55 protein-coding genes, 1 tRNA gene and 1 pseudogene (1 of these 57 cut by a window edge) are annotated in these 53,950 nt (G+C 72.2%); 33 read left to right on the top strand and 24 right to left on the bottom strand.

Going from position 1 to position 53,950, the window contains the following annotated elements; translation table 11 throughout:
- Positions 1-31 precede the first annotated feature (31 nt).
- From OTB20_RS14960 to OTB20_RS14935, 6 genes are all read left to right on the top strand, one after another.
- Entirely contained in the window at positions 32-1,276 is a 1,245-nt protein-coding gene (locus OTB20_RS14960; protein ID WP_267817813.1) for a GNAT family N-acetyltransferase, read from the top strand.
- Between the two features lie 63 nt (positions 1,277-1,339).
- Complete coding sequence (locus OTB20_RS14955; RefSeq protein WP_420716399.1) at positions 1,340-2,107, top strand: putative protein N(5)-glutamine methyltransferase; 768 nt, start codon at positions 1,340-1,342, stop codon at positions 2,105-2,107.
- A gap of 137 nt (positions 2,108-2,244) precedes the next feature.
- On the top strand, positions 2,245-2,838 hold the full coding sequence (locus tag OTB20_RS14950) for a hypothetical protein (RefSeq protein ID WP_267817812.1): 594 nt from the start codon (positions 2,245-2,247) through the stop codon (positions 2,836-2,838).
- Between the two features lie 164 nt (positions 2,839-3,002).
- Positions 3,003-3,455 carry a helix-turn-helix domain-containing protein gene (locus OTB20_RS14945; protein WP_267817810.1) on the top strand — a complete coding sequence of 151 codons (453 nt, stop codon included), beginning with the start codon at positions 3,003-3,005 and terminating at the stop codon, positions 3,453-3,455.
- Positions 3,456-3,480: 25 nt separating this feature from the next.
- Positions 3,481-4,044, top strand: a complete 564-nt coding sequence (locus OTB20_RS14940; RefSeq protein WP_267817808.1) for a hypothetical protein — start codon at positions 3,481-3,483, stop codon at positions 4,042-4,044.
- 124 nt (positions 4,045-4,168) lie between these two features.
- Positions 4,169-4,513 carry a DUF2516 family protein gene (locus tag OTB20_RS14935; RefSeq protein WP_267754019.1) on the top strand — a complete coding sequence of 115 codons (345 nt, stop codon included), beginning with the start codon at positions 4,169-4,171 and terminating at the stop codon, positions 4,511-4,513.
- 46 nt (positions 4,514-4,559) lie between these two features.
- On the opposite strand, the gene OTB20_RS14930 is transcribed toward OTB20_RS14935, so the two are convergent.
- From OTB20_RS14930 to OTB20_RS14920, 3 genes are all read right to left on the bottom strand, one after another.
- Positions 4,560-5,792: a PP2C family protein-serine/threonine phosphatase gene (locus tag OTB20_RS14930; protein ID WP_267817806.1), complete on the bottom strand. Its 1,233-nt coding sequence runs from the start codon at positions 5,790-5,792 to the stop codon at positions 4,560-4,562.
- Between the two features lie 275 nt (positions 5,793-6,067).
- Positions 6,068-7,117 (bottom strand): C40 family peptidase, encoded by a 1,050-nt coding sequence (locus tag OTB20_RS14925; RefSeq protein ID WP_267817805.1) that lies wholly within the window; start codon positions 7,115-7,117, stop codon positions 6,068-6,070.
- 183 nt (positions 7,118-7,300) lie between these two features.
- Positions 7,301-8,110, bottom strand: coding sequence for a class I SAM-dependent methyltransferase (locus OTB20_RS14920; RefSeq protein ID WP_267817803.1), 810 nt, complete (start codon positions 8,108-8,110; stop codon positions 7,301-7,303).
- Positions 8,111-8,273: 163 nt separating this feature from the next.
- Here OTB20_RS14920 and mshA point away from each other — a divergent pair, with 163 nt between their 5' ends.
- Positions 8,274-9,662: a D-inositol-3-phosphate glycosyltransferase gene (mshA, locus tag OTB20_RS14915; protein WP_420716398.1), complete on the top strand. Its 1,389-nt coding sequence runs from the start codon at positions 8,274-8,276 to the stop codon at positions 9,660-9,662.
- The gene (locus OTB20_RS14910; protein WP_267817802.1) at positions 9,655-10,167 is read left to right on the top strand and encodes a YbjN domain-containing protein; all 513 of its coding nucleotides are present in this window, start codon (positions 9,655-9,657) and stop codon (positions 10,165-10,167) included. Before mshA ends, OTB20_RS14910 begins: the two co-directional genes overlap by 8 nt.
- Positions 10,168-10,269: 102 nt before the next feature.
- Here the strand turns inward: OTB20_RS14910 and OTB20_RS14905 are convergent, their stop codons facing one another.
- Positions 10,270-11,712, bottom strand: a complete 1,443-nt coding sequence (locus OTB20_RS14905) for an MDR family MFS transporter (RefSeq protein WP_267817800.1) — start codon at positions 11,710-11,712, stop codon at positions 10,270-10,272.
- 162 nt (positions 11,713-11,874) lie between these two features.
- Between OTB20_RS14905 and OTB20_RS14900 the strand changes: the two genes are divergently transcribed.
- Complete coding sequence (locus tag OTB20_RS14900) at positions 11,875-12,636, top strand: phosphoglyceromutase (RefSeq protein ID WP_267817798.1); 762 nt, start codon at positions 11,875-11,877, stop codon at positions 12,634-12,636.
- A gap of 567 nt (positions 12,637-13,203) precedes the next feature.
- Here the strand turns inward: OTB20_RS14900 and OTB20_RS14890 are convergent.
- On the bottom strand, positions 13,204-13,350 hold the full coding sequence (locus tag OTB20_RS14890) for a hypothetical protein (RefSeq protein ID WP_267817796.1): 147 nt from the start codon (positions 13,348-13,350) through the stop codon (positions 13,204-13,206).
- A gap of 208 nt (positions 13,351-13,558) precedes the next feature.
- On the bottom strand, positions 13,559-14,236 hold the full coding sequence (gene phoU, locus OTB20_RS14885; protein WP_267817794.1) for a phosphate signaling complex protein PhoU: 678 nt from the start codon (positions 14,234-14,236) through the stop codon (positions 13,559-13,561).
- 216 nt (positions 14,237-14,452) lie between these two features.
- On the opposite strand from phoU, the gene OTB20_RS14880 reads away from it, so the two are divergent.
- The gene (locus OTB20_RS14880; RefSeq protein WP_267817793.1) at positions 14,453-15,697 is read left to right on the top strand and encodes a sensor histidine kinase; all 1,245 of its coding nucleotides are present in this window, start codon (positions 14,453-14,455) and stop codon (positions 15,695-15,697) included.
- Positions 15,694-16,374, top strand: a complete 681-nt coding sequence (locus OTB20_RS14875; protein WP_030387286.1) for a response regulator transcription factor — start codon at positions 15,694-15,696, stop codon at positions 16,372-16,374. The genes OTB20_RS14880 and OTB20_RS14875 overlap by 4 nt, the downstream gene beginning before the upstream one ends.
- Before the next feature lie 100 nt (positions 16,375-16,474).
- On the opposite strand, the gene OTB20_RS14870 is transcribed toward OTB20_RS14875, so the two are convergent.
- Positions 16,475-17,110, bottom strand: coding sequence for a DUF461 domain-containing protein (locus OTB20_RS14870; RefSeq protein WP_267817789.1), 636 nt, complete (start codon positions 17,108-17,110; stop codon positions 16,475-16,477).
- Between the two features lie 615 nt (positions 17,111-17,725).
- Here OTB20_RS14870 and OTB20_RS14865 point away from each other — a divergent pair.
- From OTB20_RS14865 to OTB20_RS14840, 6 genes are all read left to right on the top strand, one after another.
- A complete protein-coding gene (locus OTB20_RS14865) occupies positions 17,726-18,208 on the top strand; it encodes a CarD family transcriptional regulator (RefSeq protein ID WP_206960214.1) in 483 nt (160 codons plus the stop codon).
- A gap of 352 nt (positions 18,209-18,560) precedes the next feature.
- Complete coding sequence (gene ispD, locus OTB20_RS14860; protein ID WP_267817787.1) at positions 18,561-19,307, top strand: 2-C-methyl-D-erythritol 4-phosphate cytidylyltransferase; 747 nt, start codon at positions 18,561-18,563, stop codon at positions 19,305-19,307.
- Entirely contained in the window at positions 19,297-19,851 is a 555-nt protein-coding gene (ispF, locus tag OTB20_RS14855; RefSeq protein WP_267817785.1) for a 2-C-methyl-D-erythritol 2,4-cyclodiphosphate synthase, read from the top strand. Before ispD ends, ispF begins: the two co-directional genes overlap by 11 nt.
- 105 nt (positions 19,852-19,956) lie before the next feature.
- Positions 19,957-21,354 (top strand): cysteine--tRNA ligase, encoded by a 1,398-nt coding sequence (gene cysS / locus OTB20_RS14850; RefSeq protein ID WP_267817783.1) that lies wholly within the window; start codon positions 19,957-19,959, stop codon positions 21,352-21,354.
- A gap of 109 nt (positions 21,355-21,463) precedes the next feature.
- Positions 21,464-22,435 (top strand): 23S rRNA (guanosine(2251)-2'-O)-methyltransferase RlmB, encoded by a 972-nt coding sequence (gene rlmB, locus OTB20_RS14845; protein ID WP_267817782.1) that lies wholly within the window; start codon positions 21,464-21,466, stop codon positions 22,433-22,435.
- Between the two features lie 179 nt (positions 22,436-22,614).
- Complete coding sequence (locus tag OTB20_RS14840) at positions 22,615-24,165, top strand: DoxX family protein (protein ID WP_267817780.1); 1,551 nt, start codon at positions 22,615-22,617, stop codon at positions 24,163-24,165.
- 97 nt (positions 24,166-24,262) lie between these two features.
- Here the strand turns inward: OTB20_RS14840 and OTB20_RS14835 are convergent, their stop codons facing one another.
- From OTB20_RS14835 to OTB20_RS14825, 3 genes are all read right to left on the bottom strand, one after another.
- Positions 24,263-25,042 carry a nucleotidyltransferase family protein gene (locus tag OTB20_RS14835; protein ID WP_267817778.1) on the bottom strand — a complete coding sequence of 260 codons (780 nt, stop codon included), beginning with the start codon at positions 25,040-25,042 and terminating at the stop codon, positions 24,263-24,265.
- Positions 25,043-25,113: 71 nt separating this feature from the next.
- Positions 25,114-25,527 carry a hypothetical protein gene (locus tag OTB20_RS14830; RefSeq protein WP_267754054.1) on the bottom strand — a complete coding sequence of 138 codons (414 nt, stop codon included), beginning with the start codon at positions 25,525-25,527 and terminating at the stop codon, positions 25,114-25,116.
- A gap of 189 nt (positions 25,528-25,716) precedes the next feature.
- Positions 25,717-26,805 carry an ABC transporter ATP-binding protein gene (locus OTB20_RS14825; protein WP_267817777.1) on the bottom strand — a complete coding sequence of 363 codons (1,089 nt, stop codon included), beginning with the start codon at positions 26,803-26,805 and terminating at the stop codon, positions 25,717-25,719.
- A gap of 204 nt (positions 26,806-27,009) precedes the next feature.
- Here OTB20_RS14825 and OTB20_RS14820 point away from each other — a divergent pair, with 204 nt between their 5' ends.
- Positions 27,010-27,681 (top strand): hypothetical protein, encoded by a 672-nt coding sequence (locus OTB20_RS14820; RefSeq protein ID WP_267817776.1) that lies wholly within the window; start codon positions 27,010-27,012, stop codon positions 27,679-27,681.
- Between the two features lie 79 nt (positions 27,682-27,760).
- Positions 27,761-27,838 (top strand) — tRNA-Thr (locus tag OTB20_RS14815).
- A gap of 54 nt (positions 27,839-27,892) precedes the next feature.
- On the opposite strand, the gene OTB20_RS14810 is transcribed toward OTB20_RS14815, so the two are convergent.
- Positions 27,893-29,275: an NAD(P)/FAD-dependent oxidoreductase gene (locus OTB20_RS14810; protein ID WP_267817775.1), complete on the bottom strand. Its 1,383-nt coding sequence runs from the start codon at positions 29,273-29,275 to the stop codon at positions 27,893-27,895.
- Positions 29,276-29,472: 197 nt separating this feature from the next.
- Here OTB20_RS14810 and OTB20_RS14805 point away from each other — a divergent pair, with 197 nt between their 5' ends.
- The gene (locus tag OTB20_RS14805; RefSeq protein WP_267817774.1) at positions 29,473-29,631 is read left to right on the top strand and encodes a hypothetical protein; all 159 of its coding nucleotides are present in this window, start codon (positions 29,473-29,475) and stop codon (positions 29,629-29,631) included.
- A 93-nt stretch (positions 29,632-29,724) separates the two neighbouring features.
- Here the strand turns inward: OTB20_RS14805 and OTB20_RS14800 are convergent, their stop codons facing one another.
- Entirely contained in the window at positions 29,725-30,165 is a 441-nt protein-coding gene (locus OTB20_RS14800; protein WP_267817772.1) for a hypothetical protein, read from the bottom strand.
- A gap of 287 nt (positions 30,166-30,452) precedes the next feature.
- On the opposite strand from OTB20_RS14800, the pseudogene OTB20_RS14795 reads away from it, so the two are divergent.
- Together OTB20_RS14795 and OTB20_RS14790 are read left to right on the top strand one after the other, a co-directional pair.
- Positions 30,453-31,336: pseudogene (locus OTB20_RS14795) on the top strand (aminoglycoside phosphotransferase family protein).
- A gap of 70 nt (positions 31,337-31,406) precedes the next feature.
- On the top strand, positions 31,407-31,880 hold the full coding sequence (locus OTB20_RS14790) for a GNAT family N-acetyltransferase (RefSeq protein WP_267817771.1): 474 nt from the start codon (positions 31,407-31,409) through the stop codon (positions 31,878-31,880).
- A gap of 23 nt (positions 31,881-31,903) precedes the next feature.
- Here OTB20_RS14790 and OTB20_RS14785 read toward each other — a convergent pair whose 3' ends face one another.
- Entirely contained in the window at positions 31,904-32,896 is a 993-nt protein-coding gene (locus OTB20_RS14785; RefSeq protein WP_267817901.1) for a zinc-binding dehydrogenase, read from the bottom strand.
- Positions 32,897-33,024: 128 nt separating this feature from the next.
- Here OTB20_RS14785 and OTB20_RS14780 point away from each other — a divergent pair, with 128 nt between their 5' ends.
- A complete protein-coding gene (locus OTB20_RS14780; protein ID WP_267817770.1) occupies positions 33,025-33,723 on the top strand; it encodes a pentapeptide repeat-containing protein in 699 nt (232 codons plus the stop codon).
- Positions 33,724-34,435: 712 nt separating this feature from the next.
- Here OTB20_RS14780 and OTB20_RS14775 read toward each other — a convergent pair.
- Complete coding sequence (locus OTB20_RS14775; RefSeq protein WP_267754070.1) at positions 34,436-34,939, bottom strand: hypothetical protein; 504 nt, start codon at positions 34,937-34,939, stop codon at positions 34,436-34,438.
- 126 nt (positions 34,940-35,065) lie between these two features.
- Between OTB20_RS14775 and OTB20_RS14770 the strand changes: the two genes are divergently transcribed.
- Complete coding sequence (locus tag OTB20_RS14770; RefSeq protein WP_267817768.1) at positions 35,066-35,731, top strand: sensor histidine kinase; 666 nt, start codon at positions 35,066-35,068, stop codon at positions 35,729-35,731.
- Positions 35,728-36,360 (top strand): response regulator, encoded by a 633-nt coding sequence (locus OTB20_RS14765; protein WP_267817767.1) that lies wholly within the window; start codon positions 35,728-35,730, stop codon positions 36,358-36,360. The genes OTB20_RS14770 and OTB20_RS14765 overlap by 4 nt, the downstream gene beginning before the upstream one ends.
- Before the next feature lie 91 nt (positions 36,361-36,451).
- Here the strand turns inward: OTB20_RS14765 and OTB20_RS14760 are convergent, their stop codons facing one another.
- The 3 genes from OTB20_RS14760 to OTB20_RS14750 form a co-directional block, all read right to left on the bottom strand.
- A complete protein-coding gene (locus tag OTB20_RS14760) occupies positions 36,452-37,060 on the bottom strand; it encodes a nuclear transport factor 2 family protein (protein ID WP_267817766.1) in 609 nt (202 codons plus the stop codon).
- A 150-nt stretch (positions 37,061-37,210) separates the two neighbouring features.
- Positions 37,211-37,852 (bottom strand): response regulator, encoded by a 642-nt coding sequence (locus OTB20_RS14755; protein WP_267817765.1) that lies wholly within the window; start codon positions 37,850-37,852, stop codon positions 37,211-37,213.
- The gene (locus OTB20_RS14750; RefSeq protein WP_267817899.1) at positions 37,849-38,982 is read right to left on the bottom strand and encodes a sensor histidine kinase; all 1,134 of its coding nucleotides are present in this window, start codon (positions 38,980-38,982) and stop codon (positions 37,849-37,851) included. The genes OTB20_RS14755 and OTB20_RS14750 overlap by 4 nt, the downstream gene beginning before the upstream one ends.
- 666 nt (positions 38,983-39,648) lie before the next feature.
- Between OTB20_RS14750 and OTB20_RS14745 the strand changes: the two genes are divergently transcribed.
- Both OTB20_RS14745 and OTB20_RS14740 read left to right on the top strand, forming a co-directional pair.
- On the top strand, positions 39,649-40,191 hold the full coding sequence (locus OTB20_RS14745) for a GlcG/HbpS family heme-binding protein (RefSeq protein ID WP_267817764.1): 543 nt from the start codon (positions 39,649-39,651) through the stop codon (positions 40,189-40,191).
- Positions 40,192-40,219: 28 nt separating this feature from the next.
- The gene (locus OTB20_RS14740) at positions 40,220-41,659 is read left to right on the top strand and encodes a M1 family metallopeptidase (protein ID WP_267817761.1); all 1,440 of its coding nucleotides are present in this window, start codon (positions 40,220-40,222) and stop codon (positions 41,657-41,659) included.
- Between the two features lie 34 nt (positions 41,660-41,693).
- Here OTB20_RS14740 and OTB20_RS14735 read toward each other — a convergent pair whose 3' ends face one another.
- Positions 41,694-42,212 carry a GNAT family N-acetyltransferase gene (locus tag OTB20_RS14735; RefSeq protein WP_267817759.1) on the bottom strand — a complete coding sequence of 173 codons (519 nt, stop codon included), beginning with the start codon at positions 42,210-42,212 and terminating at the stop codon, positions 41,694-41,696.
- A gap of 85 nt (positions 42,213-42,297) precedes the next feature.
- On the bottom strand, positions 42,298-42,873 hold the full coding sequence (locus OTB20_RS14730; protein ID WP_267754087.1) for a TerD family protein: 576 nt from the start codon (positions 42,871-42,873) through the stop codon (positions 42,298-42,300).
- A gap of 189 nt (positions 42,874-43,062) precedes the next feature.
- Between OTB20_RS14730 and arfB the strand changes: the two genes are divergently transcribed.
- The gene (arfB, locus tag OTB20_RS14725) at positions 43,063-43,488 is read left to right on the top strand and encodes an alternative ribosome rescue aminoacyl-tRNA hydrolase ArfB (protein ID WP_267817758.1); all 426 of its coding nucleotides are present in this window, start codon (positions 43,063-43,065) and stop codon (positions 43,486-43,488) included.
- Positions 43,489-43,531: 43 nt separating this feature from the next.
- On the opposite strand, the gene OTB20_RS14720 is transcribed toward arfB, so the two are convergent.
- Positions 43,532-44,044: a flavin reductase family protein gene (locus OTB20_RS14720; RefSeq protein WP_420716397.1), complete on the bottom strand. Its 513-nt coding sequence runs from the start codon at positions 44,042-44,044 to the stop codon at positions 43,532-43,534.
- 391 nt (positions 44,045-44,435) lie between these two features.
- Here OTB20_RS14720 and cdgB point away from each other — a divergent pair, with 391 nt between their 5' ends.
- Together cdgB and OTB20_RS14710 are read left to right on the top strand one after the other, a co-directional pair.
- Positions 44,436-46,145 carry a diguanylate cyclase CdgB gene (cdgB, locus tag OTB20_RS14715; RefSeq protein WP_267817755.1) on the top strand — a complete coding sequence of 570 codons (1,710 nt, stop codon included), beginning with the start codon at positions 44,436-44,438 and terminating at the stop codon, positions 46,143-46,145.
- A 68-nt stretch (positions 46,146-46,213) separates the two neighbouring features.
- On the top strand, positions 46,214-47,242 hold the full coding sequence (locus tag OTB20_RS14710) for a CBM35 domain-containing protein (RefSeq protein WP_267817753.1): 1,029 nt from the start codon (positions 46,214-46,216) through the stop codon (positions 47,240-47,242).
- A gap of 25 nt (positions 47,243-47,267) precedes the next feature.
- Here OTB20_RS14710 and OTB20_RS14705 read toward each other — a convergent pair whose 3' ends face one another.
- The 3 genes from OTB20_RS14705 to OTB20_RS14695 all read right to left on the bottom strand — a co-directional run bounded on the left by OTB20_RS14705 (position 47,268) and on the right by OTB20_RS14695 (position 50,394).
- Entirely contained in the window at positions 47,268-48,197 is a 930-nt protein-coding gene (locus tag OTB20_RS14705) for a 1-phosphofructokinase family hexose kinase (protein ID WP_267817752.1), read from the bottom strand.
- A gap of 95 nt (positions 48,198-48,292) precedes the next feature.
- On the bottom strand, positions 48,293-49,462 hold the full coding sequence (gene nagA / locus OTB20_RS14700; RefSeq protein ID WP_267817750.1) for an N-acetylglucosamine-6-phosphate deacetylase: 1,170 nt from the start codon (positions 49,460-49,462) through the stop codon (positions 48,293-48,295).
- The gene (locus tag OTB20_RS14695; RefSeq protein WP_267754177.1) at positions 49,462-50,394 is read right to left on the bottom strand and encodes an ROK family protein; all 933 of its coding nucleotides are present in this window, start codon (positions 50,392-50,394) and stop codon (positions 49,462-49,464) included. Before OTB20_RS14695 ends, nagA begins: the two co-directional genes overlap by 1 nt.
- A 227-nt stretch (positions 50,395-50,621) precedes the next feature.
- On the opposite strand from OTB20_RS14695, the gene OTB20_RS14690 reads away from it, so the two are divergent.
- The 3 genes from OTB20_RS14690 to otsB all read left to right on the top strand — a co-directional run bounded on the left by OTB20_RS14690 (position 50,622) and on the right by otsB (position 53,226).
- On the top strand, positions 50,622-51,938 hold the full coding sequence (locus OTB20_RS14690) for an extracellular solute-binding protein (protein ID WP_267817749.1): 1,317 nt from the start codon (positions 50,622-50,624) through the stop codon (positions 51,936-51,938).
- 113 nt (positions 51,939-52,051) lie between these two features.
- On the top strand, positions 52,052-52,303 hold the full coding sequence (locus tag OTB20_RS14685) for a DUF3263 domain-containing protein (protein WP_267754098.1): 252 nt from the start codon (positions 52,052-52,054) through the stop codon (positions 52,301-52,303).
- A 71-nt stretch (positions 52,304-52,374) separates the two neighbouring features.
- The gene (gene otsB / locus OTB20_RS14680) at positions 52,375-53,226 is read left to right on the top strand and encodes a trehalose-phosphatase (RefSeq protein WP_267817748.1); all 852 of its coding nucleotides are present in this window, start codon (positions 52,375-52,377) and stop codon (positions 53,224-53,226) included.
- Positions 53,227-53,297: 71 nt separating this feature from the next.
- On the opposite strand, the gene OTB20_RS14675 is transcribed toward otsB, so the two are convergent.
- Positions 53,298-53,950, bottom strand: partial view of an alpha,alpha-trehalose-phosphate synthase (UDP-forming) gene (locus tag OTB20_RS14675; RefSeq protein ID WP_267817746.1) — the 3' portion only. 808 nt of this gene lie beyond the right edge of the window; only the last 653 of its 1,461 coding nucleotides appear in the window; its start codon lies beyond the right edge, outside the window; the stop codon is at positions 53,298-53,300.

Below are 53,950 nucleotides of genomic sequence, written 5' to 3'. Positions count from 1 at the left end.
GTCAGGGCCGGGCCGGTTAGCGTGGGCCGCTATGAGTGCTGACGTCCGGCCGATCGCCGCATCCGAGCTGCCCGAGTGGCTGCGCGCCCTGCACGCCGGTTTCCTGCGCCCGGAGCACGGTACGGCCGCGGACCTCGCCCAGCTGACCGAGAGCTACGACTTCGCCCGGACGCAGGGCGGGTTCGACGCGGACACCGGCCGGTGCGTGGCGACCTTCCGCTCCTTCCCGCAGGAACTGACCGTGCCCGGCGGCGGGTTCGTCCGCTCGAGCGCCGTCACGAACGTGGCCGTGCTGTCCACGCACCGCAGGCAGGGCCTGCTGACCCGGATGATGTCCGCCGAGCTGGCCGCCGCCCACGCGCGCGGGGACGTGCTGTCGACGCTGATCGCCGCCGAGTATCCGATCTACGGGCGGTACGGGTACGGGCCCGCCACCTCCGTCTCGGAATGGGAGATCGACGTACCGCGCACCGGACTCGACCCCCGTAGGCCGGTCACCGGGGACGGGGGCCGGATCGACCTCGTGGACGAGGCCGAGGTGCGGGAAATGGGCCCGGCGCTGCACGAACGGCTGCGGGCGGCCACGCCCGGCGCGGTGAACCGCGACGCCCGCTGGTGGCGGCTGGCCACGGGGGCGCAGGAGCTGTCGCACCGCCCGTACACGGCCGCCTTCCACGCGGTGTACCGGACGGCGGAGGGCGAGGTGGCCGGTCTGGTGCGGTACGCCGCTGACGACACCTGGACGGACGGGAAGGTCCCGCTGAACACCGTGCGGGTCAAGCAGTTGCTCGCCACCACCCCGCAAGCGGAGCGGGCGCTGTGGCATTTCCTGTGCTCCATCGACTGGGTGGCGAAGGTCCGCACCGGCTTCCGCGCCCCCGACGACCTCGTCGCCCGGCTCCTGCCCGACGCGCGCGCCGCCCGGCTGGTGACCTCGGCGGACTGGCTGTGGGTGCGAGTGCTGGACGTCGTACGGGCCCTGCGCGCGCGGACGTACGCGGTGCCGGGGGTCCTCGTCCTGGAGGTCGCCGACGCGTTCGGGCCGGCGGGCGGCCGCTACCGGCTGGACGCGGGCGCGGGGGACTGCGTACGCACGCGGGAGCCGGCCGATCTGCGCCTGGACGTGGGCACACTGGGGGCGCTGTACCTGGGCGACGAGTCGGCGGTGCGGCTGGCGGCGCTCGGCGGGATCACGCAGGAGCGCCCCGGGGCGCTCGCGCTCGCGGACGCGGTGTTCCGCACGGCCCGCCGGCCGTGGTGCCCGGACGTCTTCTGAGGACGGCGTCTGTCTGTCTGTCTGTTGCGCGGGCTGGAATTCTGAGGACTGGGACTGAGGTACTTGGCGACACTGGTGGAGACCCTGCGCGCGGCCGGCTGCGTCTTCGCGGAGGAAGAGGCGGAGCTGCTGATGGCCGCCGCCGCGGACGAGGTGCACCTGGAGGGGCTGCTGGCCCGGCGGGTGGCGGGCGAGCCGCTGGAACACGTCGTCGGCTGGGCGGAGTTCTGCGGGCTGCGGATGGCGGTCGGCGAGGGCGCCTTCGTACCGCGCCGGCGCAGCGAGTTCCTCGCGCGGGAGGCGGTGGCGGCGGCCCGCCCGGGCGCCGTGGTCGTGGACCTGTGCTGCGGGGTGGGCGCGCTGGGCGCGGCCGTGGCCGCGCGGGTGCCGGGCGGCGAACTGCACGCGGCGGACATCGACCCGGCCGCGCTCGCGTACGCCCGGCGCAACGTGGCCCCGTACGGCGGCCAGGTGTGGCAGGGCGACCTGTACGCACCCCTGCCCGCCGGGCTCCGCGGCCGGGTGGACGTCCTGGTGGTCAACGCCCCGTACGTCCCGACCGGGGAGATCGGCCTGCTCCCGGCGGAGGCCCGCGACCACGAACCGCCCGTCTCCCTGGACGGCGGCCCGGACGGCCTGGACGTCCACCGCCGAGTGGCGGCCGGAGCCCCGCCCTGGCTCGCCCCCGGCGGTACCCTCCTGATCGAGACGAGCACCCGCCAGGCCACCGTCACGGCCTCGGCCCTGAAGGCGGCGGGCCTGTCGGTCCGGACGGTGACCTCGGAGGAGTACTACGCGACGGTGGTCATCGCGACGGCGGCGCAGCCGTGACTGAGTCGCACCAACGGGCCCTCGGGGAAGGCACCCTGCGCGGCTGGCGAGAAACGGATCGCATCGCCCAGGTCGCCCGCCAAGAATTCGAGTCGACGTGGGCCGCTGCGCGTGAGTCCTCGAACCAAGGAGACGAGTTGATCACGGAGTACCAGCAGAAGCTGCGCGAGCGCTACATCGCTGCCACCGTCATGCCGGCTCCGGAGCCGTGGCAGCCGGTGCTGGACCGCAGGACTCCTGTCGGGGGTCTGCTCGGCATCGGATTCGCCGTTGATCCCGACAGCGGTCACGACCTGGTCATGGTCGTGTCCAGCGAAGGCCATGGACTCTTCGACGCGGTCACCGGCGAGAAGATCGCCCGCGACCGGGATCCCGACCCCGACACGAGCACTCCCGACGCCCACCCGGACCTCGCCTGCCCCGGGCTCGGCCCGATCGCGGGCGTCCCGGTACGCATAGCCGGGCTGTTCGGCGGCGGCCTGCACAGCACCACGCCGGACGGCTGGACCCTGGACGTCGTCAGCCCCGAGTGGCCCCGCGGCCGCGTCATCCTCTCCGCCGACGGCGGGTCCCACGAAGGGCCGGCGGGAGAGGCCTGGTGGCACGTCTTCCATTCCGAGCACTCGGAACTCCGCGCGGCCGGATTCTCCCCCTCCGGCCTGACCCTCGCGGTCGCCACCAGCAGAGACCTGACTCTCTGGACCCGGCCCGAACTCCACTTTCACGATTGAGCGGACAGCGGCACACGGTGCGAGACGAGACGGGGGGACGGGGCGGAACTCGCCGGTGCGCCGCTTCCCGGCCACAAGCAGCCTGCGGGCGCTCAGCGGGAGCGAGTGGGAGCTATTGCAAGCGCGTGCTTGCAATAGTTAGCAAGGTGCGGCAGGATCGGGGCATGGCATCGCTCAACGTCGGGAATCTCGGCGAGTACCTGCGCGAGCAGCGGCGGCAGGCGCAGCTTTCGCTGCGGCAGCTGGCCGAGGCGGCGGGGGTGTCGAATCCGTACCTCAGTCAGATCGAACGCGGGCTGCGCAAGCCGAGTGCGGACATCCTGCAACAGCTCGCGAAGGCGCTGCGGATCTCCGCCGAGACGCTGTACGTGCAGGCCGGAATCCTGGACGAGCGGGACCGGGACGAGGTGGAGACGAGGGCTGTGATCCTCGCCGATCCGTCCGTCAACGAGCGGCAGAAGCAAGTGCTGCTCCAGATCTACGAGTCCTTCCGCAAAGAGAACGCCGCCGAGGCAGCAGCAGTGGCCGAGGCGGAAGCGGAAGCGATACTCGGAGCGGGACCGGGAGCGGAAACCGCTGCCGACGATGTCGATGCCGAGACGCGCAATACGAACTGAGACTGTGATCCGGGAGGACCACCACATGGCCATCGCCGATGACCTGAAGAAGACCCTCACCGACCCGACCCCCCTCTACTTCGCCGCAGGCACCGCCGACCTCGCCGTACAGCAGGCCAAGAAGGTGCCCGGGCTGATCGAGCAGCTGCGTGCCGAGGCCCCCGCGCGCATCGAGGCCGTGAAGAACACCGACCCCAAGGTCGTGCAGGGCAAGGCCAAGGAGGCGCAGGAGGCGGTCACCGCCAAGGTCGCCGAGGTGCTCGGGGCGATCGACGCGAAGAAGTTCGGGGAGACCGCCCAGGACCTGGCGCTGCGCGGGGTCGGCGTGGCCGCCGAGTACGCGGTCAAGGCCAAGGAGGCCTACGACAAGGTCGCCGAGCACGGCGAGCAGACCGTACGGGCGTGGCGCGGCGAGGCGTCCGAGGAGATCGTCGACATCGCCGTCGTCGTGGAGCCGGACCCGGCGCCGGTGGCGGACGTGGCGACCGAACCGCAGGCCGAGCCGGTCGCGGAGCCCGCGCCGAAGAAGACCACCGCGCGCAAGTCCGCGGCCAAGAAGGCCGCCGCCGAGCCGGCCGACAAGAGCTGAGATGTGCGTAACGGACCGGGCACCCACGGGGCGTCCGGTCCGTTGTGGTTTGGGAAAGGGGCTCTGCCGGTAGCGTGGAGGCAGGTGGCATCCGGCGAGCGAGGCATGAGAAGGCGGTCAGGCGATGTTGATGAACGGGTTCGATAACGGAGTGCTTCCGTTGCTCGGGTTCGCCATGCTGGGGCTCGCCGTGGTGGCCTTCGTGCTGGCGCTGACGGCGCGCGAGGACGCGTACCGTGCGGCCGGCAAGCAGACCAAGACCTTCTGGCTCGTCATCCTCGGCATCACCGTGCTCGTGGACTTCTTCCTCGGGATGCTCTTCCTGGAGATCGCCGGGCTCGTCGCCACCATCGTGTTCTTCGTCGACGTGCGCCCCGCCCTCAAGCAGGTCTCGGGCGGCGGCGGTGGCGGCCGGCGGGGCGGCAGCAGCAGCGACGGGCCGTACGGGCCCTACAACGGCGGACGGTAACCGGAAGGCAGCCGCAGGGCAGCCGCACGGCAGCGCGGTCGGGCTGTCAGCCTTCGGCGCGGGAGAGGAGGACGACGGCGACGTCGTCCGTCAGCTCCCCGCCGTTGAGCCGGCGGGCCTCGGTCACGGAGGCCTCCAGCAGGCCTTCGCCGCTCAGACCGGCGCTGAGGTGGCGGTTGATCATCTCGACCATGCCGTCCTGCCCCAGCCGCTCCTTGCCGGGGCCGATCCGGCCCTCGATCAGGCCGTCGGTGTAGAGCATCAGGCTCCACGTGCCGCCCAGTTCGACCTGGCGGCGCGGCCAGCGGGCCCGGGGCAGCAGGCCGAGCGCCGGGCCGTTGTTCTCGTACGGGAGCAGCCGCGCGGGCCGGCCCGGCCGGGAGATCAGCGGCGCCGGGTGGCCCGCGAGACACAGGCCCGCCCGGCGGCCGTCCGGGGCGATGTCCACCGTGCAGAGCGTCGCGAAGATCTCCTCGTTGGGGCGCTCGACTTCGAGCACCTCCTGGAGGGTGGCCAGCAGGTCGTCGCCGCACAGACCGGCCAGGGTCAGCGCCCGCCAGGCGATGCGCAGCTCGACGCCGAGGGCGGCCTCGTCCGGGCCGTGGCCGCAGACGTCACCGATCATGGCGTGGACGGTGCCGTCGGGGGTGCGGACGGTGTCGTAGAAGTCCCCGCCGAGGAGCGCGCGGCTGCGGCCGGGGCGGTAGCGGGCCGCGAAGCGGAGGTCGGAACCCTCCAGGAGCGGGTGCGGAAGCAGTCCGCGCTCCAGGCGGGCGTTCTCCTGGGCCCGAAGTTTCGATTCTGCGAGCTTGTACTGGGCGATGTCGGCCCGTTTTCTCTCCACCGCGTAGCGGATGGCGCGGCTGAGCAGCCGCCCGTCGAGCTCGTCGCGGAACAGGAAGTCCTGGGCGCCCACGCTGACGGCTTCCGCGGCGCGCTCCGCCTCCTCCTCGGAGGTGAGCACGAGAACGGCGTGCCGCGGGGCGAGACGGAGCACCTGGCGCAGGGCGCCGAACGGATCGGCGGCGTCGCCGGCGCCGTGCGGGAGCGCCAGGTCGAGCAGGACGCAGCTCACGTCGGGGGTGAGCAGCCGGGCCGCCTCCGTGAGGTTGCGGGCGCTGCGCAGCCGAATGCGGTGGCCGTCGGCGTCGAGGATCTCGGGGACGGTGAGGCCGCCGGCGGGGTCGTCCTCGATCACCAGCAGGGTGAGCGATGACTGGCCGCCCGGGCCGCTCTCGGTGCCCGGGATGTCCCTCTGCCGCGGTACGGGTACGGGCATCGTCTCCGGTTCCTTCCCGCCCCCTCGGGGGTTCGCTCGTCCGGCGACCCTAGCGGCGGGACGGAAGAAGCGGAATGCCGGGCCCGGCCCGGGGTTCTGGCATATGCCGTTATCGGGTGGGAAAGTCCGCGCCGACGATGACCAACGTCACGGCGGCGGGGTACCGCGTCCCGCCCACCGAGACGTAGCGCCGAGGCGCCGGGCGGGCGGCCCGCACTCCGCCCGGACCACGCCACCGGCCGCTTACGAGGCCGGTCGCTTGCGTGTCCGCCCGCTTACGCGTCCGGCCGGACCACGGCCTTGATCGGCATGGAGCCCGCGCCCGCCATGGTGACGTTGCGCCCGGGGCGGGGGGCGTGGACCATCGCGCCGTCCCCGACGTACATCCCGACGTGGCTCGCGTCGTCGAAGTAGATGATCAGGTCGCCCGGCCGCATGTCCTTGACCGCGACCTTCGGCAGCCGCAGCTGCTCCTGCGAGGTGCGCGGTATCTTCTTGCCCGCCGAGATCCAGGCCTGCGAGGTCAGCCCGGAGCAGTCGTACGAACCCGGGCCCTCGGCGCCCCAGACGTACGGCTTGCCCATCTGGGCGGTGGCGAACTGCACGGCCCGCTTGCCCGCGTCGGTGGCCGCCGCGCCCTTGGAACCGTGCAGCGCGCCCGTGGACAGCCATGCGGTCTGCGCCTTGTACTGCGCGTCCGTCTCCAGCTGCAGCAGCCGGGCCTTCTGCTCGGCCTCCAGCTTGCTTTCGAGCTCCTCGGCCGCCTTGATCTTCTCCTCGACCTGCTTCTTCGAGGTCTCCTGCTTGACCCGGTTCGCCTCCAGCGTCTCCCAGTGCGCGCTCGCGTCCCTCGCGTACTGCTGCAAGTCGCTCTGCGTCCGGTTCATTTCGGAGAGCAGGTCCGAGGTCGCCTTCTCGCCCTGACGCAGTCTGTCGGAGCCGTCCAGGAACTGCGTCGGGTTGTTGCTCAGGGCCAGTTGCGCGCCGGGCGGCAGCCCGCCCGACCGGTACTGGGCGCGGGCGGCAGCTCCCGCGCGGCCCTTCAGGGCGGTGATGCGGTTCTGGCCCGCGAGGACCAGGTTGGCGATCTCCACGATCTTGTCGGACTGCGTCTTGGTCTCGCTCTCCGCGAGGTTGAAGGCGTCCGTGGCGGTGCCGGCCTCGCGGTAGAGGCCCTCTATGTCTTTGCGGACCTGCTCCAGGGACTTGCCCTGCTGGGGCTCCGGCGCCGCGAACGCGGTTCCGGCCAGCGCACCGGGCGCGGTCAGCAGCGCCATCGCGCAGAGCAGTGTGAGGGCGATCGAACCCCGTCGTCGTTGCCTCATGGTCCCCCCAGACACACCGATGCCGGACGGCGGCCACCGGATTGATTAACCGTCAGTAACTTGTCATTGCCTTCGGGATGGTGCCACGAGTCGGTCAATTCCAACACCCTTGTGGATAACCACCCGATGCGTCCCCAGGGTCCCCAGGGTCCCCATCACCCCCCACCGCTCCCGCGGTCCCGCTCACCCCGAAGGCCTCAACGCTTCCCACCGCACCGTCAGTTCCCCCTGGCGCCAACGCACCGGCCCGTCCGCGAGCGGCCAGTCCCCGGCCAGCGCCCGCGCCGTCCGGATCCAGCGCTGCCGCGCCCCGTAGGAGGCGTACGGAGCCGCCGCCGCCCACGCCCGGTCGAAGTCGCGCAGGAACGCGTGCACCGGCTCGCCCGGCACGTTCCGGTGGATCAGTGCCTTCGGCAGCCGCTCCGCCAGGTCCGAGGGCCGGTCCAGGGAGCCCAGCCGGGTCGCGAAGGTCACCGTGCGCGCCCCTTCGGGCCCCAGCGCGACCCATACGTGCCGCCGCCCGATCTCGTCGCAGGTCCCTTCCACCAGCAGCCCGTCGGGAGCCAGCCGGGAGCACAACCGCTCCCACACCGCCTCGACCTGCTCCTCGTCGTACTGGCGCAGCACGTTCGCCGCCCGGATCAGCGCCGGCCGGACCCCGTACTCCAGCGGCACCTCGAAGCCGCCGTGCCGGAAGCTCAGGCCCTCACGCTCGTACGGCTTCGCGCCCGCCACCCGCGCCGGCTCGATCTCGATGCCGACCACCCGCACCCGCGGAGCCGCCTCCCGCAGCCGGGCCAGCAGCTCCACCGCGGTCCAGGGCGCGGCCCCGTAGCCGAGGTCCACCGCGACCGGGTCGTCCGCGCGCCGCAGCGCCGCCCCGTGCGTGGCCGCGATCCAGCGGTCCATGCGGCGCAGTCGGTTCGGGTTCGTCGTCCCGCGGGTCACGGTGCCGACGGGGCGACGAGGGGGAGGGGTGGAGCGGGAGGCCATGTGCAGAGAGTAAGCGGAGCGCTCCCGCCCGATAAAAAACCGGCACGGGACCAGGAAATCCGCCGCTCCCGGAATGCGGGACACGGCCGTACGGGTTGCACTCCTAGAAGAGCGCCCACAGCGCTCTCCGCGTCATGCCGTCCGAGCGAGAGGAACTGCTCCCTTGAGCCAGTACGTGTCCCGCATCGGCGGCAGCATCGGCGGCCGTTTCGCCGCGGCCCGTTCCGGCACCCGCCACGAGCCGCCCCGTCTGCGCCTGCCCGCCGCCGTCGGCGGCCACCGCAAGCCGCGCCGCGTCGCGATGCTCAGCGTGCACACCTCACCGCTGCACCAGCCCGGCACCGGCGACGCCGGCGGCATGAACGTCTACATCGTCGAGCTGGCCCGGCGTCTCGCCGCGATCAACATCGAGGTCGAGATCTTCACCCGGGCCACCGCCGGCGGCCTGCCGCCCGTGGTCGAGCTCGCGCCCGGAGTCCTCGTACGGCACGTGGACGCGGGCCCGTACGAGGGCCTCGCCAAGGAGGAGCTGCCGGCCCAGCTGTGCGCCTTCACCCACGGCGTCATGCAGGCCTGGGCCCGCCACCGCCCCGGCTACTACGACCTGGTGCACTCCCATTACTGGCTCTCCGGCCACGTCGGCTGGCTCGCCGCCGAGCGCTGGGGCGTCCCGCTCGTGCACGCGATGCACACCATGGCCAAGGTCAAGAACGCGGCGCTCGCCGAGGGCGACAGTCCCGAGCCCGCCGCCCGCGTCATCGGCGAGACGCAGATCGTCGACGCCGCCGACCGGCTCATCGCGAACACCGCCGAGGAAGCCGACGAGCTCGTCCGCTACTACGAGGCCGACCCGGGCAAGGTCGCCGTCGTCCACCCCGGCGTGAACCTCGACCGCTTCACCGTCGCCGACGGCCGCGCCGCCGCCCGCGCCCGCCTCGGGCTGCCCCAGGACGCCGTCATCCCGCTCTTCGCGGGCCGCATCCAGCCGCTCAAGGCCCCCGACATCCTGCTGCGGGCCGTCGCGGAGCTGGTGGACCGGCAGCCGGAGCTGCGCACCCGGCTGTTCGTACCCGTCGTCGGCGGGCCGAGCGGCAGCGGGCTCGCGAAGCCGGAGGGGCTGCAGAAGCTCGCCGCGAAGCTAGGCATCGCGGACCTCGTGCACTTCCATCCGCCGGTGGCGCAGGACGCGCTCGCGGACTGGTTCCGGGCGGCGTCCGTCCTGGTCATGCCCTCGTACAGCGAGTCCTTCGGGCTGGTCGCCATAGAGGCGCAGGCCACCGGCACGCCGGTGCTGGCCGCGGCCGTCGGCGGGCTCCCGGTCGCCGTCGACGACGGGGTGACGGGCATCCTCGTACCCGGCCACGATCCGGTGGACTACGCCCGCGAACTACGCCGCTTCGTGGACGAGCCGGGGCTGTCGGCCCAGATGGGCGCGGCGGCAGCGCGGCACGCGCAGTTCTTCGGCTGGGACACCGCCGCGAGCGGCACCGCCGACGTGTACACGGGGGCGATGCACGATCACCGCCGTCACGTACGCTCCCACCATGGCTGACCTTGAACCCGCCGACCGCACCGACGCCGCCGCGATCATCGAGGCAGTCCTGACCGGTGCGGAACTGAGCTGGGAGTGCCCCGCGCCGGGCTCGTACGTGGTCCAGCTCCCCGGCACCCGCAAGCTGAGCACCACCTGCTCGCTCAAGGCCGGGAAGCACTCCCTGTCCGTCAACGCCTTCGTGATCCGCCACCCGGACGAGAACGCGGCCGGCGTCCACCGGTGGCTGCTGGAGCGCAACCTCAAGCTCTACGGCATGGCCTATGCGGTCGACGCGCTCGGCGACGTCTACCTGACGGCCCGCCTGCCCCTGTCGGTGATCACCCCGGACGATCTGGACCGGCTGCTCGGAACGGTCCTGGAGGCGGCGGACGGAGCCTTCAACACGCTGCTGGAGCTGGGTTTCGCGAGTGCGATCCGGCGGGAGTACGAGTGGCGGGTCGCGCGTGGGGAGTCCACGCGCAACCTGGATGCCTTCAAGAACTTGACGCAGCCGTCCGCCTGATCCCCGCCTGATCCCCGCCCGATCACGGACCCGGACCGCCCCCGTGCGGCGCCGTTGCCCGGGGCCGGCCCCCGGCACCCCGCGCCCCTCGAACTCCCCCGGCTACAGCTGGGAAGGGCCCCCGGGCGGGGCCGGAGCGGTCGGGGTGCCGGCGAGGGCGGGGGTCCCGGCAGCGCCGGAGGCGACGGCCAGGTCGAGGGTCCCGGCGGGGCCGGAGGCGACGGCGAGCGCAGAGGTCCCCGTGAGGCAGGAGGGGACGACACCGTCGGGTGCGGCGGTCGGCGTGGCCGGGTTCGCCGGTACGGCGGTGGGGGAGTCGGCCGGTTCCTCTCCCGGTCCACCCTCGGGGAGCCCGCGCATCAGCAGCCAGTAGCCCAGGGCCGCCACCGTGCCCAGGACCGCCGTCGCGCCCCACAGCCAGGCCGCGCCGAAGTGTTCGATCGAGAAGCCCGCCATCAGCGGTGCGATCAGCGAGGCCACCGCCCACGACATCGTGTACATGCCCTGGTAGCGGCCGCGCCCGTGCACCGGGGAGAGCCGCGCGACCAGGCCCATCTGGGTCGGCGAGTTGATGATCTCGGCCAGGGTCCACACGCAGACGGTCAGCGCCAGGCTCCACACCGAGCCGCCGAAGGCCGTCAGCCCGAAGCCGTACCCGGCCAGCAGCGCCGAGATCACCAGCAGCCGCTGTGGATCGCGGTGCTCGATGAACCGGGTGACCGGGATCTGCAGCAGCACGATCAGCAGCCCGTTCAGGCCGATGACCAGGCCGTAGTCGGTCGTGGAGAATCCGGCCGCGCCCATCGCGAGCGGCAGCCCGAACGAGCCCTGCATGAAGATCAGCGAGATGAGGAAGGAGAGCCCGACCACGCCCATGAAGCGCCCGTCCCGCAGCACCGTCCCCAGGCCGACCTCCGGCTCGGCGGCCGCCTTCTGCGCCGCCGTCTTCTCCGGCCGGGACTCCGGCAGCTTGAGGTAGACCAGCACCGCGCACACCAGCGTCAGGGCCGCCTCGCCGAGGAACCCGGCCAGGTAGCTGTACTTCGCGACGAAGCCCGCCGCGGTCGCGCTGATGGCGAAGCCGAGGTTGATGGCCCAGTAGTTCAGCGCGAAGGCCCGTACCCGGTCCTCCGGGCGGACGATGTCGGCCATCATCGCCTGCACCGCCGGCCGCGAGGCGTTCGAGGTCATGCCGACCAGCAGCGCCACCGCGGCGATCGCCGCCGCCTGCTCCATGAACCCGAGCAGCGCCACCGAGAACGCGGTCGACGCCTGCGCCGCCATCAGCGTGGGCCGCCGCCCCAGCCGGTCCGTCAGCACGCCGGCGACGAGCGAGGACACCACACCGCCGAGCCCGTGCAAGGCCACCACAAGTCCCACGAAGGAGGCCGAATAGCCCCGCTCCAGGGTCAGGTACAAGGTCATGAATGTGGCGACGAAGGCCCCGAGCCTGTTGACCAGCGTGCTCGTCCAGAGCCACCAGAACTCCCGGGGCAGACCCGCGACGCTCTCGCGAGCGGCCCGTCTCACACTGGCAACGGACATACGGAATCCCCCCGGAGATGTAAGTGCTCCTCTACTTGTTCGGACCCTACGGACAGTGCCGCTCCGGAGCCACTGGATTGACGGCTGCCGTCAATCGGGGACCGTCCACTTGTCGTATACACCGCGCGCGGGCGGGCGGGCGCGTCCATTAGGCTCGTACGCATGGCCGACGCACCGTACAAGCTGATCCTCCTCCGCCACGGCGAGAGCGAATGGAACGCGAAGAACCTGTTCACCGGCTGGGTGGACGTCAATCTCAACGAGAAGGGCGAGAAGGAGGCGATCCGCGGCGGCGAGCTGCTCAAGGACGCCGGCCTGCTGCCCGACGTGGTTCACACGTCCCTCCAGAAGCGCGCGATCCGCACCGCGCAGCTCGCCCTGGAGTCCGCGGACCGCCACTGGATCCCGGTCCACCGCTCCTGGCGCCTGAACGAGCGCCACTACGGCGCCCTCCAGGGCAAGGACAAGGCCCAGACCCTCGCCGAGTTCGGCGAGGAGCAGTTCATGCTGTGGCGCCGCTCGTACGACACCCCGCCGCCGGCGCTCGAAGACGGTACGGAGTTCTCGCAGTCCGGGGACCCGCGCTACGCCTCCATCCCGCCGGAGCTGCGTCCGCGTACCGAGTGCCTCAAGGACGTCGTCGTCCGCATGCTCCCGTACTGGTACGACTCGATCGTCCCGGACCTGCTGGACGGCCACACCGTCCTGGTCGCCGCGCACGGCAACTCCCTGCGCGCCCTGGTCAAGCACCTCGACGGCGTCTCCGACGCGGACATCGCGGGCCTGAACATCCCGACCGGCATCCCGCTCTCCTACGAGCTGGACGCCGGCTTCAAGCCCCTCAACCCGGGCGGCACCTACCTCGACCCGGACGCCGCGGCGGCCGCCATCGAGGCCGTCAAGAACCAGGGCAAGAAGAAGTAGTCAGAGCGATCATGCCCCTGACCTGCGCACACGGCGCAGATCGGGGGCATTCGTCTGTCCTGGGCCCACCGGTGGTTGCGGCGAAGAGAGCGCCCGGGCCCGGGGAGTTGGTCCCCTCGTCTCCGTCGGCCGCCTGTCGCCGGCCCGGTGGGGACGCCCCGCTTTTGTGGTCTTGTGGCCCGGCCCGACCACGCACCGGCCCGACCACGCACCGGCCCGGCCCGGCCCGGCCCGGTGCGTGGTCGGGTGGCGCGGTGGAAGCAATCATCGCGAGTGCGATAGCGGCCCTGGGACGCTGCTCGGGTAGGGGGTCACCTTCGCCTTTCAGCAGCGGGTGGCCGACCGGGGGCAGGAGTTCACCCGCTCGGAGAAGCTGCGGCAGGAGCGGCTCGACGCCTACACCTCGTACGCGGGGGCGCTCGTGAACTTCCGGCGCGGGTCGGCGCCGCGAAGCGGACCGGGCGCCGGGGCTTCCCGGGCGGGGTGTTGGCGGGAGCGATGCGAAGGACCCCGGCCGACAGGGATGTCGGGCGGGGCCCTTCGGGTGGTCGAGCCGGGCGGAGGCGGTCAGCCGCCGCACTGGCACGGGGCGCCGGACTGGCAGCCGCAGCCGCAGCCCGAGCCGCAGCCGCAGGCCGCGAGCAGCGGTAGGCGGAGTGTCTCCGGGGGCTGCGCTTCCTGCTCCGGGGTGATCGGGACGGGGGAATCGGGCATGGATCCTCCTCGTAGGCGTTGTGCCTTCGCCCTCATTCATGCCCAGCCGGACCCGTGCGTCAACGGCGCATTGGGGGCTCGTTGTTGATCCGGTCCGATTCCCGGGCTGATCCCCGGGCCGATCCCCGGTCCGACCTCCAAGCCGGTTCCCGGGCTGATCCCCGACCCGATCCGAGTCGATCCTGGTCGGTCCGGGCCGGGGCGCGGCTCAGATGCCCTCGACCTGCGTGGGCGCCTGGAGCTCGTCCGCGTGCTCGCCCGTCACGAGGTAGACCACGCGCTTGGCGACCGACACCGCGTGGTCCGCGAAGCGCTCGTAGTAGCGGCCCAGCAGGGTCACGTCGACCGCCGTCTCGATGCCGTGCTTCCAGCGGTCGTCCATCAGGTGCTGGAACAGCGTGCGGTGCAGCTGGTCCATCTCGTCGTCGTCCTGCTCCAGCTGGAGCGCCAGGTCGACGTCCTTCGTGATGATGACCTCGGCGGCCTTCGCCATCAGCCGCTGCGCGAGCTGCCCCATCTCCAGGATGGTCGCGTGCAGGTCGCGGGGGACCGCCGTGTCCGGGAAGCGGAGCCGGGCGAGCTTGGCCACGTGCTGCGCCAGGTCGCCGGAGCGCTCCAGGTCGGCGCTCATGCGCAGCGAGGTGACCACGATGCGCAGGTCGGTGGCGACCGGCTGCTGGCGCGCGAGCAGCGCGATGGCGCGGGCCTCCAGGTCGTGCTGGAGATCGTCCACCTTCTGGTCGGCGGCGATGACGCTCTCGGCGAGCTTCAGGTCGGCGTCGAGCATGGAGGTCGTGGCCCGCCCGATGGCGGAGCCGACCAGCCGGGCCATTTCGACCAGGCCTTCACCGATCGAGTCCAGTTCCTCGTGGTACGCGTCACGCATGTCTCGTGTCCCTCTCTCGACCTACTACTGCGGTACTGCCCGGGGCGGGCCGGTGCGGCCATCGGCCCCACGTTGTCACGGTGACCCTCGAACGCGGCCGACTCCGGCCCCACAGGTGAATCAACCCCGTCGCCAGGGTGAACTCTGGGCGACGACTGTTCGAGGTGCCACCCGAACGGCTGTGGAAGTGTCGTCGCGCCTGCTTAACCTGGAGTCATGGACGTGAACGCGGCGGTCGCCGCAGCTGCAGCGATTGCCGGGCTTTGCACCGGTGTGATCGCGATGCTGGCGTTCCGCTGGAGCGAGCGTGACCAAGCCCGCCCCACCCGGAGCTCCATGCGCCCCGATATCAACGCGGTGCTCCCACCGGGCGTGGACACCGTCCTCTCCGTGCTCCGCTCCTCGGCCGTCGTACTCGACGAAGGGGACGCGGTGGTCAAGGCCAGCTCGGCGGCATATGCCCTCGGCCTGGTCCGTGGCGGCAAGCTGGCCGTGGAGCCCATGCTCCACATGGCCCGCGACACCCGGCGCGACGGGGAGATACGCCAGGTCGAGCTCGACCTGCCCCGGCGCGGCACCGGCCGCGGCGAGGCACTGGCCGTCTCGGCGCGCGTCGCCCCGCTCGGTTCCCGTCTCGTGCTCCTCCTCGTGGAGGACCTCACCGAGGCCCGCCGCATCGAGGCCGTACGCCGCGACTTCGTCGCGAACGTCTCGCACGAGCTCAAGACCCCGGTCGGCGCGATCTCCCTGCTCTCGGAGGCCGTCATGGACGCCTCGGACGATCCCGAGGCCGTCCACCGGTTCGCCGGCCGCATGCAGATCGAGGCCACCCGCCTGATCAACCTCGTGCAGGAGCTCATCGACCTTTCACGGGTACAGAACGACGACCCCCTGGAAGACGCCGAGCCCATGCGCGTGGACACGCTGGTGGCCGAGGCCATAGACCGCTGCCGGCACACGGCATCCGCGAAGCAGATCACCATGGCCGCCGGTGGCACCGCCGACCTGCGGGTATGGGGAAACCGGGGGCAGCTCGCGGCCGCCCTCGGAAATCTGGTCGAGAACGCCGTCAACTACAGCCCCGCCCGCACCCGCGTCGGCATCGCCGCGCGCCGGGTCACCGCCCCGGGTGGAGACTTGATCGAGATAGCCGTGACCGACCAGGGCATCGGCATCCCGGAAAAGGACCGCGAGCGCATCTTCGAACGCTTCTACCGCGTGGACCCGGCCCGCTCCCGTGCCACGGGAGGAACCGGCCTGGGCCTTGCGATCGTGAAGCACGTAGCGGCTTCGCACGGCGGGGAGGTGTCGGTCTGGAGCTCGGAGGGTCAGGGTTCCACCTTCACCCTGCGACTCCCCGAAGCGGCCGCGCCCGTCCCGGCGACGGCCTCCGCACCCGCCCACCCCCTGCTCGAACCTCAGACCGCACCAGCCATCCCTGCCCCGGAGGTCCTTCCGTGACCCGAGTGCTCGTCGTCGAGGATGAGGAATCCTTCAGCGACGCCCTGTCCTACATGCTCCGCAAGGAGGGCTTCGAAGTGGCCATCGCCGCGACGGGGCCCGACGGTCTCGACGAGTTCGAGCGCAACGGCGCCGACCTCGTCCTCCTCGACCTGATGCTCCCCGGCCTGCCCGGCACGGAGGTCTGCCGGCAGCTGCGCGGCCGCTCCAACGTCCCCGTGATCATGGTGACCGCCAAGGACAGCGAGATCGACAAGGTCGTCGGGCTGGAGATAGGAGCCGACGACTACGTCACCAAGCCCTTCTCCTCGCGGGAGCTGGTCGCCCGCATCCGCGCGGTCCTGCGCCGCCGCGGCGAGCCGGAAGAGGTCACCCCGGCGGCCCTGGAAGCGGGTCCCGTCCGGATGGACGTCGACCGCCACGTGGTCACCGTCGCCGGCGGGAAGGTGGACCTCCCCCTGAAGGAGTTCGACCTGCTGGAGATGCTGCTGCGCAACGCGGGCCGCGTACTGACCCGCATGCAGCTCATCGACCGGGTCTGGGGCGCCGACTACGTCGGTGACACCAAGACCCTGGACGTCCACGTGAAGCGCCTGCGCGCCAAGATCGAGCCCGACCCGGGCGCCCCGCGCTACCTGGTCACGGTCCGCGGCCTCGGCTACAAGTTCGAGCCGTAAACAGCCCGGGAGCGCGTACACAGGCGTGTACGCAAGGGAACGGCCCCCGTCCGCTCGATGCGGACGGGGGCCGTTCCCGTTGTCTACGGTGCTTCGTGCCTCAGTGGCCGGTACCGGAGGACGGGGACGCGGACGTGCCCGCCGCGGGGGAGCCCGAGGTGGAAGGGGACGGCGTGGCCGAGGCGGAGCCCGAGGCGCCGGCCGACGGCGTGGGACCCGCGGCCGGGGCGGCGGTCGCGGCGTAGCCCGCGTACATGCCGGTGCCCGGTACGACGAAGCCCTGCAGGGCGACGTCGCCGGTGGTGCTCAGCTGGAAGACGATCTCCTGGACGTTGCCGTCCACGATGTCGTCCCCGCCCGAGATGGCGGCGGAGGCGTTGCCCGTGCCGCCCAGGACGACGGAGCCGCCGGCCGGGACGATCACCTTGGAGCCGCCGCCCGCGGGCTTCAGCGTCACCGTGGCCTTGCCGCCCGGAAGGGTGATGGCGTCGAGCGTCTGCTCCTTGGTGCCGGTGTTGAACACCGTCGCGGAGACGGCGGCCGGGCCCTTCTTGTCCTTCTCCTGGGTGATCACCAGAGCGTTCTGGACCTTGATGTCGCCCTTGGTGGCGGCGGCATTGTCCGGCTTGACCTGGAGAGTCGGCGCGTCGTGGCCCGCGGCGCAGGCGCCCAGCGAGACGATCGAGAACACGACGGCGGTGGCGGCGAGGGCGCCGCGTCGAAGGCTGCGGCTCACGGGGGAGGCAACTCCTTGGACGTACGGGAACGGAAGGGTGGACTCCTCGGAACGGCCGAAGTAGAGCCGCTCTAAGGGGGTGTCAGCGCGCTTAGGTTACCGAGCCGCCGCCCCGCCCCCGCACCCGACCCTCCGCAGTGTGGGGCCCGGCCCTCCACGGGCCCGGCCCCCGCACCGGCGGGTCCCGCCCGCGCCCTCGCCGGTCCGGGGTGATCTTCCATTCGCAAAAGGCCCGCTCGCAATGGCCCGCGCGCCCGCAGGTGATCAATTTCCGGATTTCGTCGAACACCGCTCGGTGATCAATTCCGGATTGGGCCGGAACGGACGCCGTACGGGTGGCCGCCAGTCGAACGGAGTAGTTCGGTCTGCCGCCCCGGAACCCGTCAAAACGGGACGTACGGCACATCGTCAGGGCTCGCGAGCGGGCGTAGCCTAGCCGTTTCGCCTGGTCCGCACAGCGCCTCCGACCTGCGATTACCCCCTTCCGGAAGGCTCTCGCAGCACGTTCGTGTCGCTGTTGTCAAGCCCTGAGATGGGCCCTGACCTGCGAAAACGCCATTCATAACAGTCGATTCTCGTGTTACCCTGGATAGCCACGGAAGGGGTACCTGTCACATGACGTTCAAGGTTGGCGACACCGTGGTCTATCCCCATCACGGGGCCGCGCTGATCGAGGCCATTGAGACTCGTCAGATCAAAGGCGTGGACAAGACCTACTTGGTGCTCAAGGTCGCCCAGGGCGACCTGACAGTTCGTGTGCCTGCGGACAATGCGGAGTTCGTCGGCGTGCGCGACGTAGTCGGCCAGGAAGGGCTGGACCGGGTCTTCGAGGTGCTTCGCGCACCGTTCGCAGAAGAGCCGACGAACTGGTCCCGGCGCTACAAGGCAAATCTGGAAAAGCTCGCTTCTGGCGATGTCATCAAGGTCGCTGAAGTTGTGCGTGACCTGTGGCGTCGTGAGCGTGAGCGCGGGCTTTCCGCGGGTGAAAAGCGCATGCTCGCGAAGGCGCGTCAAATCCTGGTGAGCGAGCTCGCGCTCGCCGAGAACACCAACGAGGACAAGGCCGAGGCCCTCCTCGACGAGGTGCTCGCGTCCTGACGCGATCATCCGTACGCCTGGTCGTACACAGTTGTGCCGCGGTGCCCGATGACAAGGAGACTTGTTGCCGGGCGCTGCGGCATGTCTGCACCCATGCCTTTGAGGCTCACGTCTTCACGACCCACGCCTTTACGGCCGCTGCTGCCTGCGCAGCTGCTGCCGGTACTGCCCCCTGACCCTGCCGCCGGTACCTGACGGCAGTGCCCTGGGAAAGCGATACTCGCTCACTGGCGTGCCGGGTCCGGGCAGCCGGCTCGACCGGTCGTCACGGAAGGGGCGAGGGCGTCGCACCCGGCACCCTTCAGGCCATACCCATGTCGGCCGAAGTCACAAACCTGGCTCGGAGCTACTGATGTCTGACGAATCGCGCCCCCACCGCACAGCCGCGGTGATCCCGGCCGCCGGCCGCGGGGTCCGTCTCGGTCCCGGCGCCCCCAAGGCCCTGCGGACCCTGGGCGGCACGCCCATGCTCATCCACGCCGTACGCGCGATGGCGCGCTCCCGCGCGGTTTCCCTGGTCGTCGTCGTGGCGCCGCCCGCCGACACCACCGAGGTACGCCGGCTGCTGGACGAGCACGCGCTGCCCGAGCGCACGGAGATCCTGGTCGTCCCCGGCGGGAAGACCCGGCAGGAATCCGTACGCGCCGGCCTGGACGCGCTCCCGGCCGACATCACGGCCGTCCTCATCCACGACGCGGCCCGCCCCCTGGTACCCGTGGACACCGTCGACTCCGTCGTCGAGGCGGTCCGCGCCGGAGCGCCCGCCGTCGTCCCGGCCCTGCCGCTGACCGACACCGTCAAGGAGGTCGAGCCCGGCCGGCCCGGCGAGCCCGAGCCGGTCGTCGCCACCCCCGTACGGTCCCGGCTGCGCGCCGTGCAGACCCCGCAGGGCTTCGACCTCGCCACGCTCGTGCGCGCGCACGAGAAGATGGCCGTCGACGGCGAGGGCGCCACGGACGACGCCGGCATGGTGGAACAGCTCGGCGTCACCGTCGTGGTGGTCCCCGGCCACGAAGAGGCCTTCAAGGTCACCCGTCCGCTCGACCTGGTCCTCGCAGAGGCCGTACTCGCCCGCCGGAGGGCCACCGATGCGTACTAGTTCCGAAGACCCGGCGGACCTGGGCTGGAGCCCCGCCGCTCCCGCCCCGGCCCCCGCCGCCCCCGTCATCCCCCTCGTCGGCGTCGGGACCGACGTGCACGCCTTCGAAGCGGGCCGCGAACTGTGGTGCGCGGGCCTGCTCTGGGAGGGCGAGGACGGCCTCGCCGGGCACTCCGACGGGGATGTCGCCGCGCACGCCGCCTGCGACGCGCTCTTCTCCGCCGCCGGCGTCGGCGACCTCGGCGCCCACTTCGGCACCTCCCGCCCCGAGTGGTCCGGCGCCGCCGGGGTCACTCTTCTGGCGGAAGCCGCCCGGATCGTCCGCGCCGAGGGCTTCGAGATCGGCAACATCGCCGTCCAGGTGATCGGCGTCCGCCCGAAGATCGGCAAGCGGCGCGAAGAGGCGCAGAAGGCGCTCGCGGCCGCCGCGGGCGCCCCCGTCTCCGTCTCGGGCACCACCACCGACGGACTGGGGCTGACCGGCCGCGCCGAAGGCCTCGCCGCCATCGCCACGGCCCTCGTGTACCGGACGAACCGGGCCTAGTACCCCGCACGCCCACACCGCCCCCGCGGCTCTTCGACAACAAAGCGGGCCCCGCGTACCGAAAGGGTCGCGGGGCACTGCTACGGGCGCACTACCCTGGATGCCGTGACTATTCGCCTGTACGACACCAGCGCCCGGCAGATCCGTGACTTCACCCCGCTCGTCCCGGGCTGCGTCTCGATCTACCTCTGTGGCGCCACCGTGCAGGCGGCTCCGCACATCGGGCACGTCCGCTCGTACCTGAACTTCGACATCGCGCGCCGCTGGTTCACCTACCGCGGCCTCGACGTCACCTTCATCCGCAACGTCACCGACATCGACGACAAGATCATCCAGAAGTCCGAGGACCAGGCCCGACCCTGGTGGTCCATCGGATACGAGAACGAGCGCGCCTTCAACGACGGCTACAACGCGCTGGGTTGCTTCCCGCCCACGTACGAGCCGCGCGCCACCGGCCACGTGCCGGAGATGATCGAGATGATGCGCGTGCTCATCGAACGCGGCCACGCCTACGAGGCCGACGGCAGCGTCTACTTCGACGTGCGCTCCTTCCCCGGGTACCTGGAGCTGTCGAACCAGAACATCGACGACCTGCGCCAGCCCGCCGAGGACGGCATCACCGGCAAGCGCGACCCGCGCGACTTCGCCATGTGGAAGGCCTCCAAGCCCGGCGAGCCCGACTGGGAGACCCCGTGGGGACGCGGCCGTCCCGGCTGGCACCTGGAATGCTCCGCGATGGCGCACAAGTACCTCGGCAGCGCCTTCGACATCCACGGCGGCGGGCTCGACCTGATCTTCCCGCACCACGAGAACGAGATCGTCCAGGCCAAGGCCTTCGGCGACGAGTTCGCGAAGTACTGGATGCACAACGCCTGGGTCACCCTGTCCGGCGAGAAGATGTCGAAGTCGCTCGGCAACTCCGTCCTCGTCTCCGAGATGCTCAAGGTCTGGCGCCCGATCGTGCTGCGCTACTACCTCGGCACCCCGCACTACCGCTCGATGATCGAGTACAGCGTGGAGTCGCTGCGCGAGGCGGAATCCGGCTTCGCGCGCATCGAGGGGTTCATCCAGCGCGTCATCGAGAAGGCCGGCCCCATCGAGCCGGCCGCCGAGGTCCCGCCCGCCTTCGCCGAGGCCATGGACGACGACCTGGGCGTCCCGCAGGCGCTCGCGATCATCCACACCACCGTCCGCCAGGGCAACAGCGCCCTCGCCGCCGACGACAAGGACGCCGCCATCGCGCGCCTGTCGGAGGTACGGGCCATGCTCGGTGTCCTCGGCCTCGACCCCCTCGACCCCCACTGGGCCGGCGAAGCGGACCGCGGAGAGGACCTCCACGGAGCCGTGGACACCCTCGTACGCCTGGTCCTGGAGCAGCGCGAGTCCGCTCGCGCCCGTAAGGACTGGGCCACCGCCGACGCCATCCGCGACCAGCTGCAGCAGTCCGGCCTGGTCGTCGAGGACAGCCCCACCGGACCCCGCTGGACGCTCGGCCCCCGCTGAGCCCGTCGGAGCAGTCCCACTGGAGCATTCGGATTGGGCTGCCCGGCGATCCGGGCGGCACACTCTTCATACGTACATATCGCAGCACCAACGAAATCAGGTAGAGGTCATGGCCGGGAACAGCCAGCGCAGGAACCGCCGCACGTCCAACAAGAAGGGCGCGACGGCCGGCAGCGGTGGCCAGCGGCGCAAGGGCCTGGAAGGCAGGGGTCCGACGCCCAAGGCGGAGGACCGCAAGAAGCACAAAGCCAACCGCATCAGCAACGCCATGGCCCGGCAGGCCGCCAAGCGCCGTCCGGCCCCGCGCCGCGGCGGCCCCAAGGGCACCAGCGAGATGGTCGTCGGCCGCAACCCGGTCTTCGAGGCGCTGCGCGACGGCGTACCGGCCGTCACCCTCTACGTCCAGCAGTTCATCGACAACGACGAGCGCGTCCGCGAGGCCCTCCAGCTCGCGGCCGAGCGCGGCAACATCAACCTGATGGAAGCCCCGCGCCCCGAGCTCGACCGGCTGACCGGCGGGCTCAACCACCAGGGCATGGTCCTCCAGGTCCCGCCGTACGAGTACTCGCTCCCGAACGAGCTCACCGCCTCCGCCTACGACAACGGCGAGGATCCCCTCATCGTCGCCCTGGACGGCATCACCGACCCGCGCAACCTCGGCGCGATCATCCGCTCCGTCTCCGCCTTCGGCGGCCACGGCGTGGTCGTCCCCGAGCGCCGCGCCGCCAGCATGACCGCCGGCGCCTGGAAGTCCTCGGCGGGCACCGCCGCCCGTACCCCGGTCTCGCGCGTCACCAACCTGACCCGTGCGATCCAGGACTACAAGAAGGAAGGCCTCACCATCGTCGGCCTCGCCGCCGAGGGCACGCACGAGGTCCACGAGCTGGAGCAGCTGGGCGGCCCCGTCGTCATCGTCATCGGCTCCGAGGACAAGGGCATCGGCCGCCTCGTCGGCGAGAACTGCGACTACCTCGTGCGCATCCCGATGCCGGGCGGCGCCGAGTCGCTCAACGCCGGTGTCGCCGCGGGCGTCGTCCTCTACGAGGCCGCCCGCCGCCGCGCCACCCGCGGCCGCGCCTGAGCACTACCGGAGGCCGCGCCAGGGCTGCCCCGGCGGCCGCCGCTTGATCCACTTGGCTCACCGAACGTGACCCGTGAGCGTGCCACCCCGCCCCTTACTGGCGGGGTGGCTTGATTTGACGGGTCTCGGACACATCCCTGATGTCAAGGCAGTGTCCTAAACAGTCGTCACTCGGTTAGATGAGTGTGGACACCAGAACGCCAGGGTTCGACGACCAGCCCGCGCTGAGCATGGTCAAGGTGCCGTGCGATCCCGCACAGGTCATCGTCAACCACGCCAGCTTCCGCGTGCGGCTCGCACCGAGCCCCAGCGCGCGTCCCAGGCCCTTGGGCGCCCCCGGGCTCGCCCCGGCACTCGGCGGGGCCCTCGCGGCCGCCGGGGCCGGCGCCGCCCGCCGCCGGCCCGTCGTCTGGAGCGGCAAGTCCGCCCCCGGCGACGCCGCCGCCAGCGCCGCCATGGGCGGCCTGCTGCAGGCCGTACGCGAGCACGGGCGCGGCCACGAGGAGTACGACGGCGGAACCACCCAGGTCATCCCGCGCCTCGACCTCGCCCAGGACCTCGCGGACGACACCCTCGCCTCCCCGACCGTCATCGGCCAGCGCAGCTACGGTGACGCCGAAGACACCCGCATGCAGCCCGTCGTGGGCGGCCTCTCGCACTCCCACGAGGCCTACGACGCCGCCTACTCCGAGGGCAGCGGATCCGCGGACTCCCGCCGGGCACCGGGCGACGCCCGCGCCCAGGCCTCGTACTACCCCGGCCGCCGGATGAACCTCGGCGTCGTGCTGCTCCCGCTGCGCGTCTTCCTCGGCTTCATCTCCATCTACGCCGGCATGGGCAAACTGTGCGACCCCGTCTACTTCGACGGCGGCGAGCGCGGCTCCATGGTCACCTGGCTGCAGACCCTGCACCCCTGGGCGCTCGCCGAACCGCTGCGCGACTTCGCGCTGGCCCACCCGGTCGGCGCCGGGCTCAGCGTGGCGTTCCTCCAGGTCATCGTGGGCGTGCTGACGGTCTTCGGCCTGTGGCAGCGGTTCGCCGCCTGCTTCGGCGCGCTGCTGTCCGCCGCGCTGCTGATGACGGTGAGCTGGAAGACCGTCCCCGCCTACGACGCGCCCGACATCATCTACCTCGCCGCCTGGAGCCCGCTGATCATCGCGGGCGCCCCCGTCTACTCCCTGGACGGCAGGCTCGCCAGCGAGGCCTGGCGCACCCTGGGACCCCGTTCCGAGGTCTGGCGGCTGCGCCGCCGGGTCCTGCGCCGCGGGGCCGTCATGGCCACCGTCGTCTGCGGACTCACCCTGCTCATCGGCTCGCTCCTCGGCGGCGCCGTCCGCTCCACCACCGTGGTCACCGTCCCCGGACCGGGGGAGGCGCCGAGCAACTACCTGCCCGGGCGGCCCCTGCCGAGCACCCCGCAGCAGCGGCAGTCCGAGCGGCCGACGCCTTCGAAGCAGGCCGCACAGCCCAAGGCCGGAGCCTCCTCGCCGGCGGCCAAGCCCGGCCGCGGGGCTGCCGGTTCGGCCTCACCGAAGGCCGGGTCCGGTTCGCCCACCGCGACCCGGGGCACCACCAGCGGCAGCCAGAGCCCGCGCACCACCCCCCGCCAGTCGGCCCCGCAGAAGCCCCCGGCCAGCTCCGCGGGAACGCGCAGCGGTGGTTCCACCGGCGGCACAGGCAGCTCCGCTCCGGCGAAGCCCGACCTGCTGGGCGGGCTGCTCGGCGGCTGACAGGCCGCGCGAACGAAGGAGAAGGGTCCGGTACGCGAGAGCGTGCCGGACCCTTCTTCGTGTGCGGGCGGGCTGGGCCCCGTACCACCCGGAGGCGCTACAGGGCGTTCTGCGCGGCCAACTCCCTTGCCGCCTCGGTCAGGTCCTTGGCGGTGTCGATCGCCCGCCAGTAGGCCCCCTGGGGCAGCGGGAAGCCCGCGAGGCGCCGCTCGCGGGCCAGGCTGGGGAAGGTCGTACGCTCGTGGTCGCCCAAGTCCGGCAGCAGGGGGGCGAATTCGGGAGCGAAGACGTACACGCCGGCATTGACCGGGTACGGGGACTGGGGTGCCTCGATGAAGTCCACCACGTTCCCGTACTCGTTGATCTCCACCACCCCCCACGGAATGCGCGGCCGGGCGAGCGCGAGGGTGGCCGTGGCGCCGCGTTCGGTGTGGAAGGCGGCCATCTCGCGCAGCGAGAAGCGGGTCCACACGTCGCCGTTGGTCGCGGACCAGGGCCGGTCGGGGTGCGGGAGGTGGCGGGCGGCGTACTTCAGGCCGCCGCCCCGGCCCAGCGGCTCGTTCTCCACGACGGTGGTCACGCGCAGCGGCAACTCCGCCCCGGCCAGCCATTTCTGGAGCACCTCGGCGAGGTGTCCGCAGGAGACCACGGCGTCCGTCACCCCCTCGGCGGCCAGCCATGCGAGCTGGTGCCCGATGATCGGCAGCCCCGTTCCGGGGATCTCGACCATCGGCTTGGGGCGGTCGTCGGTATAAGGCCGCAGCCGCGAACCCTGGCCCCCCGCCAGGACAACCGCCTGGGTCGGGGAGGCCGGGAACGCGGCCGCGTGGGGTCGGTCGGAACGCTCGGGGCTTTCGGAACGCTCGGAATCGGTCATGTCGTCATGTCGTTGTGTCCGGGTGCGGTGCGGTGCGGTGCTTGTGCGGAAGGGCGTTGCGGCGGCGGCCGTCAGCCCATGGAGGCGACACCGGACGCGTACGCGGTGTCGCACACGGGTCGCGCGTACGACTGGGCCTTCGTGGGCCCGTAGGCGTCCACCGCGGCACGCCCGAGGGCGCGTGCGATCCCCACGCAGTGCTCGGCGAGGGACGGCCGCCGGTCGACTTCCTGCTGGAGGTGGGTGAGCACGTCATCCGGCTGCTCGCCCTGCTGGATCTCGCTCAACAGCTTTTCGCGCAGCACGTCCTGGGCGGCGCGGGGCTTCGCGGGGACGGAGACGTCCTCGGCGGACGCGGTCAGGATCTGGGAGGGGGTGTTGTCCGCCCAGGGGACCATGGTGACCGCGAGGGTCCCGGACAGGACCAGGACGACGGGCAGGACCAGGGCGAGGGATCGGCCGATACGGCGGGCAGTGTGGGTCACGAGGGCGAGAGTAGCGCTCGGTGAAGATATGGCGACATTTAGTCACCCGGTCGGGGGATGGTTCGACGTGGCTTTTCGAATTAAGTGTTGACGCTTGGGGCCGAATGGCCCGATCTGCCGGAACTCGCGCCGAAGGGGCGCCCCTTGGAGGGACGCCCCTTCGGTCGGGTGGAGCCTGTGTGCGACGGGTCAGCCGGAGAGGCGGGCACCGGAGGACGTCGAGAAGACGTGGATCTCGTTGCCGCGCGGCACCACGTGCAGCGTGGAGCCCTTCTCGGGCACCTGGCGGCCGTTCACGCGCACCACGATGTCCTGCGAGCCCTCGGAGTGCGAGGTCGAGCCGTAGACGTACCCGTCGGCGCCCAGCTCCTCGACGACGTTCACGGTGATGGTCAGGCCGCCCGTGTCGCCGATGTCGAAGTGCTCGGGACGCACGCCCACGGTGACCGTGCGGTCGCCCGCGTCGGCGGCGGCGGACAGGGCCTCGCGCGAGACCGGGACGACGCTCTCGCCGAACTTCACGCCGCCGTCGGTGATCGGGACCTCGACGAGGTTCATGGCCGGCGAGCCGATGAAGCCGGCGACGAAGAGGTTCGCCGGGCGGTCGTACATGTTGCGCGGGGTGTCGACCTGCTGGAGCAGACCGTCCTTGAGGACCGCGACGCGGTCGCCCATGGTCATGGCCTCGACCTGGTCGTGGGTCACGTAGACGGTGGTGATGCCGAGGTCGCGCTGGAGGGCCGCGATCTGGGTGCGGGTGGACACGCGGAGCTTGGCGTCGAGGTTCGACAGCGGCTCGTCCATGAGGAACACCTGCGGCTTGCGCACGATCGCGCGGCCCATCGCGACGCGCTGGCGCTGACCGCCGGAGAGCGCCTTCGGCTTGCGGTCGAGGTACGCGGTCAGGTCCAGCATCTTCGCCGCATCCTCCACCTTCTTGCGGATGGTGGCCTTGTCCTCGCCGGCGATCTTGAGCGCGAAGCCCATGTTGTCGGCGACGGACATGTGCGGGTAGAGCGCGTAGTTCTGGAACACCATCGCGATGTCCCGGTCCTTGGGCGGCAGGTGGGTGACATCGCGGTCACCGATGCGGATGGCGCCGCCGTTGACGTCTTCCAGGCCGGCCAGCATGCGCAGCGAGGTGGACTTGCCGCAGCCGGAGGGGCCGACGAGGACGAGGAACTCGCCGTCCGCGATCTCCAGCTCGAGCTGGTCGACGGCGGGCTTGTCGCCGCCGGGGTACAGACGGGACGCCTTGTCGAAAGTGACAGAAGCCATGGTGATGAATCCCTTCAACCGGCAGGAACGTGCCGGACGGTCCGAGTGGAAGGTCTAGTCCAGTGGCTGGACTCGGAGCCGACGCTACCGGCAGCGGCGCCTCCTGTCAGCACCTGGACGGGAGTGACTTCCCCGACCGTCGCAGGGGGATGCCGGAGGGGACTGTCGGAGGGGATGTCAGAGGCGGCTGCTTTGATCCCGTCCATGACCATCTACGACCTGACCCGCGCCCTGCCCGACATCGAGACGCTGCGCGACCGCTGCCGGGCGATGGCGGCGCTGGAACTGGTGATCAGCGGCAACGAGGACGACGGCTACTTCGGCTACGTCCCCGCCTGGGGCCAAGGGGAGGACGCGGCTCTGATGGACGACGGCTCGGGCGGCGAGTACGCGATCGTCTTCACGGCGGACGGCGTCTTCGGGCGTGGCTTCGACCACGAGTCGCGCATGAGTCCCTGGGCCGACGGCGACGGCGCGCTGTGGCCCGGTCTGGTCGAGGGCATACCGGAGGTGTTCCGGCCGTTCCTGACCGAGCCCGCGTTCTGCTCCGAGGACGGAGTGCTCCACGCGACGACCGTCTTCTGGCGTGAGAACGGCGACACCGTATGGCGGGCGGGCGCGGTGGAGTTCCCCGAGGGGCGCGCGGACGCGGACGGCGCGGACTTCCTGTTCGAGGTCCTTGCGGCGGGCACGGCCGAGGCCTACCGCGACTTCGCCGAGGACTACTACGAGACCGATCTCCCCCTGGAGGCGGTCCGGCACATCTGGTCGCTCGGCCCGGTCACCCAGGAGATCGTCTCGGCGCTCAACCCGGGCCTCCCGCTCGAAGTGGTGGCCCCGAGGCTGGCCGCTTGCGGGTACCCGCGGACGCGCTAGAGGGGCGGAAAGCCCTTCGCTGAGGGAACTCGCCGCTGTGTAGAGTGAAGGCGATTCTGCGCGCTGCGCAGGGTCGCGCGCCCCCTTAGCTCAGTCCGGCCAGAGCAACGCACTTGTAATGCGTAGGTCGTCGGTTCGAATCCGACAGGGGGCTCCAGGGCGAAGGCCCCGGACCGTTCGGGTCCGGGGCCTTCGGTGTGCTCCGGGGCCGTCAGTGGCGGCCCGAGATGCGGTCCGCCAGGCGGGCCAGCGGGGTTGTGGTCGGGGTGTGGGTGGTGGCTTCGCGGCGGTCGGCCTCGCGGTAGGCGGCGTAGAGGGCCTGGACTCCCAGCCAGCGGAAGGGCTCCGGCTCCCAGCGGCGCACGCGGTGGTTGACCCAGGGCAGGGTGGTCAGCTCCGTCCTGTCGCCCAGGACCAGGTCGCGCAGGGTGCGGGCCGCGAGGTTGGAGGTGGCCACGCCGGAGCCCACGTAACCGCCGGCCCAGCCGAGGCCCGTCCTGGCGTCCAGGGTGACCGTGGCGCACCAGTCGCGGGGGACGCCCAGGACGCCCGACCAGGCGTGGGTGATCTCCACGCCCGTGAGGACCGGGAAGAAGGACGTGAGCAGGTTCGTCAGGGAGTCGATGGTGGCGGGCTGGGTGCGGCCGTCATTGTCGGTGCGGGAGCCGTAGCGGTAGGGGACGCCGCGGCCGCCGATGGCGATGCGGTCGTCGGCCGTGCGCTGGGCGTACATGTAGGCGTGGGCCATGTCGCCCAGGGTGGCGCCGCCGGACCAGCCGATCTGCTCCCAGACCTCCGGGGGGAGCGGGGCCGTGGCGATCATCGAGGAGTTCATCGGGAGCCAGGAGCGCTTCTGGCCCTTGAGGGCGGCGGTGAAGCCCTCCGTGCAGCGCAGGACGTACGGGGCGCGGACCGTGCCGTACGGGGTGAGGGCGCGGCGCGGGGCGATCTCCGCGACGGGGGTGGATTCGTGGATGGTGACCCCGAGGCGTTCGCAGGCGGCCGCCAGGCCCTTGACCAGCTTCAGGGGGTGGATGCGGGCTCCGTGCGGGGTCCAGGAGGAGCCCACCGCGTCCGCGATGTCGATGCGGGCCCGGGTGTCGGTGGCGTCGTAGAGCTCGCGGTCCGTTTCGCCGAAGGCGAGTTCGGCGGTGTGGAAGGCCTTGAGGCGGCTCAGCTGGGCGGGGGTGCGGGCGACTTCGAGGACTCCGCCGCGGTGGATGTCGGCGTCGATTCCCTCCTTGGCGGCGATGTCGATGACCTCGGTGACGGTCCCGTTCATGGCGCGCTGGAGGCGCTGGGCGGCCTGGTGGCCGTGGAGGGCGGCGTAGCGGTCGCGGCCCGCGATGCCGTTGTAGAGCCAGCCGCCGTTGCGGCCGGAGGCCCCGTAGCCGCAGAACTTCTGCTCGAGGACGGTGACGCGCAGGTCCGGGGCGGCGGTCTTGAGGTAGTACGCGGTCCACAGGCCGGTGTAGCCGCCGCCGACGATGACGACGTCGGCCGTGGCGTTGCCGGTGAGCGGGGCGCGCGGTGGGTGGGGGGGGGCGGTCTCGTCCGTCGCGTACCAGAAGGAAATTCCGCCGTTGATCGTCATGGAGGAGTTGGTACACGGGGTTCCGGACGGGTGTCCAGGGGCGTGACGTCGGGTTTTGGGTGCTGAGGGGTGGCCGAATGGTTGATGTGGGCGCTTGGTTTCCTCCTTAGGGTGGGGCGGGTGTTTTGTCGCTTTTTCGGGTGGGAGGTGGGGGTTCGTGTGACGCGGATCGTGGTGGCAGGAAGGCTGTTGCGGCGGTGGTGTCGGCGGTCTTCGCCAGCCGGCCGAAGGGGAAGTTCACCGAAGAACTGCTCCTGAAGATCGCGGACCGGGTGCCGGGCCTGCGCGGAGCGGACTTCGACGCGGGAGCGTTCGCGGAGGCGTTGAAGGGTGATGGGATCGGGGCCTCCGCGTAGCAAGAGGGCGTTCTGCTCGTTGGGGCCGACGGGCGGAGACAGACGAAAAGGGGGTGTCACCCGCATGCGGGTGACACCCCCTTTTCGGGCGCCCTACACGGAGGAGTCGTCGAACGGGTTGTACATCACGCGCGAGGCGTCGCAGCTCGCGATCACGCCGTTGCTGGCTTTGATCTTGCAGACCTCGAAGTAGGCGTTGTCGATCCAGCCTGCCTCCAAGTGCGTGCTCCACGAGGCGCTCGTCTGGCCGCTGGGCACGGTCCGCATCGACCAGACCCTGTGGCCCACTTCACCGTTGGTGACGAGGCGGATGCCGACGACGTAACCGTCGGTCGCGCGGTCCTGGGCGATGATCTGGATCGGGTCGAGACGGTAGGGGTTGATCCGCCAGCCGATGACCATCCGCCCGTAGTACGCGTTGGCCGAGACCGTTTCCTCGGTGCCGGACGCCGCGGCCGCGGGGCTGGCGAGGAGCGGAGTGACGAGGGTGGCCAGAGCCGCGGCGGTGACGACGAGGCTGCTCTTGAGGCGCAAGGATCCCCCAGGGAAGATGTGTTGACTGGAAATGCCCACTCTAGCTCGAATCCGACCATGCCTGACCGTGCCTCAATTGGCGTTACTCAGGGCGCTGTTCGGCCCTCCGTGGGCTGCTCGTCGGTAGCCGGCACGCAGCGTCGAACAGGCGTAGGGCCTGTAGGTCCAGGGTCGGGCCGTGGACGGCGGGTGCGGCGGGTGCGGCGGGTGGATCGGGCGAGGGCGAGGGCGCGGGCGCCGGTGGTTCGGGTGGTTCGGGCGGCTCGAGTGGTGCTGGGTTCGGCGGGATTCCCGAGCGGTTCGCGCGGGCGCAGCTGCGTGACAACGGCGCGGCGGGGCGGGAGTTCATCGACGCGCTTCCCGCGCGGGTGGCCGCCTTCCTGGAGCGGTGGGAGCTACGGGTGACCGGGCCCGGCATGTACGGGGTGACGGCCCTGGTGCTGCCGGTGGCGCGGGCCGACGGGACGGCGGCGGCGCTGAAGCTGCCGGCGCTGGACGAGGAGAACGCCGGGGAGGCTCTCGCGCTGCGCGCGTGGGGCGGGGAGGGTTGCGTACGGCTGCTGGCGGACGACGCCGAGACCGGGACGCTGCTGCTGGAGCGCCTCGACGAGGGCCGGCACCTGTCGGCGGTGGCCGTACGGGATTCCAGGCGGGCGGTGGTACTCCTCGGCGGGCTGCTGGCCCGGCTGACGGCGGTACCCGCACCCGCCGGGCTGCGGCGGCTCGGCGACGTGGCGGCGGGGATGCTGGACGCGGTGCCGGGAGCGCTGGCGCAGCTGGCGGACGGCCGGGCGCGGGGTCTGGTCGCGGACTGCGCGGCGGCGCTCGCAGAGGTGGCGGGGGAGCCGGGGGGCGGCTGCTGCACTGGGACCTGCACTACGACAACGTCCTGGCGGGCGGGCGTGAGCCCTGGCTCGCCATCGATCCGAAGCCGCTCGCCGGCGATCCGGGATTCGAGCTGCTGCCGGCGCTGGTCAACAACTTCCGGGCGCGGGAGGTGCGGTGGCGTTTCGAGTCGCTCGCGGAGGCGGTGGGCGCGGACCGGGAACGGGCACGGGCGTGGGCGCTGGCCCGGGTGCTGCAGAACTGCCTGTGGGACGTGCGGGACGGGGACCGGCCGGCGGCGGTGCAGCTGCGCGTCGCGGAGTCCTTGCTGGGGCGGGCGCGGTGACCGTGGGCCCGGCGGCCCGGTGAGCCGGGCCCCGGCGGTGCTGGGGCTCGGTGACTCGTAGGGTGCGGGCATGATCCGTAGCGCCGTCGTCAGCGACATTCCCGTCATCCACGCCATGATCCGCGAGCTCGCGGCGTACGAGAAGGTGCCGCACGAGGCGCGCGCCACCGAGGAGCAGTTGCGGGAGGCGCTCTTCGGGGAGCGGCCGGCGGCGTTCGCGCACGTGGCGCTGACGCCGGAGGGAGAGGCGGTCGGGTTCTCGTTGTGGTTCCTCAGTTTCTCGACGTGGCGCGGAGTGCACGGCATCTACCTGGAGGACCTCTACGTCCGTCCGGGCGTGCGCGGTGGCGGCTACGGGAAGTCGCTGTTGCGGGAGTTGGCGCGGATCTGCGGGGAACGCGGGTACGAGCGGCTGGAGTGGGCCGTGCTGAAGTGGAACGAGCCGTCGATCGCCTTCTACGAGGCCGTGGGCGCGCGGCCGCAGGACGAGTGGTCGGTGTACCGGCTGACCGACGGGGCGCTGGCGGAACTCGGCGCCTCCTAGCCGGTGTTGGGTCTCCGCGTCGCTCAGGGCTCCAGGACGACCCTGCCGGTGGTTGCGCGGCTCTCCAAGTCCCGGTGGGCGGCGGCTGCTTCGGCGAGCGGGTAGCGCTGGAGGGCGGGGCGCAGGCGGCCGGTGGCGGCCTCGGCGAGGGCGCGGGTCTCCAGGAGACGCAGCGGGTTATCGCCGCCGGCGCGTTGGAGCATGGCGGGGCCGAGGACGCCCCGCGTGGTGATGCCGCGGGCGTCCAGGCCGGCCCGGTCGGCGTCGGTGAGCACGAGGGGGCCGCCGGACCAGCCGAAGACGAGGTGGTCGGCGCCGTCCCGGAGCAGGCCGAGGGCGGTGCGGGCGACGGCGCCGCCGACGGAGTCGAAGAGGACGGTGGCGCCGGCGGGGTGGTGGGCGCGGACGGTGCCGGCCCAGCCCGGGGCGGTGTAGTCGAGGGCGAGGTCGGCCCCGTTGGCGGCGGCCCGGGCGGTTTTGGCGGGGCCGCCGGCGAGGGCGACGACGGTGGCCCCGGCGGCCTTGGCGTACTGGACCAGCAGGGTGCCGATGCCGCCCGCGGCGGCCGGGATCAGGGCGACGGAGCCGGGGCCGAGCTCGGCGAACTGGAGGATGCCGAGAGTGGTGCGGCCCGTGCCGATCATGGCGACGGCGGTGGCCGGGTCGAGGCCGGGCGGGACGGCGTGCAGCCGGTCGGCGTCGGCGACGGCGTACTCGGCGTAGCCGCCGGGGGCGAATCCGAGGTGGACGACGACGGCCCGGCCGAGCCAGGCGGGGTCGGTGCCGGGGCCGAGCGCGTCGACGGTGCCGGCGACCTCGCGGCCGGGCACGGTCGGAAGCTCGGGGAGGGGCGCGGGCGGGCCCTGAACGCCGCGGCGAAGGGAGGTGTCGAGGAGATGGACGCCTGCGGCGGCCACGGCGATACGGACCTGGCCGGGGGCGGGGACGGGGCGGGCGACGGACTCGTAGGAGAGGTTCTCGGCGGGGCCGAAGGCGTGGAGGAGGACGGCGCGCATGTCGGCCGGGCCGACGGGGGTGATCGTCATGGAGCCAGCCTCCGACCTCAAGCGCGGTTGAGGTCAAGGGCGGGCACGGTGGTGTTTCCGGGGCCGGGGCTGTCAGTGGGCTGGGTCAGGATGGGGGGATGGCGCGAGCGCGAGACGAACAACAGCAGACGGTGAAGACGGCACACACGGTGAAGGCGGCGCGGCGGCCGGAGGTGCGGCTGCCGGAGCTGAGCGGGTGGGAGGACGTCGGGCTGGAGCCCGACGGGGACTACGACGGGATCGAACTCGTCGAGGCGGACCTGGCGGGACAGGACGGGCGGGGGGCCCGGTTCATGGACTGCGCGCTACGGCGCTGCGTGCTCGACGAGACCGTGCTGGCCAAAGCCCGCTTCATGGACTCGGTGCTCGACGGCGTCCGGGGGGTGGGGACCGACCTGTCGGGGGCTTCGCTGAGGGACGTGGAGCTGGTGGACGCCCGGCTGGGCGGGGTGCAGTTGCACGGGGCGGTGCTGGAGCGGGTGCTCGTGCGCGGGGGCAAGATCGACTATCTGAACCTGCGCATGGCGCGGCTCAAGGACGTGGTCTTCGAGGGGTGCGTGCTGGTGGAGCCGGACTTCGGGGGTGCGGTGCTGGAGCGGGTGGAGTTCCGGGACTGCGTCGTGCGGGGGGTGGACTTCTCGGGGGCGCGGATGGTGGACGTGGATCTGCGGGCGGCGTCCGAGCTGGGGATCGCTCGGGGGGTGGAGGCGTTGGCGGGGGCGGTGATCAGTCCGGTGCAGCTCTTTGATCTGGCGCCGGCGTTGGCTGCGCAGGTGGGGTTGCGGGTCCTTTCCTAGGCGCAGCCGGGGTCGGGCCGCAGTCGCAGCCCGGAGTCGGGGTCGGGCCGCAGCCCGGAGCCGGGGTCGCAGCCGCAGCCGGGGCCGCAGCCCGGATCCCGGAGTCGGGGTCGGGCCGCAGTCGCAGACGGGGTTGCGGCCTGGGGCCGGCGGGTGCCTGGGTGGCGGGCCCGGCTGCGGGTGTGCCGCTGCGCGGGGCGAAGTCCCCTCCCCGCCCTTCCACCGTTCCCAGGGCCCGGCCCTGACCGGTCCTCAAGCGCCGGACGGGCTGAAAAGCACCTGGGGCTCCGCCCCAGACCCCGCGCCTCAAACTCCCCCAGCTACCGCTGGGAGGGGCCCCCTGGCGAGGCTGGATTTGCCAGCAGGGCTGGATGCATGCCGACGAGGCTGGATGTACGCCGCGGGGGCCGGATGTGGGTCGGCGGGGCTGGGTGCGTGGTGAAGAGGCCGGCTATGCGTCGGCGGGGTCGGATGCGTGCCGGCGGGGCCGGATTTGCGGCGGCGGGGCTGGATGTACGTCGGTGAGGCCGGACGCACGTCGTCGGTGGGGCCGGATACGCGTCGGTGGGGCCGGACGCACGTCGTCGGTTTGGCCGGATACGCGTCGGTGGGGCCGGACGCACGTCGTCGGTGGGGCCGGATATGCGTCGGTGGGGCTGTGGTGGGGTGGACGGCCGGCGAGGCCTGGTGGGGGGCGGGGCTTGGGGTGGGGTTACGCCGGGACTCGGGGGAAGCGGGACTGGAGGGTCCAGATGACCGGGTTGTCGGCCAGGCCGTCGTGCATGTCGATCAGGTCTGCGATCACGTCGTGGAGGAAGTCCCGGGCTTCGCGGCGCAGCAGGCGGTGGCTGAAGGTGAGGGGGGCTTCCTCAGTCGGCATCCAGTCGGCCTCGACGTCGACCCAGCCGAAGCGGCGCTCGAAGAGCATGCGGTCCGAGGACTCGGTGAAGTCGATCTCGGCGTACTGCCGGTTGGCGGCGCGGCTGCCGCGCGGGTCCTGGTCGAGCTGCTCGACGATGTCGCACAGTGCCCAGGCGAAGTCCAGTACGGGCACCCATCCCCAGGCTGTGGACACTTCCCGGTCCGCGTCGGTGTCGGCGAGGTAGACGTCCCCGCAGAACAGGTCGTGGCGCAGGGAGTGGACGTCCGCCGAGCGGTAGTCGGTCTGCGGGGAGTCGGGAAAGCGCCGGGAGAGGGAGTAGCCGATGTCGAGCACGTATCCGATGGTGTCACGGCTGTGGCGGCGCGCCTCTCACGGCCGGGTGAATCAGAGTTCCTGATCCTTCCCGGGTGTGCACGCCGGTTCGATTTAAGCTCGGCGCGTCCGGGGGGTCCGGGGGTCATGGGCGAGAGGGGACGGGGACGGGTGTGGGAGGAACGCGGGGACAGGGGGAAGACCGTGGCGGCCGGGGTGCTCCAGGAGCGAAACCGGCTGGCGGCCGAGCTGCACGACACGGTCGCGCAGGGACTGACCAGCATGCACCTGCTGCTCGACGCGGCCGACCGGGAGTGGACCCGGGAGCCGGGGCAGGCCCGGCAGCTGGTCCGGCAGGCCGCGGCGGCCGCGCGCGAGAACCTCGCCGAGGCTCGGCGGCTGATCCACGACCTGGCTCCGGTGGAACTGGAGGGCGGATCGCTGCCCGACGCCCTGCGCGGACTGTGCGCGCGGACGCGGGGCGCCCGGTTCCGGCTGGAGGGGGATGCCCGGCCGCTGGCGGGGCCGGTCGAGGCCGCCGTGCTGCGGGCGGCGCAGGGCGCCCTGGCCAACGTACGCAGGCACGCGGAAGCCTCGGTCACCGTGGTGACCCTGACGTACCAGCCGTCCGCTCTGGCCCTGGACGTGTGGGACGACGGCGTCGGGTTCGATCCCGCCGCGCCCCGGGGCGGGGACGGGCTGCGGCTGCTGCGCCGCCGGATCGGGTACCTGGGCGGTACGGCCGAGGTGGAGAGCACGCCGGGCGGGGGAACCGTGGTGTCGGTCTGCCTGCCGGCCCGGGACCCGGTATGACACGCATCCGGATCCTGCTGGTGGACGACCACCCCGTGGTGCGGGCGGGGCTGCGGGCACTGTTGTCCGGCTGCCCCGATTTCGAGGTGTGCGGGGAGGCGCCGGACGGGGCCGCCGCGCTCCGGCTGGTCCGCGAACTGGCTCCGGAGCTGGTGCTGATGGACATCCGGATGGGCCCGGGGATGTGCGGGGTGGAGGCGACGCGGCGGATCGCCCGGCTGCCCGAGCCGCCCCGGGTGGTCGTACTGACCAGCTACGAGTCCGACGCGTACATCGTGCGGGCCGTGGAGGCGGGCGTGGCGGGGTACCTGCTGAAGGGATCCCCGCCCGACCTGCTGTTCCAGGCACTGCGGACGGTCGCGGCGGGTGAGTCGGCGCTGTCGCCCTCGGTGGTCTCGCGGCTGATGAACCGGTACCGGGCGCCGAGCACGGCGCTGACGGCCCGGGAGACCGAGATCCTGGAACTGATCGCGACGGGCCGCTCCAACCGGGAGATCGGCTCGGCCCTGTTCATCAGCGGGACGACGGTCAAGACCCACCTGGTGCACGTCTACGAGAAGCTCGGGGTGGAGAACCGTACGGCGGCCGTACGCGCGGCCGTCGACCGGGGACTCATCGGGCTGGGGTAGCCGTGGTGCGGTGGGATGGTGGCCGCCGTGCCGTGGGATGGCCGCCGTGCCGTGGCCGTGGTGCGGTGGGGTGGCCGCCGAGCGGTAGGGGTCAGTTCGGGTACGCGATCTGGACCGCGGTGCCGTTGTACTGCCACAGCGGGGAGAAGACGCGCTTGCGGATCTTCCAGACGCCCAGGGTCTTCACGTACTCGTCTCGGTAGCGGATGCCGCGCACGACGACGGTCTCCGCGGCGGTCGCGGTGGCCGGGTAGACCAGCTGGGCTGTGGCGTGGCTGTCGCCGGTGGCGGTGTACCTGCCGGTGACGCGGATGTAGGCGTTGGCCGTCACGTGGGTGGAGTACCCCCAGGCCGCGGCGCCGTCGAGGTTGGCGACGACCGCCTCGATGCCGGACTTGACGATGCCGGCGGTGCCGTCGGGGTGGGCCATCACGGTGAGGGTGGCGTCGTCGGTGAACAGGGTCCGGAAGACCGTCTTGTCCTTGGTGTCGACGGCGAAGAGGTAGGTCTCCAGCAGGCGGTTGATCGCCAGCTCGTCCTCCGCCGAGCCGGCCGGGCTGTAGGCGCCGGTCGAGAGTTCCTCCGACGCGGCGTTGGCGGGCGTCGCGGTGGCGAGCGCGCCGAGCCCGGCTACGGCGGCGCCGGTGCCCAGCATGGTGAGCATGCGGCGGCGTTCCGGGGCGAAATCGGTGGTCGGCATGGCAGGTTCCTCTCGACACGGCTGGTGGCGCCCGGGCCGGTTCGGGCGGGGACCGGGCACTGACGAGCCTCCCGCGTCGCCGCCGACGGCGGATCGGCGCGGCGTACGACCGCGATCTCGTACGAATGGACGATGCCGCCGGCCCCCGCCTCAGGGAAGGAGGCGCTGCTCCTTGGCCACCGAGACCGCGCCCGCGCGGGTGTCGACGCCGAGCTTGTCGTAGATCCGGCCCAGGTGGGTCTTGACCGTGGCCTCGCTGATGAACAGGGCGCGGGCGATGTCACGGTTGCCGAGCCCGCGGGCCAGCTGGCCGAGGATGTCCAGCTCACGGTCGGTCAGGGTGGGCCGGGTGCCCCGCATGTGGGCCATCACCCGGCTGGCAACGGGAGCGGAGAGCGTGGTGCGGCCCTGGGCGGCCGAGTGGATCGCGGCGAAGAGCTCCTCCGGGCGTTCCGCCTTCAGGAGGTATCCCGTGGCGCCCGCGCCGATGGCCCGGGTGATGTCCGCGTCGGTGTCGTACGTGGTCAGGACCAGTACGTGCGGGGGGTTCGGGGCGGCCGTGATGCGGCGGGTGGCCTCCACGCCGTCGATGCCGTCACCGAGCTGGAGGTCCATCAGGACCACGTCGGGGCGGAGTTTGGCCGCGAGCGCGACCGCCTCCTCCCCGCTCCCCGCCTCCCCGAGCACCTCGATGTCCGGCTCGCTGCCGAGCAGGGCCAGCAGGCCGGCACGGACCACCACATGATCGTCGCAGAGGAGGATCGTGGTCGGGTTCGGGGTCGCGGCGGTCATGGTGTGGGCTCCAGGGGGATCGACGCCGAGAGGACCGTGCCCTCGCCCGCGGCTGATTCGATGGTCAGGGTGCCGCCGAGCTGGCGGACGCGGGCGCGCATCGCGGGGAGGCCGTGGCCGCGGTCCCCGGTGGCGGACCGGCTCTGGGTGAAGCCGTGGCCGTCGTCGGCGACGTCCAGGACGACCTGGTCGCCCAGGAAACTCAGGGTGAGGGCCGCGGTACGGGCCCCCGCGTGCTCCCGTACGTTCGCCAGCGCGCCCTGGGCGATGCGCAGCAGCGCCTGCTCCACGCGGTCCGGGAGGGGGACCGGCGCGCCCTCCAGATGGAAGCGGACCGCTGTCTCCGGGCCCGCGTCCAGCGCGCGCAGGGCGTCCGCGAGGCCGGCGCCGCCGTCGAGTTCGGGCGGCGCGAGGTCGTGCACCAGACGGCGGGCCTCGGCGAGGCCACGTGCGGTGATGTCGGTGGCGGTGCGTACGTGCGCGCGGGCGGTGGCCGGGTCGGCGTCCCAGGTGCGGTCGGCGGCCTGCAACAGCATCTGCTGACTCGACAGGTGCTGGGCCAGGGTGTCGTGGATCTCCATGGACAGCCGCTGCCGTTCGGCGAGGGTGCCGGCGCGGCGCTCGGTGGCGGCCAGTTCCCGGCGGGTGCGGATCAGATCGTCGATCAGGGTGCGCTGGGCCCGGGCCTGGCGCTCCATGTGAACGAACACGGCGGTCGCCAGCGCGGCGACGGCCGGCGGGCCGAGGAGGAGGTTGGGGTCGAAGGGCTCGCCGCCCGAGGCCTGCGCGAGACGGAGCTGCGCCGCTACGACGAACACGGTGAGCAGGGCCACGAGCACCACGGCCGCGCGGGGCGGGAGGGTGCGCAGGGCCGTGTAGAAGAGCGGTACGGCGCACCAGGCGAAGCTCGGCGCGAGGACGACGAGGACCACCCAGACGGCGACGACCAGGCCCAGCCAGAGGAGGCGGCGCACGGTGGGGGCGGTGGCGCCGAGGGCGGGACCCAGTACGTAGAGCAGGGCCAGGGTGATGCCGAGGGCGATGATCCACGGGGTGCGGGGTTCGTCCGGGTGGCGGAGGAGGAAGCGGGCCACGGAGGCGCCGAGGAGGAGGAAGAAGGCGGTGTGCATGACCGTGGCGAGCGCGCGGGTGTCTTTTGGCGGGGGGGTTGGGGCCTGTGGGTGGGCCTGGGCAGGGGCCTGGGTCTGCGCCTGCGTCTGCGTCTGCGCCGCGGGGCTCGGTGGGGTCGTGCGGGTCACGGGGGTGCTCCTGGGTGGGGGTGTGTCCATGGTGCCGGGTCCCCGGGGTCCGGTGCCGGTCGGCGCGGGTGGTGCCGCTGCGCGGGGCCTTCCCCTACCCTCCCTTCCACCGTTCCCAGGGCTGCGCCCTGACCCGCCGGCCCGGGCTGCGCCCGAAGCCCCTGGGGCTCCGCCCCAGACCCCGGTCCTCAAACGCCGGACGGCTGGGGGTGGCTCCGGCCGGAGGGGCTGGGAGTGGGTCTAGTCGGAGTTGGCCCGGTTGGGGGTGGCTCCCGGTTGGGGGCGGCCCGGTTGGCGGTGGCTCCGGCCGGGGGTGGTGTGGCCGGGTGGGTGTCGTTGGGGTGGGCGGGGGCGGGCCGGGGTTCAGGTAAGCGGGTTGTGGGGGTGGGGCGCATCAGCCGATCGGTTGACCCTCGGGTCAGCCGGTGGGGTGCCGGTTGGGAGCCGGTACGGGGACGGGGTGGTGGGGGTGGCGGGGAGAGGGTTGGAGCAACGGCAGGACAGCCCGCCGTGCCGACGTTCACAGGAGCAGCAGACATGAACACCCGCACCCGCGTTCTCACCGGTACCGCCCTCGCCGTCGCTCTCGGCGCCGGAGCCCTCGGCGCGGTCAGCGCCAACGCCGCCCCGGCCGCCGCCCCGGCCGCCGTGGCGAAGAAGGACGGCGACAAGAACTTCACCACCTCCACGCACCTCACCGTCGACGCCGCCACCCGCGCCGCCCAGGCCGCGCTGGACGCCGCGGAGAAGGAGAACCAGAAGGTGACCGTCGCCGTGGTGGACCGCAACGGCAACACCATCGTCACGCTGCGCGGCGACGGCGCGGGCCCGCAGTCCTACGAATCGGCCCAGCGCAAGGCCTACACCGCCGTGTCCTGGAACGCCCCGACCTCGGTGCTCGTCGGCCGCCTCGCGCAGACCCCGAACCTGAAGGACATCCCCGGCACCCTCTTCCTCGGCGGCGGCGCCCCCGTCCAGGCCAAGGGCGCCCCGGTCGCGGGCATCGGCGTGGCCGGCGCCCCGAGCGGTGACCTGGACGAGAAGTTCGCCAAGGCCGGTGTGGACGCGCTCGACAAGTAGCCGCGTCGGGGGACGTAGTCTCGAACGCGTGGATCACCGCGTTCTCTCCCGCCTCGCCGCCCTCGCCGTCGCCGCCCTGCTCGCCCTCACCACGGGCTGTACGGGGGAGACCGTGCAGGGGCGGCCGGGTGCGTCGGGGGTGCGCGACCCGTTCTTCCCCAAGGCCGGCAACGGCGGTTACCAGGTCGAGCACTACTCCCTGGACCTCGACTACGACCCGGCCGACGGGCAGCTGCACGGCACCGCCGTCATCACCGCCCGTGCCGAGCAGGGGCTCAGCTCCTTCAACCTCGATCTCAGCGGCCTCGACGTCGAGGGGGTGTGGGTGCAGGACGAAGGCGCCCGGTTCAACCGCACCGGCAACGAGCTGACGGTGCGCCCCGCCGAGGACCTCGAGCGCGGGGAGGTCTTCCGTACGGAGGTGGACTACTCCGGCCGGCCGAGGCCCGTCACCGACCCGGACGGGTCCCAGGAGGGGTGGATCGCCACCCCGGACGACGCGGGCGCGGTCGGTGTCGGCGAACCGGTCGGGTCGATGGCCTGGTTCCCGGGGAACCACCACCCGAGCGACAAGGCCACCTACGACATCACGGTGACCGTGCCCAAGGGGTACGAGGCCGTGGCCAACGGCGAGCTGCGTTCCCGGACGCAGGAGGACGACGGGCGGACCGTGTTCGCCTGGCACTCCGCGGAGCCGATGGCGAGCTACCTGGCGACGGTGGCCGTGGGGAAGTTCAAGGTGACGACCGGACGCACCGCCTCCGGGATCCCCGTCTACTCGGCGGTCGCGCGCGGGGAGACGGCGGGCGAGGCCGCGATCGCGCGGCTGCCGGAGATGGTGGAGTGGGGCATCGGGCGGTTCGGCCCGTACCCCTTCTCCGCGACGGGCGCGACCGTGCTGCCCGCGGGCACCCTCCGCTACGCGCTGGAGACGCAGACCCGGCCGGTGTTCTCGGGGGCACCCGACAGCGCGGAGCTGGTCCTGCACGAGCTGGCGCACCAGTGGTTCGGGGACTCGGTGTCGCCCAAGTCCTGGAAGGACATGTGGCTCAACGAGGGCTTCGCGACCTACGCCGAGTGGCTGTGGTCCGAGGACCACGGCGGGCCGACCGCACAGCAGCACTTCGACGCCTACCTCGACGGGGACACCGAGGTCGACGCCGAGGCGGGCTCGGACTGGGACGCCTTCCCGCCGGCCGCCCCGCCGGGCCCGAAGGAGATCTCGGCGTCCCCGGTGTACGGGCGCGGGGCGATGGTGCTGCAGCGGGTCCGGCAGGAGGTCGGCGACGAGAAGTTCTTCGCCATGGTCCGGGGCTGGGCCGCCGACCACCGGCACGGGAACGCGAGCACGGCCGACTTCACCGCCTACGCGCAGCAGAAGACGGGCCACGACCTGAGAGAGGTCTGGGACGAGTGGCTGTACGGGAAGGGCCGGCCGAAGGCCCCGGAGGCATCGACGACGCCGTAGGCGTCCGGGTACGCCGGCCCCGTCCCCGACCCGCCTACAGGGCCTTGCGCAGGACCGTGCAGGGGCGGCCCGCCTCGCGGTCGGCGGCCCGGCGCAGGATCTCGTAGCCCTGGGACTGCCAGAAGGCGAGGCCCTTCTCGTTGGCGTCGAGCACGGCGATCCGTACGCCCGACCGGCCGGCGGCGCGGAAGCGGTCCTCGACCAGGGCGACCATGGTGCGGCCGTATCCCTCGCGGTGCGTGGTGGCGTCGATGAGCAGCAGGCCGATCCACGGGTCGGGGTCCTCGGACGCCGGTTCCGGGTGATGGGCGAGGGTGGCGGCCAGGCCTACGAGGCGTCCGGCGGAGCGGGCGAGGAGCACCTCGGCGCCCTCGTGGGCGAGTTCGTCGGCGAGAGCGGCCGCGACCTGTTCGACCGTGATGCGGCCGGGGTCGGGGAAATCTCCGCTGAGCTCGAAGAACGCGTGGTTGGTCGCGTAGAGCGTGGCGATTTCGGTGAGGACCGGGCCCGGCAGGGCGCCGTCCTCGACGGGAGCGAGCGGCAGGAGGATCACGTACCGAACGGTAGCGAAGCCCCCTCCCCGGACGGCCGGGAGGGGGCTTCAGCTGTGACGCGTCGGTGAACGCGGCCGCTCGGGATCAGACGTTGACGCCGAAGTCCTGGGCGATGCCGGTCAGGCCGGAGGCGTAGCCCTGGCCGACGGCGCGGAACTTCCACTCGGCGCCGTTGCGGTAGAGCTCGCCGAAGACCATGGCGGTCTCGGTCGCCGCGTCCTCGGAGAGGTCGTAGCGGGCGATCTCGGCGCCGCCGGCCTGGTTCACGACGCGGATGTAGGCGTTGCGGACCTGGCCGAAGTTCTGGCTGCGGGTCTCGGCGTCGTAGATGGAGACCGGGAAGACGATCTTGTCCACGTCGGCCGGCAGGCCGGCGAGGTTGACGTTGATGGCCTCGTCGTCGCCCGAGCCCTCGCCGGTGCGGTTGTCACCGGTGTGGACGATGGTCTGGTCCGGGGTGGACTTGTTGTTGAAGAAGACGAAGTGGCCGTCGGAGACGACCTTGCCGAGCGGGTTGACCGCGATGGCGGAGGCGTCCAGGTCGAAGTCGACACCGGTCGTCGTGCGTACGTCCCAGCCGAGGCCCACGGTGATGGCCGCGAGGCCCGGGGCCTCCTTGCTGAGCGAGACGTTTCCGCCCTTGGAGAGGCTTACTGCCATGGTGACTGGTGTCCCTTCATAGTCTCACTTGGTCTCACTTGCCGTATCGACCGTGAGGCTGCCCAAGTTACCGCTGACCTCCATAACGTGGGGAGAGGGGCGCCAGGTTCCGGAATCCGGGAATTGTCCGCAGATCGGTCCGGGGAAATGAGGGTGACGGGGGTCGCGCGGGCACGGATCATAGGGGGCATGCCTGGTCCCTATGTCATCCGCGGTTCGGTCGTGCTCCCCGAGGGCGAGCTCGCCTGGCGTTTTTCGCGGTCCTCAGGGCCGGGCGGCCAGCACGTGAACACCTCTGACTCGCGCGTGGAGCTTCTCTTCGACGTCGCGGCGACCAAGGCGCTGCCCGACGTGTGGAAGGAGCGGGCGCTGGAGCGCCTCGCGTCCCGGCTCGTCGACGGGGTGGTGACGGTACGGGCCTCAGAGCACCGCTCGCAGTTCCGCAACCGGGAGATGGCGCTGGTCCGGCTGACCGCGCTGCTGGCCGAGGCCACGGCGCCGCCCCCGAAGGCCCGGCGGGCGACGAAGATCCCCCGGGGGATCAACGAGCGGCGGCTGCGCGAGAAGAAGGCCCGCGGCGAGACCAAGCGGGGCCGCAACGCGCGGGACTGGTAGCGGGACCGGCGGCCGGGGGACCGGTGGGCCGGGGCGCCGGAGCTCAGGGCGCCAAGTGGCGGTAGCGCCCCCGGAAGTACGTCAGCGGCGGGGAGTCCGGCGCCGGCTGGGCGGCGGTGAGCACGCGGCCGATGACCAGGGTGTGGTCGCCCGCCTCGACGCGGTTCTCCGTACGGCACTCCAGGGTGGCCAGTGCCTCCGACAGGAGCAGGGCGCCGGAGACGCCGCCGCGGGTGTGGGGCAGTTCCGCGAAGAGCAGCCGGTCGCTGATCCGGGCCTTCATCGAGAACCGGCTCGCGGCCTGGAGCTGGTGGTCGGCGAGCACGGACACCGCCCACAGCGGCTGCTCCGCCAGCAGGTCGTCCATCCGGGAGCCCTCGCGCACGCTGACGAGGACGAGCGGCGGCTCCAGGGACACGGACATGAACGCGGTCGCCGTCATGCCGACGTCCTCACCGCGCGGGCCGCCGGCCGACAGCGGGGGCTCCTGCGCGGTGATCAGGCACACACCGGCCGCCAGTCGGGACATCGCGGCCCGGAACTCGTCGTCGCTCACCCCCTCAGCATGGGGGGCGGGGGCGGGAACTGGTGTCAGGGGGGTCGTAGGGGGCACGGTCGGGACGCTACTGTCACCCCCTCGCGCGACGCATCGGGCTGAGGTCCGAGCCGCGCCCCCGCCCCTCGCCCTAGGACCGGGCGTATCGTTTGCTTCCGGAAACGTCCGGAATGGGCCGGAGAAGGCCGGAATGAACAGGCCGGAAAGAACCTGGGCGGGGCGGCGCGGCGGTCGCTTTAATTCATCTCATGTGACTTGAGTCACAGAGAGCAAGATTTGTTGACCCTGTGTACCTGCCGCACAGCTCACTGTGATTCAGTGGACGGGACACCGCAACGAAGCGCCGATGACAAACCTGGAGTTGCTGTCGAGGTCTCGGGGAGAGCGAGCAATGGAGACCGAGTCGGAGCCGTACGTCCGTCTTGCGACCCTGCGGCAGCTGCACCAGGTGGTGGCCGAGCTCAATACGGCCCGGAGCCTGGCGGACACTCTGCAGACCGTCGTGGACGGCATCGTCGTGGGCCTCGGCTACGAACTCGCCTGCGTCAACCTCGTACGCCCCGACGGTGATCTCGTCGTCGCCGCCTTCGCCGGTGACCCCGCCGCCGAAGCCCTGATCACCGGTCGAGTCGGCTCGCGCGCCTCCTGGGAACGCCGGCTGACGATGGGTGAGAGCTGGGACGGCCTGCGCTTCATCCCGCACACCGAGGGCTGGGTCCTCGTCGAGGACGACGTCCCGCAGTGGCACACGGAGGGCCCCGACCCCCGGTTCGAGGACGAGTGGCACCCCGAGGACCGGCTCTACGCCCCCATGTATGCCTCCGGCGGCGAACTGCTCGGCGTCGTCTCCGTGGACCGCCCCCGCAACGGCCGCAGACCCGGCGCATGGGGCCGCGAAGCACTCCAGATGTACGCCTTCCAGGCCGCCATCGCGATCAGCAACGCCCGGCTCCGCGCGAACATGCAGCGGGCCCTGGTCCGTCTGGAGCGCGAACAGCAGGCCCTGCGCGCCAGCGAGGAGTCGTTCCGCCAGGCCTTCGAGTACGCGCCGAGCGGCATGGCCATCGCCGAGATGGGCGGCGACCAGCACGGCCGCCTGCTGCGCACCAACGACGCGCTGTGCCGGCTGCTCGGGCGGCCCGCCTCCGTGCTGCGCCGCTACTCCTTCTCCGACCTCGTGCACCCCGAGGACATCGGCACCCTGCTGCGCACCTCCGCCGAGGGCGGCCGCGCCGAGCTGCGGCTGGGCCGGCGCGACGGTACGTACGTCTGGGTCTCGCTGCGCAACTCCGTCGTCGCCGACGCCGCCGACGGGCCGCGCTTCCTGCTCACCCACGTCGAGGACATCGAGGAGCGCAAGCGGCACGAGCTCCAGCTCGCCCACCGGGCCAGTCACGATGCGCTGACCGGCCTGCCCAACAGCTCCGAGCTGCGCTCCCGGCTCGGGGCCCGGCTGTGCCGTCGCCCGCAGGCGGTGCGCGCCACCGCCATCGAGGCGCTGGACGCCGCCTTCGAGACCCGGCCCTCGGTGGAGGGCGCACCCGGTGAGCACAGTGAGCACGGGTTCCGGCCCGACGGTTTCCCCGAGCCCTTCGAGTTTCCCGGCGGCATGGGCGGACCGGGGGCCGGCGGCTCGGCCGCGGGCGGCCCGTACGACCACCACGTGCACACGGTCGCGCCGGCGACCGACATCGACGACGGTACGAAGGGGCTCGCGGTCCTCTTCTGCGACCTCGACGGGTTCAAGTCGATCAACGACCGGTTCGGGCACCACACCGGCGACGCCGTCCTGATCGAGGTGGCCCGGCGGCTGACGACCGGCGTCAGGGACGGGGACACCGTGGCCCGGCTGGGTGGTGACGAGTTCGTCGTCCTCGCCGACGGGCTGGGCGCCGCCGACGCCGCCGACCTCGCGGTCCGGCTGCGCAACGCGATCATCCCGCCGATCCGGGTGGACGGCCGTGCGGTGCGCGTGGGAGCCAGTTTCGGCATCGGCTGGGCCAGCTGCGGCATGTCCGCGGATGAGGTCCTGCGCTCCGCCGACCAGCGCATGTACATCGAGAAGCGCTCCCGTTCGAAGGCACACCGCAGAGCCGGGTAAACTCTCGGGCCGCCCGTGGGCGCACCTGTTCGGGGTAGGCTCCCCGGGGTCGAAAGGAGTGACCTGCGATGACGACGCCCGCGAACAACGGCTCGAACAGTGGGGCGAACAAGCCCGAGGACGACGACCCGTTCGGCTACCTCTACGCGGACGGGCAGGCCGCCGGGGCCACCCCGCCCGGGCAGGGCGGCGGGTACGGCTACCCCGGCCCCACGCTCGGCGGTCAGCCGGGCGGCGCGCAGCCGGGCGTGCCCCGGACCTCGTACAACCAGGTGCGCACGGTCGGTGACCGGCCCTATGGCGGCCAGCGCGGGCAGGTGCCCCAGCAGCAGCCCCCGGCGTACCAGGCTCAGTACCAGGCCCCCGAAGCGCTCCAGGCGGGTGGCTACGGGGTCCCGTCCCAGCAGCAGCCCCCGCAGTACACCCAGTCCGTTCCCCTGCCGGGCTCCGGCGGCGGCCACGGCCACGGCGGTGGCGGGTCCAGCCGCAAGGGCATGCTCATCGCGGCCGTCGCGGTGGTCGCCGCGGTGGCGATCGGCATCGGCGCGGCGGTCGTCTTCGGCAAGGACGACGACAAGGACAAGGGCAAGGACACCGCGAACCCGGGCCAGAGCCAGTCCGCCCCCGCGCAGAGCCCCTCGGGTCAGCCGAGCGGTTCCACGCCGCCCGAGGCCCCGCTGCCCAAGGGTGACGCGGGCGGCGCCGGCATGGTGATCAGCGGTGGCGCGGCCCTGCAGAACGCGGTGCCGGGTGCGAAGAGCGCGAACAGCCAGTACGTCGGCAACTTCAATCAGCAGGGCGCCGCCGTGACGTGGACGATGGACGTGCCGAAGGCCGGTGAATACACCTTCCGGATGCTCTACGGCGTGCCCGGCAAGGACGCCAGCGCGACGCTGACGATCAACGATGCCGCGCAGAGCCGTCCGATCAACATGAAGAACTTCGCGAAGGCGGGGGAGGGTGACTGGGCCAAGGGATGGACCAACACCTACTCCTACGTGACTCTCAAGCAGGGGACGAACACCATCAAGATCTCCTGCGAGCAGGGCAACTCCTGCGAGGCGGTCATCGACCAGTTCGTGCTCGAGAAGCGCTGACGCGTCCCGCGAGGGCGGCGCCGGCTCAGCCGGCGCCGTCCGCCGTGACCTTCACCGACCCCCGTACCTCCTCGTAGGTGCGGGGGTCGAACTCTCCCGCCGTGGGGGCCGCGACCGTGGCCGCCGAGAGGGCCACCGCGCGGGTCAGGCGCTCCGGCCAGTCCAGGCCTTCGGCGAGGGCGGAGAGCAGGCCCGCGACGGCGGAGTCCCCGGCGCCGGTGGGGTTGCCCGTCAGGGCGCGGGGCGGGGTCGCCCGCCAGGTGCCCCGGTCGGTGGCGGCGAGCAGGCCGGCCGGGCCGAGCGAGGCGACCACCGCGCGGGCTCCGCGGCGGCGGGCGTCGCGGGTGGCGGGCAGCGGGTCGCGGGATCCGGTCAGCTCGGCGAGCTCGGCGGCGTTCGGTTTGATCACGTCGGGGCGGGCGGCGACCCCGCGGCGCAGGGCTTCGCCGCTGGTGTCGAGGAGTACGGGCACGCCGGCCGTGCGGGCCGCCCGTACGAGGGCGGCGTAGGCCCCTACGGGCACGCCCGGGGGCAGGCTGCCGCACAGGGCCACCGCCTGGGCTCCGCCCGTCAGCAGGGCCTCGTAGCGGGCGAGGAAACCGGACCACTCGGCGGCGGTGATCAGCGGGCCGGGTTCGTTGAACTGCGTGGTGTCCCCGGAGGCCTCGTCGACGACGGCGAGGGTGCGGCGGGTGGGGCCGGCGCAGGGGAGCAGCTCGTCGCGGACGCCGGGGGAGCCGGCGAGCAGTTCGCGTACGAGGGTTCCCGTGCGGCCGCCGGCGAAGCCCGTCGCGGTGACCTCGTGGCCGATCGCGGCGAGCACGCGCGCCACGTTGAGGCCCTTGCCGCCGGGGCGTTCGGTGACGTCGGTGACGCGGTGGGAGGAGTGCGCGAGCAGCCGCGGTACGCGGTAGGTGACGTCGAGTGCGGTGTTGAGCGTCACGGTCAGGATCATGCCGGGCCCCGTCTCGGTGTGTGCCGCCGGCTTCCAGGACCACACGATGCCAAACGGAGGGCGGTCGGCCCAGCACCGGGGGCCGACCGCATCGCTCAGCGCTGGGCCGCGAGCGGCTCGACGATCCATTCGCCGTGCCGCATGACGCCCTTGACGTCGAAGGCGGAGTCGAGGACGACGAGGTCCGCGTACTTTCCGGGCTCCAGCGAGCCGACCCGGTCGTAGACGCCGATGAGCTTGGCCGGGTTGGCGGAGATCGCCTGGACCACGGACTCGACGGGGAGCTTGTCGAGGGTGACGGACCGCTTGAAGGCGGTGTCCAGGGTGAGGGTGGAGCCCGCGATGGAGCCGCCCTCGACGAGGCGGGCGACGCCCTGCTTGACCTCGACCTCCAGCGGGCCGAGGTGGTAGATCCCGTCGCCGAAGCCGGCCGCGTCCATCGCGTCGGTGATCAGGGCGACGCGGTGCGCGCCCGCGTGGTGGAAGGCCAGCTCCAGCATGGCGGGGTGCAGGTGGGTGCCGTCGTTGATCAGCTCGACGGTGACCCGCTCGTCCTCCAGCAGCGCCGCGATGGGGCCCGGGGCGCGGTGCTCCAGGCCCGGCATCGCGTTGTAGAGGTGGGTGGCCACGCTCGCGCCGGCGTCGATGGCCTCGAGCGTCTGCTCGTAGGTGGAGTCCGTGTGGCCGATCGCGGCGATGACCCCGTGCTCGGCCAGCAGCCGTACGGAGTCCAGGCCGCCGGGGAGTTCGGTGGCGAGGGTGAACATGCGGGCGGCGCCGTGCGAGGCGTCGATCAGCTTGCGGACCTCGGCCGGGTCGGGGTCGCGCAGCAGGTCCTCCTTGTGCGCGCCCTTGCGGCAGGGGTTGATGAACGGCCCCTCGAAGTGGATGCCCGCGATGTCGCCCTGCTGGGTCAGCTCGGCGAGCAGTCCGGCGCGGCGGGCGAGCTCGTCCAGGTCACCGGTGACGGTGGAGGCGATCAGGGTGGTGGTGCCGTGCTCGCGGTGGGTCCGTACCCCTTTGAGCACCTCCTCGGCGGTGCCGGAGGTGAAGGAGGCGCCACCGCCGCCGTGGTTGTGCATGTCGACGAAGCCGGGAACGATCCAGTGCCCGGAGAGGTCGACCACGGCCGCGTCCTCGTGGGCGCTGCCGACGATGCGCTCGCCCTCGACGATGACGCGTCCGCCCCTGACGGTGCCGGTGGGCAGCACCACGCTGGCACCGGAGAGAACGGTGCTGCGGCCCACATGTGCGCTTCCGGACATCAGGCAGGTACCTCCGTGGCGAGTAGATCCCAGGCGAGCAGCCCTGCACCCAGGCATCCGGCGGTGTCCCCGAGGGCCGCCGGAACGATGTGGGGCAGCCGCTGGAACGTCACGCGTTCCTCCACGGCCGTCCGTAGTGGTGTGAACAAGGTTTCCCCGGCCTCGGCCAGTCCGCCACCGATGATCAGCGTCCGCGGGTCCAGCAGGGTGATCGCGGTGACCAGCCCGTCGGCCAGGGCGCCGATGGCGGCGAGCCAGACCTCGAGGGCGCGCTCGTCGCCGGATTCGACGGCCTTGGCGCAGTCCGCGGCGTCCGCCTCGGGGTCGCCGGAGGCGGCCGCCCAGGCGCGGCTGACGGCGGACGCGGAGGCGAGGGTCTCCAGACAGCCGTACTGGCCGCAGCCGCAGGCGGGGCCGCCGGGGCGGACCACGATGTGGCCGATCTCGCCCGCGTACCCGTGCGCGCCGGCCTCGATGCGGCCGGCGATGCCGATGGCTCCGGCGATGCCGGTGCCGAGGGGCACGAACAGGAAGCGGTCGGCGCCCCGGCCCGCGCCGATGCGGCCTTCGGCGAGTCCGCCCGTGCGGACGTCGTGGCCGAGGGCGACCGGGATGCCGCCGAGGCGCCTGCCGAGCAGTTCGCGCATGGGGACGTCGCGCCAGCCCAGGTTCGCCGCGTAGACGGCGATCCCGTTCTCGGCGTCGACGATGCCCGGGACGGCGACGCCGGCCGCCGAGGCGGTGGTGGCGAAGCGTTCCCGGCCGAGGTCGAGGAGCTCGGCGGCGAAGTCCTGGATCGTCTCGACGACGGCTTCGGCGCCCCGCTCGCGGCCGGTGGCGCGGCGCGCCTCGTGGAGCAGGGTGCCGTCGGCGGCGACGAGGGCGGCCTTCATCCCAGTGCCGCCCACATCGAGGGCGATGACGTGTTTCACGGGTTTCACGGGTGACAGTCTCGCGTGATCGGAGGGTAAAGGTCTAGTCCACTGAGAGGGATTGTTGAGTGGCCATACAAATTCGGGACCTTCGACGGTGCGCCGGTCCGCGCGGGTGTACGCGTGCAGGGCGTGTGTACGTTTGGGCCCGGATGTTGACCAGGCCGGAACGTGGTGTAGACCTTTACGCGAATCGTACGGAACAACCTGGGGTGGAACGAGAAACTGTGAAGGCCCGAACTGTCCAGGCCCGGAAGCCGAAACTCGCCGCCTCCGGCCTCGCACTGTGCCTGACCACCGTGGCGCTGACCGGCTGCGGCGCCGTGTCGGGCCTCGCCGGGGACAACGAGGTCACCCTGAAGGTCGTGGCGGCCGACTACGGCGACAAACCTGAAAATTCCTCGAAGCCCTACTGGAAGGACCTCGCCGCGTCCTTCGAGAAGAGCCACCCCGGCATCAAGGTCCAGGTCGACGTCTACTCCTGGTCGGACGTCGACGCCAAGGTCGCCGAGATGGTCAAGGCCGGCGAGGCCCCCGACATCGCCCAGATCGGCGCCTACGCCGACTACGCGGCCGAGGGCAAGCTGTACTCCGCCGACGAACTGCTCGCCGTGAACACCGAGGCCGACTTCCTCACGCCGCTCGCCGACGCGGGCAAGGTCAGGCGCGTCCAGTACGGCATGCCCTTCGTGGCCAGCACCCGGCTGATGTTCTACAACGAGAAGCTGTTCGCCGACGCCGGCATCATCCCCAAGGACGGCAAGACCCCCTGGCGGCCCAAGAGCTGGGCCGAGCTGGAGGCCGCCGCCAAGAAGCTCAAGGCGGAAGGCGTCCCCACCCCCGTCGCGCTGCCCCTGGGCCGCGAGGAGGCGCAGGCGGAGACGATGCAGTGGCTGCTCGCGGGCGGTGGCGGCTACAGCGACAACGAAGACGCGTACGCCATCGACTCCGTGAACAACATCAAGACCATGGAGTTCCTGCGCGACAAGCTCGTCGGCGGGGGCCTGACCGGCCCCGTCGAACCGGCCAAGCTGAACCGGCAGGCCGCCTTCGACTCCTTCTCGCGCGGCGAGGTCGGCATGCTCAACGGGCACCCGACGCTGCTCAAGCAGGCCGCCACGAAGGGCGTGCGGTACGGCATGACCCGCATGCCGACCTCCGACGGCGTCGAGCACCCGACGATGGGCGTCGCCGACTGGGTGATGGCCTTCAAGAACGGCCACCGGGCGGAGACCGGCAAGTTCCTGGACTTCATGTACGAGCCGACCAACGTGACGACCTTCACCGAGAAGTACGACCTGCTCCCGGTCACCATCAGTGGCTCCCGGGCCATGGAGGCCTCCACGGGGGCGTCCTCGGCGGAACTGAAGACCTTCCTGGGCGCGCTGCCGAACGCGCGGCTGTACCCGGTGGGCAAGAAGTCCTGGGCGGCCGTGAGCGAGGACGTCAAGAAGAACATCGGCAAGGCCGTGCAGCCGGGCGGACAGCCCGCGGCGATCCTCGGGGCCATCGCGGAGGCGGGGCGCAAGGCCGAGCCGCGCTGATCGGGGCGGGGCGGGGGCCTCGCCGAGCGGGGTCGCCGCCCGCGCGGAGCCGTCGCCGGGCCGTCGCCGTCACCGAGCCGGTGGCTGTCGGAGGGCGGCGTTAACCTGGCCGTATGACGGACGCGGACGAGAGGCCGGCGGCCGGGCTCAATGCCGACGAAGCGGCGGTACTGGCCTACGAGGCCCGCACCTGGCCCGGGCCCGGGGCCAAGGAGCGGGCCATAAGGGAAGGGCTGGGGATGCCCCCGGTCCGGTACTACCAGCTGCTCAACGCGCTGATGGACGACCCCAGGGCGCTGGAGCACGCGCCGGGCACGGTCAACCGCCTGCGCCGCATCCGCGAGGCCCAGCGGTCGAGGCGGTAGCGGCGGCGGCGCCGGCAGCGGTGTACCGCGCGCCGTAGCCGTGGCCCGGCTGGGCCGTTAGGGTCGAGCGTATGGGGAGCCATCCGCACGATCTGCCGATGCCCGTCACCGCGGCCGGACGGGAGGGGCTCGAAGCCCTCCTCCGGACACCGCGCCGTTCCGTCATCGCCCTCGACTTCGACGGCACCCTCGCCGACATCGTCCCCGACCCCGACCAGGCACGGGCCCACCCCGGAGCCGTCGCCGCGCTCGCCGCCCTCGCCCCCGAGGTCGGCTCCGTCGCGGTCGTCACCGGCCGGCCGGCCGGGGTCGCCGTCCGCTACGGGGGCTTCGCCGGGGTCCCGGGGCTCGAGCACCTGGTGGTGCTGGGGCACTACGGGGCCGAGCGGTGGGACGCCGTCAGCGGCATCGTGCACGCACCGGCCGAGCATCCGGGGGTGGCGGCGGTCCGGGCGGAGCTGCCCGGGTTCCTGGACGCGATCGGCGCCTGGCACGGGACGTGGATCGAGGAGAAGGGCCAGGCACTGGCCGTCCACACACGGCGCGCACAGGACCCGGAGGCCGCCTTCGAGGCCCTGCGCGAGCCCCTGGCAGGGCTGGCGGCCCGGCACGGCCTGATGGTCGAACCGGGGCGGGCCGTACTGGAGCTGCGGCCGCCCGGGATGGACAAGGGCGTCGCACTCACCGAGTACCTCGCGGAGGTGGGGGCCACGGCCGTCCTGTACGCCGGGGACGACCTCGGTGACCTGGCGGCCTTCTCGGCCGTGGAGAAGCTGCGGGCGGAGGGCATGCCCGGGCTGCTGCTGTGCAGCGGCTCGGCGGAGGTCCCGGAACTCGCCGCCCGAGCGGACCTGACCCTGTCCGGCCCGTCGCAGGTCGTCACCTTCCTGGCCGCCTTGGCCGCAGCCGTGCGGCCCTCTTAGAGCGTTCCGGCGGGGCTGGATGCATCCAGATGCATCCAGCCCCGCCGGCGCTCGGGCGCAGCCCCGGGCGGTCAGCCGCGGAGGGCGTCGAGCTGGGCCGTGAGCCACTGGGCCGGGGGGAGGGCCGTGGCCGAGGCGGCCAGCCGCTTCGTGCGGTCCGCACGCTCCGTGTCAGGCATGGACAGGGCCGCGTGCAGGGCCTCCGCCGTCGCCGTGACGTCGTACGGGTTCACCGTCAGCGCATCCGCGCCCAGCTCCTCGTACGCCCCCGCCCCGGTGGACAGCACCAGCACGCACCCCGCCTCCGACACCACCGGGATCTCCTTCGCGACGAGGTTCATGCCGTCCCGCACCGGGTTGACCAGCGCCACGTCCGCCAGCCGGTACGCCGCCAGCGAGCGCGCGAAGTCGTCCTCGACGGAGACGAGCACCGGCTGCCAGCCGGGCGTCCCGAACTCCGCGTTGACCTGGTCCGCCAGGTCCGCCACCGCCCGGGTGTACTCCCGGTAGACGGTCAGGTCCTGCCGGGACGGATAGGCGGAGGCCAGGTGGACCACGCGGCCCCGCCACTCGGGGTGCGTGGTGAGCAGCTCCCGGTACGCCAGGAGCCCCCGCAGGATGTTCTTCGACAGTTCCGTCCGGTCCACCCGGACGATCGTCTTCAGGCCGCCGACCTCCGCCCGAAGCGCGGCCAGCTTCGCATCGACCTCCGGCCGGTGCGCGA

The sequence above is a fragment of the Streptomyces sp. H27-H1 genome, from assembly GCF_026627445.1.
GTDB lineage: Bacteria > Actinomycetota > Actinomycetes > Streptomycetales > Streptomycetaceae > Streptomyces.
The sequence above is the reverse complement of the archived record's forward strand: the minus strand, read 5'-3'. Positions and strand labels throughout refer to the sequence as shown.

What these genes read in the sequence shown, in the direction of transcription:
- OTB20_RS14705 (WP_267817752.1), bottom strand. Translation starts at nt 48,197, where the DNA reads ATGATCCTGACCGTGACGCTCAACACCGCACTCGACGTCACCTACCGC.
- OTB20_RS14905 (WP_267817800.1), bottom strand. Translation starts at nt 11,712, where the DNA reads ATGTCCGTTGCCAGTGTGAGACGGGCCGCTCGCGAGAGCGTCGCGGGT.
- ispF (WP_267817785.1), top strand. Translation starts at nt 19,297, where the DNA reads ATGCGTACTAGTTCCGAAGACCCGGCGGACCTGGGCTGGAGCCCCGCC.
- OTB20_RS14770 (WP_267817768.1), top strand. Translation starts at nt 35,066, where the DNA reads ATGGGCGAGAGGGGACGGGGACGGGTGTGGGAGGAACGCGGGGACAGG.
- OTB20_RS14900 (WP_267817798.1), top strand. Translation starts at nt 11,875, where the DNA reads ATGGCCGACGCACCGTACAAGCTGATCCTCCTCCGCCACGGCGAGAGC.
- OTB20_RS14935 (WP_267754019.1), top strand. Translation starts at nt 4,169, where the DNA reads ATGTTGATGAACGGGTTCGATAACGGAGTGCTTCCGTTGCTCGGGTTC.
- OTB20_RS14925 (WP_267817805.1), bottom strand. Translation starts at nt 7,117, where the DNA reads ATGAGGCAACGACGACGGGGTTCGATCGCCCTCACACTGCTCTGCGCG.
- OTB20_RS14780 (WP_267817770.1), top strand. Translation starts at nt 33,025, where the DNA reads ATGGCGCGAGCGCGAGACGAACAACAGCAGACGGTGAAGACGGCACAC.
- OTB20_RS14710 (WP_267817753.1), top strand. Translation starts at nt 46,214, where the DNA reads ATGACGACGCCCGCGAACAACGGCTCGAACAGTGGGGCGAACAAGCCC.
- nagA (WP_267817750.1), bottom strand. Translation starts at nt 49,462, where the DNA reads ATGTCCGGAAGCGCACATGTGGGCCGCAGCACCGTTCTCTCCGGTGCC.
- OTB20_RS14810 (WP_267817775.1), bottom strand. Translation starts at nt 29,275, where the DNA reads ATGACGATCAACGGCGGAATTTCCTTCTGGTACGCGACGGACGAGACC.
- OTB20_RS14880 (WP_267817793.1), top strand. Translation starts at nt 14,453, where the DNA reads ATGGACGTGAACGCGGCGGTCGCCGCAGCTGCAGCGATTGCCGGGCTT.
- OTB20_RS14835 (WP_267817778.1), bottom strand. Translation starts at nt 25,042, where the DNA reads ATGACCGATTCCGAGCGTTCCGAAAGCCCCGAGCGTTCCGACCGACCC.
- OTB20_RS14755 (WP_267817765.1), bottom strand. Translation starts at nt 37,852, where the DNA reads ATGACCGCCGCGACCCCGAACCCGACCACGATCCTCCTCTGCGACGAT.
- OTB20_RS14930 (WP_267817806.1), bottom strand. Translation starts at nt 5,792, where the DNA reads ATGCCCGTACCCGTACCGCGGCAGAGGGACATCCCGGGCACCGAGAGC.
- otsB (WP_267817748.1), top strand. Translation starts at nt 52,375, where the DNA reads ATGGGGAGCCATCCGCACGATCTGCCGATGCCCGTCACCGCGGCCGGA.
- phoU (WP_267817794.1), bottom strand. Translation starts at nt 14,236, where the DNA reads ATGCGTGACGCGTACCACGAGGAACTGGACTCGATCGGTGAAGGCCTG.
- cdgB (WP_267817755.1), top strand. Translation starts at nt 44,436, where the DNA reads ATGGAGACCGAGTCGGAGCCGTACGTCCGTCTTGCGACCCTGCGGCAG.
- OTB20_RS14825 (WP_267817777.1), bottom strand. Translation starts at nt 26,805, where the DNA reads ATGGCTTCTGTCACTTTCGACAAGGCGTCCCGTCTGTACCCCGGCGGC.
- OTB20_RS14765 (WP_267817767.1), top strand. Translation starts at nt 35,728, where the DNA reads ATGACACGCATCCGGATCCTGCTGGTGGACGACCACCCCGTGGTGCGG.
- arfB (WP_267817758.1), top strand. Translation starts at nt 43,063, where the DNA reads ATGCCTGGTCCCTATGTCATCCGCGGTTCGGTCGTGCTCCCCGAGGGC.
- rlmB (WP_267817782.1), top strand. Translation starts at nt 21,464, where the DNA reads ATGGCCGGGAACAGCCAGCGCAGGAACCGCCGCACGTCCAACAAGAAG.
- OTB20_RS14730 (WP_267754087.1), bottom strand. Translation starts at nt 42,873, where the DNA reads ATGGCAGTAAGCCTCTCCAAGGGCGGAAACGTCTCGCTCAGCAAGGAG.
- OTB20_RS14940 (WP_267817808.1), top strand. Translation starts at nt 3,481, where the DNA reads ATGGCCATCGCCGATGACCTGAAGAAGACCCTCACCGACCCGACCCCC.
- OTB20_RS14745 (WP_267817764.1), top strand. Translation starts at nt 39,649, where the DNA reads ATGAACACCCGCACCCGCGTTCTCACCGGTACCGCCCTCGCCGTCGCT.
- OTB20_RS14750 (WP_267817899.1), bottom strand. Translation starts at nt 38,982, where the DNA reads ATGCACACCGCCTTCTTCCTCCTCCTCGGCGCCTCCGTGGCCCGCTTC.
- OTB20_RS14945 (WP_267817810.1), top strand. Translation starts at nt 3,003, where the DNA reads ATGGCATCGCTCAACGTCGGGAATCTCGGCGAGTACCTGCGCGAGCAG.
- OTB20_RS14865 (WP_206960214.1), top strand. Translation starts at nt 17,726, where the DNA reads ATGACGTTCAAGGTTGGCGACACCGTGGTCTATCCCCATCACGGGGCC.
- OTB20_RS14920 (WP_267817803.1), bottom strand. Translation starts at nt 8,110, where the DNA reads ATGGCCTCCCGCTCCACCCCTCCCCCTCGTCGCCCCGTCGGCACCGTG.
- OTB20_RS14790 (WP_267817771.1), top strand. Translation starts at nt 31,407, where the DNA reads ATGATCCGTAGCGCCGTCGTCAGCGACATTCCCGTCATCCACGCCATG.
- OTB20_RS14820 (WP_267817776.1), top strand. Translation starts at nt 27,010, where the DNA reads ATGACCATCTACGACCTGACCCGCGCCCTGCCCGACATCGAGACGCTG.
- ispD (WP_267817787.1), top strand. Translation starts at nt 18,561, where the DNA reads ATGTCTGACGAATCGCGCCCCCACCGCACAGCCGCGGTGATCCCGGCC.
- OTB20_RS14685 (WP_267754098.1), top strand. Translation starts at nt 52,052, where the DNA reads ATGACGGACGCGGACGAGAGGCCGGCGGCCGGGCTCAATGCCGACGAA.
- OTB20_RS14960 (WP_267817813.1), top strand. Translation starts at nt 32, where the DNA reads ATGAGTGCTGACGTCCGGCCGATCGCCGCATCCGAGCTGCCCGAGTGG.
- OTB20_RS14785 (WP_267817901.1), bottom strand. Translation starts at nt 32,896, where the DNA reads ATGCGCGCCGTCCTCCTCCACGCCTTCGGCCCCGCCGAGAACCTCTCC.
- OTB20_RS14840 (WP_267817780.1), top strand. Translation starts at nt 22,615, where the DNA reads ATGAGTGTGGACACCAGAACGCCAGGGTTCGACGACCAGCCCGCGCTG.
- OTB20_RS14760 (WP_267817766.1), bottom strand. Translation starts at nt 37,060, where the DNA reads ATGCCGACCACCGATTTCGCCCCGGAACGCCGCCGCATGCTCACCATG.
- OTB20_RS14890 (WP_267817796.1), bottom strand. Translation starts at nt 13,350, where the DNA reads ATGCCCGATTCCCCCGTCCCGATCACCCCGGAGCAGGAAGCGCAGCCC.
- OTB20_RS14910 (WP_267817802.1), top strand. Translation starts at nt 9,655, where the DNA reads ATGGCTGACCTTGAACCCGCCGACCGCACCGACGCCGCCGCGATCATC.